The organism is Thermococcus profundus (assembly GCF_002214585.1).
Taxonomy (GTDB): domain Archaea; phylum Methanobacteriota_B; class Thermococci; order Thermococcales; family Thermococcaceae; genus Thermococcus; species Thermococcus profundus.
Genome location: NZ_CP014862.1, coordinates 224,081 through 279,542 on the forward strand (window position 1 = coordinate 224,081; position 55,462 = coordinate 279,542).

General features: G+C 54.0%; 58 protein-coding genes and 1 tRNA gene (2 of these 59 cut by a window edge). 20 read left to right on the forward strand and 39 right to left on the reverse strand.

The window, feature by feature from the left end; genetic code table 11:
- The 3 genes from A3L09_RS01195 to A3L09_RS01205 all read right to left on the reverse strand — a co-directional run.
- Nucleotides 1–304, reverse strand: partial view of a CGP-CTERM sorting domain-containing protein gene (locus A3L09_RS01195; RefSeq protein WP_088857243.1) — the 5' portion only. Its footprint begins 1,373 nt before the window's first position; the window shows 304 of its 1,677 coding nt (coding positions 1–304); it begins with the start codon at nt 302–304; its stop codon lies beyond the left edge, outside the window.
- A 228-nt stretch (nt 305–532) separates the two neighbouring features.
- Nucleotides 533–1,807, reverse strand: a complete 1,275-nt coding sequence (locus tag A3L09_RS01200) for a CGP-CTERM-anchored Cys-rich protein (RefSeq protein ID WP_088857244.1) — start codon at nt 1,805–1,807, stop codon at nt 533–535.
- A 41-nt stretch (nt 1,808–1,848) separates the two neighbouring features.
- A complete protein-coding gene (locus tag A3L09_RS01205; RefSeq protein WP_335755339.1) occupies nt 1,849–2,175 on the reverse strand; it encodes a hypothetical protein in 327 nt (108 codons plus the stop codon).
- Between the two features lie 106 nt (nt 2,176–2,281).
- On the opposite strand from A3L09_RS01205, the gene eno reads away from it, so the two are divergent.
- Nucleotides 2,282–3,574 carry a phosphopyruvate hydratase gene (gene eno, locus A3L09_RS01210; RefSeq protein WP_088857245.1) on the forward strand — a complete coding sequence of 431 codons (1,293 nt, stop codon included), beginning with the start codon at nt 2,282–2,284 and terminating at the stop codon, nt 3,572–3,574.
- Here eno and A3L09_RS01215 read toward each other — a convergent pair.
- Entirely contained in the window at nt 3,555–4,073 is a 519-nt protein-coding gene (locus A3L09_RS01215; protein WP_088857246.1) for a PadR family transcriptional regulator, read from the reverse strand. The genes eno and A3L09_RS01215 overlap by 20 nt on opposite strands.
- A 112-nt stretch (nt 4,074–4,185) precedes the next feature.
- Between A3L09_RS01215 and A3L09_RS01220 the strand changes: the two genes are divergently transcribed.
- Entirely contained in the window at nt 4,186–8,310 is a 4,125-nt protein-coding gene (locus tag A3L09_RS01220) for an MMPL family transporter (protein ID WP_088857247.1), read from the forward strand.
- 288 nt (nt 8,311–8,598) lie between these two features.
- On the forward strand, nt 8,599–9,438 hold the full coding sequence (locus tag A3L09_RS01225) for a radical SAM protein (protein WP_088857248.1): 840 nt from the start codon (nt 8,599–8,601) through the stop codon (nt 9,436–9,438).
- Here A3L09_RS01225 and A3L09_RS01230 read toward each other — a convergent pair.
- From A3L09_RS01230 to A3L09_RS01240, 3 genes are all read right to left on the reverse strand, one after another.
- Nucleotides 9,431–10,558 (reverse strand): M20 family metallopeptidase, encoded by a 1,128-nt coding sequence (locus A3L09_RS01230; RefSeq protein WP_088857249.1) that lies wholly within the window; start codon nt 10,556–10,558, stop codon nt 9,431–9,433. The genes A3L09_RS01225 and A3L09_RS01230 overlap by 8 nt on opposite strands.
- A gap of 194 nt (nt 10,559–10,752) precedes the next feature.
- Complete coding sequence (locus tag A3L09_RS01235; protein WP_088857250.1) at nt 10,753–11,826, reverse strand: transglutaminase-like domain-containing protein; 1,074 nt, start codon at nt 11,824–11,826, stop codon at nt 10,753–10,755.
- A 24-nt stretch (nt 11,827–11,850) separates the two neighbouring features.
- Nucleotides 11,851–11,928: transfer RNA gene (locus A3L09_RS01240), tRNA-Tyr, on the reverse strand.
- Nucleotides 11,929–11,998: 70 nt separating this feature from the next.
- Here A3L09_RS01240 and A3L09_RS01245 point away from each other — a divergent pair.
- Nucleotides 11,999–12,592 carry a hypothetical protein gene (locus tag A3L09_RS01245; protein WP_232473550.1) on the forward strand — a complete coding sequence of 198 codons (594 nt, stop codon included), beginning with the start codon at nt 11,999–12,001 and terminating at the stop codon, nt 12,590–12,592.
- Nucleotides 12,589–13,152 (forward strand): aldolase, encoded by a 564-nt coding sequence (locus tag A3L09_RS01250; RefSeq protein ID WP_088857251.1) that lies wholly within the window; start codon nt 12,589–12,591, stop codon nt 13,150–13,152. The genes A3L09_RS01245 and A3L09_RS01250 overlap by 4 nt, the downstream gene beginning before the upstream one ends.
- A 35-nt stretch (nt 13,153–13,187) precedes the next feature.
- Here A3L09_RS01250 and A3L09_RS01255 read toward each other — a convergent pair whose 3' ends face one another.
- Both A3L09_RS01255 and cobO read right to left on the reverse strand, forming a co-directional pair.
- Nucleotides 13,188–13,439: a UPF0147 family protein gene (locus A3L09_RS01255; RefSeq protein ID WP_088857252.1), complete on the reverse strand. Its 252-nt coding sequence runs from the start codon at nt 13,437–13,439 to the stop codon at nt 13,188–13,190.
- Nucleotides 13,440–13,550: 111 nt separating this feature from the next.
- On the reverse strand, nt 13,551–14,078 hold the full coding sequence (gene cobO, locus A3L09_RS01260; protein ID WP_088857253.1) for a cob(I)yrinic acid a,c-diamide adenosyltransferase: 528 nt from the start codon (nt 14,076–14,078) through the stop codon (nt 13,551–13,553).
- An 87-nt stretch (nt 14,079–14,165) separates the two neighbouring features.
- Between cobO and A3L09_RS01265 the strand changes: the two genes are divergently transcribed.
- Nucleotides 14,166–14,996, forward strand: coding sequence for a DUF835 domain-containing protein (locus A3L09_RS01265; protein ID WP_088857254.1), 831 nt, complete (start codon nt 14,166–14,168; stop codon nt 14,994–14,996).
- Nucleotides 14,997–15,036: 40 nt separating this feature from the next.
- Here A3L09_RS01265 and A3L09_RS01270 read toward each other — a convergent pair whose 3' ends face one another.
- On the reverse strand, nt 15,037–16,824 hold the full coding sequence (locus A3L09_RS01270) for a tRNA uridine(34) 5-carboxymethylaminomethyl modification radical SAM/GNAT enzyme Elp3 (protein ID WP_088857255.1): 1,788 nt from the start codon (nt 16,822–16,824) through the stop codon (nt 15,037–15,039).
- 101 nt (nt 16,825–16,925) lie between these two features.
- On the opposite strand from A3L09_RS01270, the gene A3L09_RS01275 reads away from it, so the two are divergent.
- Nucleotides 16,926–17,681, forward strand: a complete 756-nt coding sequence (locus A3L09_RS01275; protein ID WP_088857256.1) for a Nif3-like dinuclear metal center hexameric protein — start codon at nt 16,926–16,928, stop codon at nt 17,679–17,681.
- Here A3L09_RS01275 and coaD read toward each other — a convergent pair.
- The 4 genes from coaD to A3L09_RS01295 are packed head-to-tail and all read right to left on the reverse strand — an operon-like array spanning nt 17,676 to nt 20,925.
- Nucleotides 17,676–18,179 carry a phosphopantetheine adenylyltransferase gene (coaD, locus tag A3L09_RS01280; RefSeq protein WP_088857257.1) on the reverse strand — a complete coding sequence of 168 codons (504 nt, stop codon included), beginning with the start codon at nt 18,177–18,179 and terminating at the stop codon, nt 17,676–17,678. The two genes, A3L09_RS01275 and coaD, sit on opposite strands and share 6 nt — an antisense overlap.
- 9 nt (nt 18,180–18,188) lie before the next feature.
- On the reverse strand, nt 18,189–18,968 hold the full coding sequence (locus A3L09_RS01285) for a DUF835 domain-containing protein (protein WP_088857258.1): 780 nt from the start codon (nt 18,966–18,968) through the stop codon (nt 18,189–18,191).
- Nucleotides 18,959–19,936: a bifunctional N(6)-L-threonylcarbamoyladenine synthase/serine/threonine protein kinase gene (locus A3L09_RS01290; RefSeq protein WP_088857259.1), complete on the reverse strand. Its 978-nt coding sequence runs from the start codon at nt 19,934–19,936 to the stop codon at nt 18,959–18,961. Before A3L09_RS01290 ends, A3L09_RS01285 begins: the two co-directional genes overlap by 10 nt.
- A gap of 32 nt (nt 19,937–19,968) precedes the next feature.
- A complete protein-coding gene (locus A3L09_RS01295) occupies nt 19,969–20,925 on the reverse strand; it encodes a hypothetical protein (protein ID WP_157727173.1) in 957 nt (318 codons plus the stop codon).
- A gap of 107 nt (nt 20,926–21,032) precedes the next feature.
- Between A3L09_RS01295 and hflX the strand changes: the two genes are divergently transcribed.
- The gene (gene hflX, locus A3L09_RS01300) at nt 21,033–22,346 is read left to right on the forward strand and encodes a GTPase HflX (protein ID WP_088857261.1); all 1,314 of its coding nucleotides are present in this window, start codon (nt 21,033–21,035) and stop codon (nt 22,344–22,346) included.
- Here the strand turns inward: hflX and A3L09_RS01305 are convergent.
- Nucleotides 22,302–23,264: an inorganic phosphate transporter gene (locus A3L09_RS01305; protein WP_088857262.1), complete on the reverse strand. Its 963-nt coding sequence runs from the start codon at nt 23,262–23,264 to the stop codon at nt 22,302–22,304. The two genes, hflX and A3L09_RS01305, sit on opposite strands and share 45 nt — an antisense overlap.
- A gap of 219 nt (nt 23,265–23,483) precedes the next feature.
- On the opposite strand from A3L09_RS01305, the gene A3L09_RS01310 reads away from it, so the two are divergent.
- From A3L09_RS01310 to porB, 7 genes are all read left to right on the forward strand, one after another.
- Entirely contained in the window at nt 23,484–24,041 is a 558-nt protein-coding gene (locus A3L09_RS01310; RefSeq protein WP_088857263.1) for a pyruvate/ketoisovalerate ferredoxin oxidoreductase subunit gamma, read from the forward strand.
- A 47-nt stretch (nt 24,042–24,088) separates the two neighbouring features.
- Nucleotides 24,089–24,406: a 3-methyl-2-oxobutanoate dehydrogenase subunit delta gene (locus A3L09_RS01315; protein ID WP_088857264.1), complete on the forward strand. Its 318-nt coding sequence runs from the start codon at nt 24,089–24,091 to the stop codon at nt 24,404–24,406.
- Nucleotides 24,407–24,416: 10 nt separating this feature from the next.
- Complete coding sequence (gene porA, locus A3L09_RS01320) at nt 24,417–25,604, forward strand: pyruvate ferredoxin oxidoreductase (protein WP_088857265.1); 1,188 nt, start codon at nt 24,417–24,419, stop codon at nt 25,602–25,604.
- A 5-nt stretch (nt 25,605–25,609) separates the two neighbouring features.
- Nucleotides 25,610–26,545, forward strand: coding sequence for a 3-methyl-2-oxobutanoate dehydrogenase subunit beta (locus A3L09_RS01325; RefSeq protein WP_088857266.1), 936 nt, complete (start codon nt 25,610–25,612; stop codon nt 26,543–26,545).
- A 74-nt stretch (nt 26,546–26,619) separates the two neighbouring features.
- Nucleotides 26,620–26,937, forward strand: coding sequence for a pyruvate synthase subunit PorD (porD, locus tag A3L09_RS01330; RefSeq protein ID WP_088857267.1), 318 nt, complete (start codon nt 26,620–26,622; stop codon nt 26,935–26,937).
- Nucleotides 26,938–26,948: 11 nt separating this feature from the next.
- A complete protein-coding gene (gene porA / locus A3L09_RS01335; RefSeq protein ID WP_088857268.1) occupies nt 26,949–28,133 on the forward strand; it encodes a pyruvate synthase subunit PorA in 1,185 nt (394 codons plus the stop codon).
- 10 nt (nt 28,134–28,143) lie between these two features.
- Nucleotides 28,144–29,139 (forward strand): pyruvate synthase subunit PorB, encoded by a 996-nt coding sequence (porB, locus tag A3L09_RS01340; protein ID WP_088857269.1) that lies wholly within the window; start codon nt 28,144–28,146, stop codon nt 29,137–29,139.
- A gap of 31 nt (nt 29,140–29,170) precedes the next feature.
- On the opposite strand, the gene A3L09_RS01345 is transcribed toward porB, so the two are convergent.
- Genes A3L09_RS01345 through A3L09_RS01370 form a run of 6 tightly spaced genes read right to left on the reverse strand, consistent with a single transcriptional unit; the run spans nt 29,171 to nt 34,272 of the window.
- Nucleotides 29,171–29,632 carry a hydrogenase maturation protease gene (locus A3L09_RS01345; protein ID WP_088857270.1) on the reverse strand — a complete coding sequence of 154 codons (462 nt, stop codon included), beginning with the start codon at nt 29,630–29,632 and terminating at the stop codon, nt 29,171–29,173.
- Nucleotides 29,633–29,647: 15 nt separating this feature from the next.
- Nucleotides 29,648–30,172: a 4Fe-4S dicluster domain-containing protein gene (locus A3L09_RS01350; RefSeq protein ID WP_088857271.1), complete on the reverse strand. Its 525-nt coding sequence runs from the start codon at nt 30,170–30,172 to the stop codon at nt 29,648–29,650.
- Nucleotides 30,172–31,224 carry an FAD-dependent oxidoreductase gene (locus A3L09_RS01355; protein ID WP_088857272.1) on the reverse strand — a complete coding sequence of 351 codons (1,053 nt, stop codon included), beginning with the start codon at nt 31,222–31,224 and terminating at the stop codon, nt 30,172–30,174. The genes A3L09_RS01350 and A3L09_RS01355 overlap by 1 nt, the downstream gene beginning before the upstream one ends.
- Nucleotides 31,221–31,667 carry a 4Fe-4S dicluster domain-containing protein gene (locus A3L09_RS01360; protein ID WP_232473551.1) on the reverse strand — a complete coding sequence of 149 codons (447 nt, stop codon included), beginning with the start codon at nt 31,665–31,667 and terminating at the stop codon, nt 31,221–31,223. The genes A3L09_RS01355 and A3L09_RS01360 overlap by 4 nt, the downstream gene beginning before the upstream one ends.
- A gap of 29 nt (nt 31,668–31,696) precedes the next feature.
- Entirely contained in the window at nt 31,697–33,670 is a 1,974-nt protein-coding gene (cooS, locus tag A3L09_RS01365; protein WP_088857273.1) for an anaerobic carbon-monoxide dehydrogenase catalytic subunit, read from the reverse strand.
- Nucleotides 33,667–34,272: a 4Fe-4S dicluster domain-containing protein gene (locus A3L09_RS01370; RefSeq protein WP_088857274.1), complete on the reverse strand. Its 606-nt coding sequence runs from the start codon at nt 34,270–34,272 to the stop codon at nt 33,667–33,669. Before A3L09_RS01370 ends, cooS begins: the two co-directional genes overlap by 4 nt.
- Nucleotides 34,273–34,610: 338 nt before the next feature.
- On the opposite strand from A3L09_RS01370, the gene A3L09_RS01375 reads away from it, so the two are divergent.
- On the forward strand, nt 34,611–35,522 hold the full coding sequence (locus tag A3L09_RS01375; RefSeq protein ID WP_232473552.1) for an ATP-binding protein: 912 nt from the start codon (nt 34,611–34,613) through the stop codon (nt 35,520–35,522).
- Between the two features lie 112 nt (nt 35,523–35,634).
- On the opposite strand, the gene A3L09_RS01380 is transcribed toward A3L09_RS01375, so the two are convergent.
- From A3L09_RS01380 to A3L09_RS01390, 3 genes are all read right to left on the reverse strand, one after another.
- On the reverse strand, nt 35,635–36,864 hold the full coding sequence (locus A3L09_RS01380; protein ID WP_088857276.1) for an FprA family A-type flavoprotein: 1,230 nt from the start codon (nt 36,862–36,864) through the stop codon (nt 35,635–35,637).
- Nucleotides 36,865–36,942: 78 nt separating this feature from the next.
- Complete coding sequence (locus tag A3L09_RS01385) at nt 36,943–37,698, reverse strand: hypothetical protein (protein WP_088857277.1); 756 nt, start codon at nt 37,696–37,698, stop codon at nt 36,943–36,945.
- Between the two features lie 103 nt (nt 37,699–37,801).
- Complete coding sequence (locus A3L09_RS01390) at nt 37,802–38,419, reverse strand: hypothetical protein (RefSeq protein ID WP_232473553.1); 618 nt, start codon at nt 38,417–38,419, stop codon at nt 37,802–37,804.
- A gap of 295 nt (nt 38,420–38,714) precedes the next feature.
- Between A3L09_RS01390 and A3L09_RS01395 the strand changes: the two genes are divergently transcribed.
- Genes A3L09_RS01395 through A3L09_RS01405 form a run of 3 tightly spaced genes read left to right on the forward strand, consistent with a single transcriptional unit; the run spans nt 38,715 to nt 40,721 of the window.
- On the forward strand, nt 38,715–39,239 hold the full coding sequence (locus A3L09_RS01395; RefSeq protein WP_088857279.1) for a ferritin: 525 nt from the start codon (nt 38,715–38,717) through the stop codon (nt 39,237–39,239).
- Nucleotides 39,240–39,294: 55 nt separating this feature from the next.
- On the forward strand, nt 39,295–40,089 hold the full coding sequence (locus A3L09_RS01400; protein WP_088857280.1) for an NAD-dependent epimerase/dehydratase family protein: 795 nt from the start codon (nt 39,295–39,297) through the stop codon (nt 40,087–40,089).
- Nucleotides 40,086–40,721: a class I SAM-dependent methyltransferase gene (locus A3L09_RS01405; protein WP_157727174.1), complete on the forward strand. Its 636-nt coding sequence runs from the start codon at nt 40,086–40,088 to the stop codon at nt 40,719–40,721. Before A3L09_RS01400 ends, A3L09_RS01405 begins: the two co-directional genes overlap by 4 nt.
- Here the strand turns inward: A3L09_RS01405 and ubiE are convergent.
- From ubiE to A3L09_RS01480, 15 genes are all read right to left on the reverse strand, one after another.
- On the reverse strand, nt 40,653–41,342 hold the full coding sequence (gene ubiE / locus A3L09_RS01410) for a bifunctional demethylmenaquinone methyltransferase/2-methoxy-6-polyprenyl-1,4-benzoquinol methylase UbiE (RefSeq protein WP_088857282.1): 690 nt from the start codon (nt 41,340–41,342) through the stop codon (nt 40,653–40,655). The genes A3L09_RS01405 and ubiE overlap by 69 nt on opposite strands.
- The gene (locus A3L09_RS01415) at nt 41,323–41,961 is read right to left on the reverse strand and encodes an ATP-binding cassette domain-containing protein (protein ID WP_088857283.1); all 639 of its coding nucleotides are present in this window, start codon (nt 41,959–41,961) and stop codon (nt 41,323–41,325) included. Before A3L09_RS01415 ends, ubiE begins: the two co-directional genes overlap by 20 nt.
- Complete coding sequence (locus tag A3L09_RS01420; protein WP_088857284.1) at nt 41,937–42,668, reverse strand: ABC transporter permease; 732 nt, start codon at nt 42,666–42,668, stop codon at nt 41,937–41,939. Before A3L09_RS01420 ends, A3L09_RS01415 begins: the two co-directional genes overlap by 25 nt.
- A gap of 3 nt (nt 42,669–42,671) precedes the next feature.
- Nucleotides 42,672–43,637 (reverse strand): ABC transporter substrate-binding protein, encoded by a 966-nt coding sequence (locus A3L09_RS01425; RefSeq protein WP_088857285.1) that lies wholly within the window; start codon nt 43,635–43,637, stop codon nt 42,672–42,674.
- Nucleotides 43,638–44,546, reverse strand: a complete 909-nt coding sequence (locus A3L09_RS01430; RefSeq protein ID WP_088857286.1) for a 4-hydroxybenzoate octaprenyltransferase — start codon at nt 44,544–44,546, stop codon at nt 43,638–43,640.
- A 1-nt stretch (nt 44,547) separates the two neighbouring features.
- Nucleotides 44,548–45,993, reverse strand: coding sequence for a UbiD family decarboxylase (locus A3L09_RS01435; protein ID WP_088857287.1), 1,446 nt, complete (start codon nt 45,991–45,993; stop codon nt 44,548–44,550).
- A gap of 3 nt (nt 45,994–45,996) precedes the next feature.
- Entirely contained in the window at nt 45,997–46,761 is a 765-nt protein-coding gene (locus A3L09_RS01440) for an ABC transporter ATP-binding protein (protein ID WP_088857288.1), read from the reverse strand.
- Nucleotides 46,748–47,365, reverse strand: coding sequence for a flavodoxin domain-containing protein (locus A3L09_RS01445; RefSeq protein ID WP_157727175.1), 618 nt, complete (start codon nt 47,363–47,365; stop codon nt 46,748–46,750). The genes A3L09_RS01440 and A3L09_RS01445 overlap by 14 nt, the downstream gene beginning before the upstream one ends.
- The gene (locus A3L09_RS01450; protein WP_088857290.1) at nt 47,362–48,303 is read right to left on the reverse strand and encodes a FecCD family ABC transporter permease; all 942 of its coding nucleotides are present in this window, start codon (nt 48,301–48,303) and stop codon (nt 47,362–47,364) included. Before A3L09_RS01450 ends, A3L09_RS01445 begins: the two co-directional genes overlap by 4 nt.
- Entirely contained in the window at nt 48,300–49,175 is an 876-nt protein-coding gene (locus tag A3L09_RS01455; RefSeq protein ID WP_088857291.1) for an ABC transporter substrate-binding protein, read from the reverse strand. The genes A3L09_RS01450 and A3L09_RS01455 overlap by 4 nt, the downstream gene beginning before the upstream one ends.
- A gap of 25 nt (nt 49,176–49,200) precedes the next feature.
- Nucleotides 49,201–50,265 carry an ABC transporter substrate-binding protein gene (locus A3L09_RS01460; protein WP_088857292.1) on the reverse strand — a complete coding sequence of 355 codons (1,065 nt, stop codon included), beginning with the start codon at nt 50,263–50,265 and terminating at the stop codon, nt 49,201–49,203.
- Between the two features lie 10 nt (nt 50,266–50,275).
- Nucleotides 50,276–51,490, reverse strand: a complete 1,215-nt coding sequence (locus A3L09_RS01465) for a TIGR04053 family radical SAM/SPASM domain-containing protein (RefSeq protein WP_232473554.1) — start codon at nt 51,488–51,490, stop codon at nt 50,276–50,278.
- 90 nt (nt 51,491–51,580) lie between these two features.
- Nucleotides 51,581–52,576: a cytochrome d ubiquinol oxidase subunit II gene (cydB, locus tag A3L09_RS01470; RefSeq protein WP_088857294.1), complete on the reverse strand. Its 996-nt coding sequence runs from the start codon at nt 52,574–52,576 to the stop codon at nt 51,581–51,583.
- Nucleotides 52,576–54,099 (reverse strand): cytochrome ubiquinol oxidase subunit I, encoded by a 1,524-nt coding sequence (locus tag A3L09_RS01475; protein ID WP_088857295.1) that lies wholly within the window; start codon nt 54,097–54,099, stop codon nt 52,576–52,578. The genes cydB and A3L09_RS01475 overlap by 1 nt, the downstream gene beginning before the upstream one ends.
- Nucleotides 54,100–54,215: 116 nt before the next feature.
- The gene (locus tag A3L09_RS01480) at nt 54,216–54,419 is read right to left on the reverse strand and encodes a hypothetical protein (protein WP_088857296.1); all 204 of its coding nucleotides are present in this window, start codon (nt 54,417–54,419) and stop codon (nt 54,216–54,218) included.
- A 148-nt stretch (nt 54,420–54,567) separates the two neighbouring features.
- Between A3L09_RS01480 and A3L09_RS01485 the strand changes: the two genes are divergently transcribed.
- On the forward strand, nt 54,568–55,462 hold the 5' portion of the coding sequence (locus A3L09_RS01485) for an NAD(P)/FAD-dependent oxidoreductase (RefSeq protein WP_088857297.1). It continues 254 nt past the right edge of the window; 895 of the gene's 1,149 nt are visible here — the first part of the coding sequence; its start codon is at nt 54,568–54,570; its stop codon lies off the right edge, out of view.

Genomic DNA, 55,462 nt, shown 5'->3' on the forward strand with positions numbered 1-55,462 from the left:
CGTCGCTTTCGTTTTCTATCCCAGCGACTCTGACTTCGATTCCCGAGACGTTCCTGCACCCGGTGTAAAGGGGCCCCTTGAGCTCCCATAAAGTTCCGTTGATCACCGCGTACTCGACGAGATACCTATTGGGATACTGGAAGCAAGGTGGGGTAACGTACATCGAATATGTGAAGTTGCTCGTCAGCAGGTAGAGTGGCACCGGAGCGGTTATTTTCTCTCCGGCACTAACTTGTGGAACTACCATTCCAGAAATGAGGAAAAGGAACAGGAGGGACAAAGATGTCAGGGACTTGGGCTTCACGAGACCACCTCCAGGATTGATACTCACGAGGATAACAATCAATCTGCATTATTCTAGCATTAAGATTGTTTATATATTTTTCCATACTTTAAATAGTACATGATCTTAATCAACTCAGTGAAAATGTACGTTGGATTGCATTATCCGCCTAGTTTGGGTATAAATTTTTGATGAGAATGGAATTAACCCATCAAAACACGAATTGAAAATTATGAAAAACAAAATAACTTACTTTCTCTTCCTTATCAGCCTCACTAGGACAGCGAGTCCAATGATGGAAGACGGCCCGCAGATGGCGGAACCAGTCTCCGTCTTTGTGGTGGAGGTCATCTCGTTCTGAGGGGCATTAACGGCGGGGTTTGGTGCGGTATGGTTTCCGAAACCCCCCGTAACGTTCGGACCGCTTCCGGGGTTGAGGTGGCCCGTTCCAGGGGTGCCGTTCCCCTCTGTGGATGAGGCGTTGCCGTAAACCGGCGGACCCACCCAGCCGCACCTCACGAGGGTTGGGTTCTTGCTCTCGTCGTAGGGAATCCAGGCGTAAGTGCCGTTCTTGGTCTCATACCAGCCGATCTTTCCGTTGTAGCCGGCTTCTCCCCACTTGGCAATTCTGGTTATCTGGGCAACGTCCTCCTCAGTGAGACCGGTAATTATCCCCTTCTCAGTGAGGTACTCAAGGGCTTTCTCCAGGACTCTTTCAGCGTCGACTTTGCTAGGATCGTAGGCAGGCTTCTCCTCGGAGCCCGAGATTAAGTTGAACTTCGTGCAGTTTGCTCCAGTGGCTTTGAAGAACTCCTTCAGGGCATCGGAGAGCTCCTCTGGGTTTGGACCCGTTGCGGTGACCTCAGAAACGCCTGCCCTTATAACCTTTGATGGATCGACTCCATGCTCCCTCAGGCACTTTTTAAAGGCCTCGTTGGGCTTCCATGAGCAGGCCCCGTTCACGCATCCACAGCTCGTAAGCTTGAGGCAGTCGTACCACCTGGCGTAGAGGCAGGGACTCACTATTTTTCCTGCCTCATCCCTTGGAGCGCATATTTCCCCCGAACAGCCGCCCGTGGCGCAGTCGGAGTCGGAGGTGCACTCGCTTTTTGGGGTCTTTATCTTTACCGTAACGTTGCCCTTTTGAAGAACGTCGATACTCGACCCGTTTCGGATTATGGAGGTGGCGATCCACCCACGGCTGATGAGCTTCTGAATTGTCCCGTTTGTTATCACAACCGGGCCGGTGTAGCTCCAGTAGGCACCCATACGATGGATCAGCGGGATCTCAACCCTTACATGCGGGCCATCTTCACCGTTCCAAACCCTCACAACAAAAGTCTCGTTCTCTACTACCACGGTGGAAGGTACGCCGGCTGAGGGGTTGTACTCAACTCCCGGCTTGTTCATTACGATCTCAACTGCGTACTGGTCGTACGGGCTCATGCAGGCCTGAACTATGGGGAGGGCGAGCATGAGTATCACGATTGGAATGGTTAGATATGCCCTCATCCTCCTCACCATCCAAAAGTACGCGCTCGAAGTATATAACCCGTTCCACAGCTTCAAATGGAATTGAAGCGATCGCTCTCAAGGACTTTGATCGCTTTCTTGAACGCCATCTCAACTTCGGGATCGTCGAATCTGGGCTCTTCATCTCCGGCCACAATCTTCTCAAGAACCGCGATGGCATTGTCCCAGTTTTCCTCCAGGGTGCTTCCCCTGGGAATTGGGTTCCTGAGGACGTGCCAGTGATCGTCGCCTTCCCAGAAAACGGCTATCCTGGGTATGTAGTCGAGATCCATAAACGTGTTGTCGAGGGTGAGCTCTATTCTAAATCCTGGAATTTCTAGGTAGCCCTCTTCGCGGAGTTGCCTCTTCCAGTCCATCATTTTTATCCCATGGAAAGTTTGAACGGAGGTTTAAAAGTTAGCCCTTTTAGCTTTCGACCATTAGGATTATAAGAGGGAGCCGGAAATATCACCCGAGGTGATTGCTATGGAGAACCCGTTTGAGATAACTGGAGTGTACGCGAGAGAAATCCTCGACAGCAGGGGAAACCCAACGGTTGAGGTCGAGGTCTATACGCCGGTGAGCATGGGAAGGGCGGCAGTTCCGAGTGGAGCTTCCACCGGAACCCACGAGGCACTCGAACTCCGCGACGGCGGAAAGCGCTACCACGGAAAGGGCGTTAGAAGGGCTGTCGAGAACGTGAACAAGATAATAGCCCCCGAGATCATCGGAATGGACGTCACCTGGCAGAGGGACATTGATATGCTGATGCTCGAGCTAGACGGCACCGAGAACAAGAGCAACCTCGGGGCGAACGCCATCCTCGGCGTTTCTCTGGCAGTTGCCAAAGCCGCTGCCAACGCCCTCGGAATGCCGCTCTACCAGTACATAGGAGGAACCAACGCCTACGTCATGCCCGTCCCGATGAGCAACGTCATCAACGGCGGTGTTCACGCGGGCAACGAGCTCGACTTCCAGGAGTTCATGATAATGCCCGTTGGAGCTGACTCCTTCAGGGAAGGAATAAGGTGGGTTTCTGAAACTTATCACGTCCTCAAGGGCGTCATTGCCGAGAAGTACGGTAAGGATGCGGTCAACGTCGGTGACGAGGGCGGATTCGCTCCCCCGCTGAAGGAGCCGCACGAACCTCTCGAGCTCCTCATAAAGGCCATTGAAGAAGCCGGCTACAAGCCGGGCGACGAGATAGCCTTCGCGATGGACCCGGCCTCAAGCGAGTTCTTCCACCCGGACATAGGCAAGTACGTCGTCAACGGCAAGGAATACACCAGCGGCGAGCTCCTCGAGCTCTACAAGGAGCTCGTTAGCAGCTATCCGGTTGTCTCCATCGAGGATCCGTTCCACGAGGAGGACTGGGAAGGCTTCGTAATGATAACGAAGGAGCTCGGGAACAAGATACAGATCGTTGGAGACGATCTCTTCGTCACCAACCCGAAGAGGATAAGGAAGGGCATCGAGATGGGTGCCGCCAACGCTCTCCTCCTCAAGGTCAACCAGATAGGAACTCTGAGCGAGGCCATAGACGCAGCATACACCGCCTTCCGCGCTGGCTACGGCGTCGTCGTCTCCCACAGGAGCGGAGAGACGGAGGATGCAACCATTGCCGACCTCGCCGTTGCCCTCAATGCGGGCCAGATAAAGACCGGCGCCCCAGCCAGAAGCGACAGGAACGCCAAGTACAACCAGCTCATAAGGATAGAGGAGGAACTCGAGGGAATAGCCGTCTATCCTGGCAGGAAGTTCAGGAACCCGTTCCTTTGACGGGCTTTTTCCCTTCCTCCCCTTTTCTGGCTTTCTCCTTCAGCTCCAGCAGGCTCCTCTTCTTTTCCTCCAGTATCGAGATAATCCTGTCGAGGAGTTCGACGTAGCCGTCTATTGCTTCGACCGCTATCTCCTTTCTGTAGCCCATCTGCCTGAGCTTTTCCCTCAGCATCTCGTGGTACTGGACGGCCATATAGAGCGACTGAAGCGCGAGCTCGTTCGCTTCCCTCATGTAGTTCCAGCCCTTCTCCGTTAGGGAGTACTTCACGAGCTTTCTCCTGCCGTGGTACTCTTCCCTGGGCTCTATCAGCCCTTCCTCGACCATCTTGTTGAGCATCGTGTAGAGGTTGCCGTGGCTTGGCTTCCACATGCCCCTGCTGATCTTCTCTATCTCCTTCAGGATCTCGTAGCCGTGGGTCTCGCCTTTGAGGCCGATTATGAGGAGTATGAGGTTTCTCATGGGGACGGTGAACATAGTCCTCACGAGCGATTCCGACATAGTATCACCCCGAAAGGTTTATAAGATATGTCTGAACTAAACATATTTGATACACACATGTTTCATTTGGAGGTATTACGCTGACGTCTTTAAAAGGTTTGAGGTGGTCTAAATGGCCTGGAACGACTGGATAGCAAGGCACCCAAAGGTGGTGCTGGGGGTCTGGATGATTCTCATAGTCATCATGGCTCCCCTCGCCGGAAAGCTGAGCGAAGTTACCAACTACAGCGAGGAGCAGATGATCTCTCACAAAATAGAGTCCATCAGAGTGCAGGACATAATGACCGAGGAGTTTGCAGAGGCCCAGAACGAGAACATGACCTACCTTCTCCTCACCAACGTAAGTGTGAACGACGAGAACGCAAGGAAAGCTTATCTTGAGTTTAAAAAGCGCGTTGAGGGAAGGTACGCCGACAACGTCAGTTCTTATTATGACGCCATAGATCAGCTCTGGGACATGGACTACAACCTCACGCTGAACATAACCATAATGGCCGCCAACATAACCAGGATCCTCTATTCCACTGCAGTCCAGACGGAGGAGGGCTTCGGGCAGGTTCTTAATCTGACCTACTACCTGGCTAACACGACCGAGATGATCAAGAAGGGCCTCATCGGCGCTGCCCAGGGTTACCTCGCACTGGAGGATAACCTGACTTTTCTCTGGAACCAAACAGTTCTTCTCAGGGATGCCCTGAACCAGACGGATCGGGCCTACGTTGCCCTCCACAGGAACCTGAGCTCGACAAGCGAGACCCTTAAGGCCCTCAACTCAACGCTGGCTGAGATGAACGCTGGGCTATACGCCCTCAACTCAAGCTATGGGATGACCTACGTGGGGGTTATAGGTGTTCACAGGGCCCTCACCGCAATGGGGACGTACGATAGGGGCAATCTAACTCCGGCTGAAGCCCAGCTCATTGCCAACCAGACCAGGACGAGGCCTGAGTTCGTCTACGCGGTGTTTAACTCTCTCTACCCCGTATACGCGCAGGCCGGAAGTGCCGCAATAACCGACGCCCTCCTCGCCAACATCACGAAGGGGATAGTCCTCGCCGGAACCGCAGATGAGAGCCAGAAGCCCCTCATAGAAGCGTATGGGACGGCGTTCTACGCCGGAGTCGAGGCCTTCGACGCCAACGCTGGAAGCCCCTACGCCCTTCAGAGCATGAACACTGCTCAGCTCACTGGGACTGTTTCGAAGATAGCTTCCCAGGCCCTTCATGGCCTCCCCCAGGTCATAGCACAGGGCAACCAGGCGATAGAGGTTCCAGGACTCGGTGCTCTTGATTCAAATACCTTCTCCTCGATAGTTGAAGCGGCTGTTTCCCTCGGCCCGAACCCGGATCCTATGGCTGTTGAAAACGCCACCGTCCAGATCGGGCTTCAGCTAATGGCGAGCGTGCCCAACAATCCGCTGGCTGGTGTGCAGAACCCGGAGGATGTCCTTAGGCTCCTCCTCATAGCCGGCCCAACCAAGGAACTCGAAAAGAACCTCCTGCTTGCTGGGATGAGCGGGATGGCCAGCGGAACAGCGAGCCAGTTCGCCCCGGTTATCGCTGATGCGGTTCTCACCTACGACCCGAACGCGGAGGGGGTTCTCTCCACCAACGGGGCACTCCTCAAAAACGCCACGCTGTCCATCATCAAGGCCATGGCAGGTCAAATGGGCCCCCAGATGGATGAGAGTGTTTTTAGGGCGATCTACGAGAGCAACGGGGACGAGAGGGTTATCCAGGGGCTGGCAAAAGAGCTTCTGAAGGAAGGAATGATAGAGCAGCTCTCCTCCGGGGGTGTACCCAACACTGAGAAAACAGCGGAGGTAATCGTTGAGACGGTCTCAAAGGATCCGAGGGGTATAGTAAGCGGCGAGAGGCTTGAAGAGGCAACCGTTGAGGTAATGGCCGCGATTAGCGAGGGACAGGCGCAGGGGGGTGCGAACTTCAACGTCTCGGAAGTTGTGAAGGCCCTCTACGAGGGCGCCGACCCGAGGAATCTGGCTGAGAAACTCTTCCTCCAGGGCGCCAAAGAAAAGATGGGCCAGATGAACGACACGGCCGTTCCTGAGGAGTTCGAAGGCGTCTTCATGAACCTCACTGAGGTGATAGTAAGGAACTACCCGATGGGCGAGACGGAGCTTGAGGAGCTGGTGAAAGGCACCGTTCGCTCCATGATATCCAGCTACGCTAAGAGTAACCCCTACGGTATAGAGATAACCTTCAATGAATCGAAGCTCGTGGAGATAGCCTTCCGGTTCAAAGGGGATCCCGGTGCGATGACCAGGGATGACATCAAGCCCCTTGCCGAGGAGCTCTGGCCGGTTATCGAGGAGAAGGCTGGTACCTATCTGAGCATGCTCAAGAGCGAAGACAACACCACGATGCTGATAACCTTCGTTCCCTACGGAAGGCCCGGACCGAGCGACGATCTCTACAAGTACAGGGCGGAGAACGCCAGTAGGGTCAAGGAGGTAGCCCTGGAGGAGTTTGGTAAGTACTTCCCCAACGTTGTGGGCGCCCTCGGTGGAACCCCTGTCCAGATGCACGAGATGACAAAATATGGCCAGAGGGACAACCAGAATACAACGCGCGCGAGTGTGGTGATAGCGCTGATTGTGCTCTTCCTGCTCATGGGTATGGCGGTTCTGGCAACGTTCCTGCCGTTCACGGGCGTTGCAACCTCCGCCCTCACCGCGCTTGGAATAGCTTATCTCCTTGCCAAGGGTGGGATCATCGACGTGGGAAGCTGGGCTCAGATGCTGACGATAACCACCGCCCTCGGTCTCGGTATAGACTACTCGACCTACTACGTCCACCGCTTCAAGGAGTACCTGGCTGAAGGCTACGAGCATGAGAAGGCAGTTGCAGAAGCCCTCAAGAGGGCTAAGGACGCAGTCCTGGCGAGTGCCTTCACCGACATCATAGCCTTCGCCTCCTTCGTCCTCGCCTGGGAGTTCCCGATATTCCAGCAGATGGGCATAATAGCGCCGCTGGCAGTCATCTCGGTTCTGCTAGCAAGCCTTACCTTCATCCCAGCAATAACTGCCCTCATCGGCGACAAGAGCTGGTTCTGGTGGCCGAGACACCTAAAGCACATCAGAACAATGGACGTCCACGAGAGGAGCAGGATAGCCGAGTGGGTGATAAAGCACTCAAAGGTTGTTCTTCTGATAGCCCTCCTCGTAGCCGCACCGGCCACTTACACGTTCCTGACCTTCAAAGGAACTCACGACATGAGCCTCTTCCTCCCTGAGGGCAGCGACACCCTCACCTTTATGCAGCTGAGCGAAGAAAAGCTCGGGGCTTCCGTTATGTCCCCGAACTACATAATCCTCGAGTTCAACGGCAACGTTACTGGTGATGACCTTAAGCTGGTGGACGAGATAACGGCACACATCGCTTCAATGGATGGGGTAAAGGCTGTCTATTCACCCACGAGGCCCTACGGGGAACCGGTTAGCAACCTGACGCTTTCGGCGGTTAAAGCGCTCGGAGGGGGCAGGTTCATCTCAAGCAAGGGCGATAAGGTCATGATCCAGGTCGAGACGAAGTACAAGCCCACTGAGGAAGGAGCCAAAGAGCTCGTGAAGGAGTTCAGGGCCTACGTTAGGAAAGTTGCAAAGGAGAACCCAGAGGTTAAGGAAGGTCTCGTCGGAGGAGGAGCGGCGCTCTCGATGGATCTAGCGGACAGGATCAACGACATCTTCTGGCACAGGATAATCCCAGTGGCGTTGATCCTGATGTTCCTCTCGCTCATCCCCACACTCAAGGGTCTGCCTGCCGTAACGTCCACTATGATTACAATCTTTCTCGGCGTCATGACGAGCATCTGGGTCTCGACGTGGCTCTTCGGCAGGATATTCAACCAGGAGATCATGTGGTTCCTTCCGCTGATGGTCTTCGTCGTGCTGATGGGTGTCGGCATCGACTACAACAGCTTCTACCTCGTGAAGGCGAGGGACGAGTTCGAGCGCAGAAAGCCCGAGGAGGCTTTGATAGTCGCGGCCGGAACAATGGATACGCTAGTCATAGGACTGGCGCTTGTCCTTGCCAGCACCTACGGGGCGCTGATGCTCAGCTCAACTTGGGGAACGAGGGAAATAGGCTTTGCACTCTCCGCAGGAATCCTCCTGACGGCGACGATGGCGGTGTACTTCATAGGGCCGGCATTTATGAGCCTCTTCGGGGAGAAGGCCTGGTGGCCGCTGTTCAAGAACCAGAAGGAAGCCGAGAAGTGATCTCCTTCTTTTCCACATTTTTATCCCAAAAGGGTTATATTCCTGTGGTGCTGCTCTTCTCTAGAGGGTGAGAATGGAAAGGAAAAAGCTCAAGATTTACGTCCCCGGAATCAAATTCTCCTCGCAGGACCGGGGGGTTTCACCCCCCACGTCCTTGCCAACCCCCTCCCCCCGAACGTGGGGCTTTGCCCCACATAAACCGGGGAACTGCGTTTTCCAAGCCCTTCCTTCTCTTTTAAACACTGGAGGGGGCTACACCCCATACAACCCCCTTCTGAGGTGAGCTAAATGGTAAACGAAAAGAAGAAACTCAAAGTTTACGTCCCAGGAATCAAATTCCCCTCAATCTCGGTCACGGGGAACGCCTGTGCCCTGAACTGCGCCCATTGCGGGAGGCACTACCTAGAGGGAATGAGGAAGCCCGAGCGCGGGGAGATCTTGAACTACTGCCTTAAGCTCGCTGAGGAAGGCTACAACGGGTGTCTCCTGAGCGGCGGTATGGACGGACGGCTCAAAGTCCCCCTCGACTTCTACGCCGACGAGATAAGGGAAATTAAGAGGAGGACTAACCTCAAGCTCAACGCCCACGTGGGCTTCATCGACGAGAGCGACCTGGAGTGGGTTAAGTACGTCGATGCAGTTTCCCTCGACTTCGTGGGCGATGACGACGTGATAAAGCGCGTTTACAAGATAGACAAGACCGTCGATGATTATCTCAGGATTCTCGACCTTCTAACTGAGGCTGGCGTGAGAATTGCGCCCCACATAACCATCGGCCTCGATTTTGGAAAGATATGGTGGGAGTACCGGGCTATAGACCTCCTGGTTCAGTACCCGATAGACGTTCTCGTCCTCGATGTACTCATCCCAACGAAGGGAACTGAGATGGAGAACGTTCCAAAGCCGAGCGTTGAGGAAAGTCTCAAAGTCGTTAAGTACGCCCGTGAGGAGTTCGATGGTGAGCTGAGCATAGGTTGCATGCGGCCGCTCGGCAGGTGGAGGCTTGAGTTCGACAAGGGTGCGGTTGTGGCGGGGGTGGACAGGCTCACCAATCCTCCTAGGAAAGTAATCGAATGGGCAAAAACGGTGAGGGACGTGGAGATAATCTATGAGTGCTGCGTTATGTGATGGGTCTCCCCGAGTTCCCGAGGGCTTTGATGAACTCCACGTACGTCTGCTTTACCCTCCTGACCGATGAAACGCTCACCCACTCGTCGGCGGAGTGCCAGTTTGAGCCCTTCGGTCCAAAAACTATCGTGGGTGCCCCGAGGTATGTGCCGAAGTAGTTGAAGTCGCCCACGCTCCTTCCGTAGGTTTTTTCCGGGATTTCGCCCCACAGGGAGGAATAAACCTTCTCAAGAATAGAGACGAATCGATTGTTCTCTCTAACGGTGTAAGGGAGCATTTCGGGCGTTGGTCTTGGGAACCTCTCTATCTCTAGCTCCCCGCTTACCCCGACCCTTGTCGCGGCCTTTCTCAGCTCCCTGGTTACCCGCTCCCAGTCTTCCCCAACGACCACATGCCTGTCCACTATTGCTTCGGCCGATTCCGGGACGCTCAGGCCGTCCGCTTCCCCGTGGGCGTAGAGGGTGCAGTACGAGCCCGAACCCAGTCGTCTGTGTTTTTTAGTCTTTATCTTTGGAAGAAACGCCAGGAGCTTTGAGAGCTCTTCTATGGCGTTTATCCCGTTTTCGGGTCTTGCCGCGTGAGCTTTCTTCCCCCGGAGCTTCAGTTTTATCACGAACCTTCCCCTTGCCCCGAGCATCAGGCTCTCGTTCGTGGGTTCACCCACGAGGACTAAATCAGCGTCCCTGAGTTCTCCACTTTCTATGAGCCTCCAGGCTCCCCGGGAATATCCTTCCTCATCAACGACCGCCGTGAAGATTACTGTTGGCCGCTTCTTCTTTGGGATGTTTAGGATCTCCACAAAGGCCGTCATCATCGCGGCGAGGCCCCCTTTCATATCCGCACTCCCGAGACCGTAGAACTTATCCCCTTCCAGCTCGCCCCAGGGGTTCTTCCTCCATCCTCCCCCCAATCCAACGGTGTCCATGTGGCCGTTGAGGACGAGGGTTAGTTTCTTTCCTTTAACCTTGGAGATCACGTTGCTACCAAAACCCTCTATCTCCTGGTACTTTACGGGGAGTCCGTGTTCTTCGAGAAACGAGCCGATGAATTTTGAGATTTCCCCTTCACTACCAAAATGTGATGGAATTGAGACAAGTTTCTTCAATAACTCTATCTCCATGACACCCACCAATTGGAATTTTAGAACTTAAAGTTTAAATACTTTTCTAGACTTCTAAATGGTTTTTTTAAATAATTCTCAGTTAGTATCACTTAATCCCGGAAAATAGCCAATAGCAAAATGCACAGTTTGTAGTATTCCCAATGAACGATTGATATCTTTGGGTTAAACCCCGAAAATTGGAACCATCCTAATCAGGACCCTCTTCGTCCGGTGTAGACCGTTATTGAGAGGGATGGCTTTCTCAGGGTTCCGTTTACCCAGAACGAGTCTGAGGTTTCGAGGGCCCTTCCTAGCTCCTCGTTTTCTAGAAGCGTGTCAAGAATCAGCGACACGAACCCTTTGTGGGCTTCCGGTATGTAATAGTCCGCGTAAGCGGGAAATGTGGCCTGGAATATCGAAACAGAGCGATAACCCTCCGGTGGTGAATCCCTTTTCTCCGATCCCAGGAGTAGTGGATCCTGCTTTAGATTGGGGAATCTCCGCTGGATTTCGGAGGTTAAGTCCCCGACAAGCTTTCTTGCGTCGCCCTCCGTCATGTTGTAGTCTTCCCTCATGAACTCGCTTCTCCCCATGCTTCCTTCGCGTCTGACGTTTACCCTCCCATCCTTCCAGTAAACCGCATACACCTCAATTCGATCTATGTGAAGGGGTTTTGCCGATGAGTTCGCGGTGTAGACCGCCCAGTGGCGGTAGTAGGTTCCCAGATCCATCAGAGGAGGGTGCTGGTCTGCCACAAGGTACTTGCCCCCCACCCGTATCGCCGCCGTCAGGTGCCCGGTTTCGGAATCGTTGAAGCTTATCGCCAGGACGTAAACGGGGGAGTAGTTCATAGCTATGAGAAGGCCTGCTGTGAGAAGCGAGTAGTCGCCACATATGCCCTTTCCCTTGGACAGGAACTCTGAGGGAGGGATGAACTGGGGCTCGGCTCTTCCGTAGTCGTATGTTAGTCTTTTGTCCTCCCACTCAAGAATTTTCCATGCGGATTCGATCTGGTTTTTTCCTTTTAGGCTCCGGGATAGGTTCAGCAAAATTCCGCGCTCTTCTGGGTCGTTCAGGTACCTCTCAAAGTTCTTGGTCACTGGGTCGTTTATGCCGGTAAGAAACCGCGTCTCTTCTCTGAACTCGTAGAGCTTTTCAACAAACTCACCGGGGAGATACCTCCGCGAGAGCGCGCCGTCGTTGAAGGAAACGTCAAAAGTAACCCCGACGAGCAGCAGGATGATGATCCAAGTGAGAACTTCGAAGATCTTGAGGGCGCGCTTCATTTAAAAGCCTCAGAATTATTTTGGTGGTCCCGCGGCCCGGATTTGAACCGGGGACCTGCGGATCTACAGTCCGCCGCCACTCCCAGGCTAGGCTACCGCGGGACCCTACAGGCAACCCGTTCCATAGTCGCGAGGGCAGGTTTATAAATTTTTCCCCCAACGGGGTAGGGGGATGGGAATGGAGATAGTCATACACGAGCCCGTGAACCTGGCGATGCCCCTGGCGAAGGTGCTTGGTGAGACTATACGCAGAAACCGCCGCCTTCCCGACGGAAACGACCTCAGAGAGGTCTTAAAGGGGTTCGGCCTTGAAGAGATCTGCCTGGACCGCGGAATTGCAGTTTTTAGGGGCAGGACTGTGGTAGCTATGGCCTTCCCCCGGGATGAGCCCCTTGTTGTTGACGTTATCTCCTCCAGCGGTGAGCTGAGCGATGCCCTCGAGGTCGTGGCGTACCTCGACAGGAAGCTCAACGCCTTCATCGTCGAGATAGTTCCGGCGAACGACATCGAATACGAGGGCAACATAGGGTTGGAGCCCGTGATAATAGACGCCGAGAGCTTTGAGCTGAAGAGCAGTCCCGTTCTCGGGCACTTCGAGGAAGAAGAGGGCAGTCCTTTCCTCGTCATTGACCGTGAGACCTACGAGCACTGGAAGGAGAACGGAAACACCGATATCTGTCCGATCTGCGGCGGTGAGCTTGCTTGGAAGGGGGAGAGAGCTTACTGCCTGGATTGTGGGTACGGTGTCAAGGTGGTGAAAAAATGAGCTGCGTTATCAAATCCCAGCTTGTTAAGTACTCCAGAAAGGCCCACGAACGCGGGTTGACGGCCGCGTTTGGCGGAAACCTGAGCATCAGGAGGGGCAATCTGGTCTTCATAAAGGCCACCGGAGCGGTCATGGACGACATGGGCACAGGTCAGGTGGCGATCATCGATATGAATGGGAACCAGATCTCTGGGGTGAGGGCATCGAGCGAGTACAGGCTTCATCTCGCGGTCTACAGAAAGAGGCCTGATGTGAGGGCCATAGCCCATCTTCACCCGCCCTATTCGATAGTCGCTGCAACCGTCCTTCGGAGGGGAGATCTGCCGATAATAACCCCCGAGGCTGAGCTTTATTTGGGCAGGATTCCAGTAACGCCTTTCAGGCCAGCTGGGACCAGTGATCTTGCCGAAGTCGTTGCTGAAGCACTCAAGGACTCAGACGCGGTACTGATGGAAAAGCACGGCATAGTCACGGTGGGAAGAACCCTCAGGGAAGCGTTCTACAAGGCGGAGCTCGTTGAGGAGAGTGCAAAACTGTGGTATATGGAGCAGAAATGCTGAGACGAACGCAGGAAATGAGCGGGAAAAGAAAACGCTCACTTGACCTGCTCGAGGGCGCCGAGAACCTCCCAAATTATGGTTCTCGTGTGCATGGGCATGTTCGGATCCTCGCTTATCTCCTCAAGGATGGCTATGGCGTCGGCGGCCCTAACGGCCGGCTCCTTGCTCTCGTCGAGGAGGGTCTCGATGGCCTGTTCAGCGGCGCGCCTGATGTTCCTCGGAACAACGGTGTCCTGAACGACCTGCTCCTTGAGAACCTGCACAATTTGCTGGATTAGCTCGCTCATGTTCTCACCCCCTTTTCTTAAGAATCGTTACTAAAATCTCCCCGTGTATTTTAAACTTCCTTTCACTAAATAAGCTTTTCGGTCAATGTCGAAAAATGTCGGTTGGGACGGTCAGTACTCAACACCCCTCCTCGCGAGGATGCCCCTCTGGTAGGGGTGCTTCACCTCCCTCATCTCGGTCACGTAGTCGGCCAGCTCGAAGAGCTCCTCCGGGCAGTACCTTCCTGTCAGAACGAGCTCGGTGTTGGGGGCCTTGCTTTTGATGAGCTCTTTGACTTCATCAACCTCAAGCATCTTAAAGCCCAGGGCGACGCATACCTCGTCTAGTATTATGAGATCCCACTTTCCGCTCGAAGCCTCTTCCCTGGCCCTCTGCAGGGCCCTCTTTGCAGCCTCGATGTCATCTGGCTCCGGCTTTCCGTGGACAAACTTTGGGAGCCCTAGAGACTCTATCTCTGCTCCGCACTCTTCGATCTTTATCTGCTCTCCATAGACTTTTGGAGCCTTCATAAACTGTATTATCTTCACCGTTCCCCCAGATCCGAGCATTCTAACGGCTAGACCAAGTGCCGCGGTGGTCTTTCCCTTTCCGTCCCCGGTGTATATGTGGACCATGCCGAGCTTTTCTTTCCAGGACATTCATTTCACCTCTGGATAATGAATCCAGTGGCTTAAAAATCCTTCCTGCCGAATAGCTTAAATATCCAGAGGATCATACGTAATACCATGGTCGCGGTTATCTCGTGGGGTTACTTCATCAGAGATCTTATAGTGCTCCTCCTCTCCCTTGCGATAATAGTCGTTATGGCCTTAATAGGAAGAAATGCCAAGAATAACATGGGCTTCAAGTACTTCTCCAGGGTTTTTGATATGGTTATCCTAACTTTTGTTCTCGTTGCAATCGCCCAGACAATTGGGGTACTCCTCAGGACGACGATCCTTGGTTCGAATCAGACTTTCTATACAATCCGGTCGGTACTCCTTGTTATTGCTGCAATTTTCATTTTTCTCTCCTCCTTCCTGATTTATCTTCCCTTCGGCAGGGGCAGATACATGGTGGTCCCGCTCGCCACGGAGCCTGCTGAGAATCTGAAATACGGCGGCTACTGGGGCAGCCTGGACGAGGTCTACAAGGCTTTTGTCCTTCTCTCCAAGAGATACCGCCTCCCGGCCATGGCCGTCAGCCGCGAGCCCCCCGAAGTCTTTCGCGGAAAGCTCGGCCTCAAGCTGGTTCCTGTTCTCTGGATCTCAAAGGTGAATAAGGAAGGCTCCGTGAACCCCACTAGACTCCCATATCTCCTCAATTACCTCGAAGGCTTTCTTGAGGCGACCAACATGGACAAGGTCATCCTTATAGACTGCATCGAGTACCTGATACTTGAGAACGGCGAAGAGGCAATTCTGAAGTTCATAACATCCCTTAAGGATTTGACCTCAATCAACAGGGGAATCCTGCTGGTTGCCATTGACAAAAACGCCGTCGATAAGAGGGTGTTCAATTTCATAAAGTCGGAGTTCTCTGAAGTATCAGAGCTTATGAAGACACTGGCATCGTAGATGACGTTAAACGGGAAAATGGCAGAGCAAAGATGGGTGATCAAGTGTTCAAGTGTGCATCAAACTCCCTGCTCCCTCCGTAGTCGGCGTAGCTTCTATCGAGCCTCTTCGCCACGTAGGGCCCGTTCCTCCTGTAGCCGAACTTCCGGTAGTAGTTCCTAACCCCAACGCCGCTGATGACCAGCATCTTCTTGACGTCGAACTCCTCGCGAGCTATCCTCTCAGCTTCGGCCAGAAGCTCCCTCCCATATCCGCGGTGCTGCCACTCGTACTTCGGCTTTCCGCCTATCGGCACGAGTGGGCCGTAGACGTGAAGCTCCCGCACTATGGCAGAAGGACAGCAGTTTATCTCTCTCCGATGGGCCTTTTCGCTTGGAATCCTGAGACGGATGAAGCCAATCAGGATGTCGTTTTTAACGTCCTCAAAGCTGAGGAATATCTCCTTTCCTCCGGCTGCGTCGTAGTCCTCGCGGAGGAGCTTTATGTGATCCACTTCCGGCTGAATTCCAAACTTCTCCATCATGTGACCAACTTCCCTAAACCTAATCTCCCTCGGCCTTATCCCGCGCTTTATCAGTTCGTTGAAGACGAGCTGGCCGAGGTTTGAGTGCTTCACTCCGGCGACGATGAGCTTCGCAGGGATGTCGCGCTGTATCCTCATGACGCGGACCCACTTGGGGAAGAGCTTGTACGCCTCAACCAAAAGCTCAAGGGCCTCCTCCGTCGTGTAGGGCCGGTATTTGCCGGCCTTGTACCAGGCGTAGAGCGGGGCATCCGCCGTAACGAGGGTTGGGTAAATCTTCAGCATGTCCGGGCGGAAGCGGGAATCCTCGAAGATGGCCCTGAACGTGTAGAGGTCGCGCTCAAAGTTGCTTCCCGGCAGACCCGGCATTATGTGGTAGTTGATTTTCAAACCGGCGTCGCGCAGGAGCTGCGTTGTCTTGATTATCTCCTCGACGCCGTGACCCCTCTTCGTCCTCTCGTGGATGAAGTTAAATACAGTCTGAACGCCGAGCTCGACCCTCGTCGTCCCCAGTTTGAGCATCCTGTCTATCTGCCTCTCGAAGGCCCAGTCGGGTCTCGTCTCTATCGTGAGGCCGACCATCCTGACCTTCGCCCGTTCGTTCTTCCTCTGCTCATCTTCGAGGTAGTAGTACGGCTTCCTATGGGTCTTCTCCCACGCTTCCTTGAATGCCGGGTCTTCGTCGAAAACCGACTTATCTCCTTTCACTATGAGCCTCACGAGCTTGTCTTCGAGGTTTTCGATGTCTCTAAAGTGGGGAAAGTCGTTCATCGCCTTGAAGGCGCACTTAATATACCACTCCTGGTAATCGAGGTCAACGGCTGGAAAAGTTCCGCCCTGGATTATGACCTCGACCTTGTCTACATCGTGGCCGATATCGGTGAGCTGCTTTAGGCGACGCATCATGATTATATATGGATGGTAAGCGCTCTGCACTGCCCTCAGAGCGGAGGGCTCCTTTCCGGTGTAGCTCTGGGGAGAGCCGACGGAGGGACCACCGGGGCAGTAGATACATCTGCCGTGCGGACAGGGAAAGGGCTTCGTCATCATGGCAACAACTGCCACTCCGCTGATGGTTCGGGTTGGCTTCTTCTTAAGGAGCTCCCTGAAGCGATCGCGCTCTTCCTCAGGAATGGCCTTCAGGATGTCGGAATTGCCAGGAATCTTTGAAAGGTGATACTTGCGTGAGACGATGATTTTGTAACGGTTGAGCTCCTCCCTCTCCTTAATCTCGCCTGAGAGGACTGCTCCCGCTATCTCCTCGACGGCTTTCCTGAAGTTCTCACCGTTTTTCGTCTCGCCCATAACAACACCTCTTGAGCCTTGGTTATGGTGCGGTTTTAAAAGGGTTTGCTGGGCATATTCAGTTAGTGAATAATTCACCCAGTGAATAGGGCGGTGAAAAAATGGTCAGTCGTGACGAACTCGTATCATTCCTGGATGAATACCTCAACATCTCAGCCTATCCAGACAAGTCGAGCAACGGCCTCCAGGTGGAGGGGAAGGAAGAAGTTGAACGCGTCGCCTTCACGGTGGATACAACACTCAAAACAATAGAACGCGCAGCAAAGGCCAAAGCCGACATGATGATAGTCCACCACGGTATGATATGGGGCGGGATAAGCTACGTAACTGGGATACACTACAAGCGCCTGAAAGCGCTTCTCTCATCGGGCATTAACCTCTACGCGGCCCATCTTCCGCTCGATGCCCATCCTGAGGTGGGGAACAACGTAGAACTTCTGAGATTACTTGATCTCGAACCTAAGGGGCCTTTCGGCGAGTACCGGGGGCTTTCCATTGGCTTCTGGGGAGAGTTTGAAGAGCCGCAGCCGATAGAGAAAATTGCACAGATAATCGCGGAAAAGCTCGACACAACGGTTAAAACCTACGAGTTCGGGAAGCGCGAGATTAGAACCGTTGGAGCCATCAGCGGGGCAGGTGCCTTCGCCCTGGAGGAAGCTTGGAAGAAGGGGATCGACCTTCTCATAACCGGCGAGTTTGGCCATGCCGATTATTTAACCGCCCTTGACCTTCCGCAGAGCGTCCTCGTGGCTGGCCACTACAAGACGGAGACGCTCGGAGTTAAAGCACTGATGCCTCTCCTGGGAGAAAAGTTCGATCTGGAAGTGTTCTTCATCGACGAGCCGACTGGGCTATAACCTCTTTCCAGTTTCGTTTTTCTTGCGGGTTAGGGGATTCCCGAAGGGGTCTATGAGGCCGGCCCGGATGAGGGATGAGCTGATCTTCGGGCCCACCTTGCTTTTTATCACCTTTATCGTAACCACCTTGAGGGGGGGCAGTCCCTTCTCCTCCCTTGCCCTGTTGACGAGGACGGCGCCTTTATACGTTTCCTCACTGACGACGATGGCTTCAAGATCCTTCATGCTGTCTGCGAAGCCTATCGCGGTGTTTATCTTGATGACGCGGTAGTTTGAGTAGCCGTTGATCTCGATGAACTTTAGGAGGCACTCCAGCCGCCTCCAGTAGGGGAGGATCTTCTCGGCGTAGGGTTTGTCCTTTATCATCTCATCCGAGGTCAGGCCGATATACACGTACCTTCCAACATCAAAGGCTTTTCTGAGGAGGGCTTTGTGGCCGAGGTGGAGCCTGTCGAATGTACCTCCAACGACAACCTTTCTATACGGTTTTCTCCCCATATACAGCCCTCACAGAGGTTCAAACTCCCTGAGAAGGAGGGCTTTCTGTCTCTCGTCGAGCGCGTTCTCGTCCACGACGATTACCAGAGCCGCCCCAGTCGGCAGGATGTAGTCTTTGAGGTTAACTAGAAACTTGAAGATGGCTGGGAACTCGTTGTAGAGCATGAGGTATTCAAGGCAGTCTATAACCACGATCGACTCCGGGTTTTCTCGCACAAAGTTTATCGCCTGCTCCTGGATGACGTGGAGCTTGGTGGGGGGGACTCCACTGTCCGTGGCTTGGGTTATCCAGACCGTTGCCACAAAGTCCATCCCCTCGTAGAGGTGGGGGTTTCGGGTGAATGCGAGGGTGGGCATTTTGAGGGATCGAAGGAGCCCAAAAAGGTCTACCATCTTAGCCTTGGATCCAAAGACCAGGTAGGCCCCCTTGAATCTGCCGTCGGCTCCCTTTGGCGCTGATTCGTTACTCGGGATCTTTGGGGTTGGGATGTACCTCCTCTCCAGAACGATGACGTAGTGGACTATGGTGTATATAACCCCGAATATTGAAACCCCGTAAAGAATGGAGAGGATGGCCGAGTCGTAGGGAACCTCCGTGAAGTCGTCTATTATATCGATCGTCCTTCCGATGACTGCTATTGAGAGGAATATCGCCGCCTCCTGCACGAAGAATTTGAGCTCGGCGACGTACCTGTTCCACCGTTTGAGGAAAAATAGCCACACGTAGGCTATTACGGCGAACATTGAAATGTCGTATATGAGGCGTGAACTGGACACGATTAATCCCATACAACTTCGACCTCATCCGTTCTAAACTTCTGCTTCACTATGGTATCATGTATCTTAAACCTTACGCCACCACGGTACATCCTCAAACCCGTGTAGGCTATCATTGCGCCGTTATCGCGGCACAGATCGTATGGGGGGACGAAGAACCTTATCCCCCTGTCTTCGGTCATTATCCTGAGCATCTCGCGGAGGCGGTTGTTGGCCGCGACTCCACCTACGAGGACGACTTCAGTTTTTCCCGTGTGCGCCACGGCCCTCTCCGTGACCTCGACCAGGGCGGCGAAGGCCGTCTCCTGGAAGGAATAGGCCAGATCCTCAACGCGGTACTTGCCCGTGCGGTACTTCCTAACCGCTTCGGTGAGGACTCCCGAGAAGCTCAGGTCCATGCCCTTGACGGCATAGGGAAGCTCAATGTACCTCTCCCCCTTCAGCGCGAGCTTCTCTATCTTCGGCCCTCCCGGGAAGCCTATTCCGAGCTCCCTCGCGAAGGTGTCTATAGCGTTCCCAATGCCTATGTCAAGGGTCTCGCCGAAGACGCGGTAGCGGCCGCCTTCCAGGGCGAGAACCTGGGTGTTGCCGCCGCTAACGTACAGTCCTACTGGGTCTCTAACGCCGAACATCTTGGTTATCTCAACGTGAGCTATGCAGTGGTTAACACCGACTATCGGCTTGTTGTGCTTTATCGCGAGGGCCCTTGCGGCTGTTGCCACGACCCTCAGACACGGCCCTAAACCGGGCCCCTGGGAGAAGGCTATGACGTCAACATCATCGATGGTTATTCCAGCAGTTTCAAGGGCCTTTTTCAGGAGGAGCTTGAGAAGCCTCGCGTGGTGTTCGGCGGCTTCCTTTGGGTGAATACCGCCTTTTTCAGTCGTTAGGGTGTCGAATACGTTGGCGAGGACTTCTTTCTCAGTAACGATGCCGATGCCGAGAGTGTGGGCTGTTCCCTCAATGCCGAGCGCTATCATGTTGGAGGCCTTCTAAAAAGGTGTTAAAAAAGTTACTGGATGGAAACGTTGAAAGTGTAGTCAATCACCCAGCTGAGATAGATGTAGCCATCGTCCCCAACTTCCTGCCTATTATCACCGAGGACAAAAGAAAGCACTCTACCAACCTTTGTTTTCACAGCATCCGGATAGGGAAGGCCGTGCCAGCTCTTCCACTGGAACTTTTTCCCCTCGTAGTTGAAGACAACCACCGGCACAATTAAAACGCCTCCATTGCGCTCCTCCAGCCCTTCAGCGAGGGTTCCGTTGGAGGATAGGAGCACGAAGAGAGTCTGAGGAATCACATGATTCACGCTCTCAACGGTCACCGAGCCCATGTAGCGGAAGCTACCGGTTAAATTGTCGGGGAGATAATCGACGCTTCCATCACCATTTCCTTCAATTAATCTTCTTTGGAAGGAGTTTATGTCTGCAACACTCCAAAGGGAGCCGGAACCGTTCGTGGAAACTTCAATCATCCCCCCAGAAGGCTCTAGCACGTACTTAGCCCAACTCCCCCAGTTGTGTTCATCGGAATAGTTGTAGAAGATGGTAAACGTCCTGTTGTTTCCAAGGGCTCCATAAGGTACGGTGCCATTGAGTGAAAGAAGCCCCCTTGGAGGGGTCTGGTTGGAGACGTTGAAGAGGGAGTACCAGAGGTAAATCGTGATGTTCTTCAGGGCGAGGGACTCCTCATTAATAACGAACTCGAAATGGAGCAGATTTGGAACTCTTTTTCCAGGCTGATAGAAGATGCCGGGGAGATACTTCACATCCACGGAATCGCCGTTGGACTTTTTGTACTCCATTCCCATCGAAGACGCTTCAAGGAAGACATGAACTTCGTCAATAGAGGCAACAGTCGGCTGAACTAATTCTGCCCTTTTGTAAACGATGTACGAGTATCCCGCAAACCCGAGTACGATACCCACGACGATGACGAGGGCCAGCACCTTTTTCACAGTTCTCACCGCATACTTTTCGTTCTTGCATGACTTATAAACTTTCTGTAGTATTTATCACCTTCACTTTCAGAGAACTGCAGGTTTTTAAATCCTCTTTCCCAGGGGTTGAAGGTATGAAGGCCATCGGAGTTATCAGGACTTCAAGGCGAGAACGCCTCAGTAGAGATGAATTCGAGGAGCTCCTAAGGAGTGCGGGTTACGACGTTATTGAGATAGTTGAGCAGAACCGCGAGGAGCATCCGCGCTACAACATCGGGCCGGGAAAGCTGAAGGAGCTCAAGGCTCTAGTGGAGGAGCTGAAGCCTGATAAGGTTATCTTCGCAAACAGGCTGACCCCCAGCCAGGCCTACAACCTCTGGAAGGAGCTGAAGGTTGAGGTGATGGACCGCTGGCAGCTCGTTCTTGAGATATTCGAGAAGAGGGCCCACTCCAAGGAGGCCAAACTCCAGGTCGAGCTCGCCTCACTCCAGTACGAGGTTCCGCTCGTTAAGGAGGCGATAAGGAGAATAAAGCTCGGCGACAGGGCCGGTTTCAAGGGCATGGGCGAGTACCAGACCAGGCAGTACCTTAAGCACATTCGGTACAGGATGGGAAAGATAAGGAAGGAGCTGGAGAGGGTCAGGGCGGATCGAGAGGTTAAGAGGAAGCGCAGGGAGGAGCTGGGGTTCATTCTAATAGCCCTAGCCGGCTACACCAACGCTGGAAAGAGCACTCTTCTCAACGCCCTGGCGAGAGAGAACGTGGAGGCCAGGAATCAGATGTTCACAACCCTCGACACCACCACGAGGAGGTTTAAACTCGGGAGGAAAAGGGTCCTCGTCACAGATACCGTCGGCTTCATCGACAACCTTCCACCGTTCATTGTCGAGGCCTTCCACTCGACCCTTGAGGAGATAGTGAAGGCCGACGTCCTCCTTCTGGTTCTTGATTCAAGCGAACCCTGGGGGGAGATCAGGAGGAAGTTTCTGGCATCGCTGAGGGTTCTTAGGGAGCTCAAATCTCTGGATAAACCAATGGTGGTGGTTCTCAACAAGATTGACCTAACCAGTGAGGAGGACGTAAACGACAAAGCTGAGAGGATCCTTGAACTCTCGCGTGAGATGGCCCCCAACGTGAGGGCCGTTGTGAAGACCTCAGCTAAAATGGGCCTTCTGGACGACCTCTACTGTGCTCTGGAGGGGATAATCCCAGGCCTGCCTAAGTACCGGAGGTTCAGAATAACCATCCCGCCCGGCTCCGACGCTGGGAAGGTGCTCGGCCTGCTTGAGTCAATAGGTGAGGTTCTCAACGTTTCCTACGGGGAGGAAACGGTGGTCGATGCCCTCGTTCAGGTGGGAATGATAAAGGAGCTGACGAAGCTCGGCGTGGTGATAGAGCACCCCTTAGACGAGGCCGGCGAGGCTGAAGAGCCTGAAAACGATGAGTGAGATTATGACCGCCACAGTTGGAGTGGCCACCCAGCCGAAGAGTATGTCCTTTACGACGCTCCTATCCACGCCCTCTCCCGTTATGATGCCGACGCCGACGACTCCGCCGACTATGGCCTGGCTTGAGCTCACGGGGAGGCCCAAAACGTTGGCCAGACTCACGGAGATGGCGGAGCCGAACTGAGCTGAGAAAGCCGAAACCGGACCGAGGGATGTTATCTTCTTTCCGACGGTGTGCATAACTGCGTAGCTGAAGGTGAGAGCCCCCATGGCCAGGCTCAACGCCACGAGGATTCCAGCCGTTCTCGGCTCCAGGAAGCCCGCCCCGACTATTGGGCCTGAGGCGTTCGCTACCTCGTTGGTCCCGAAGTTGAAGGCCATGTAAGAGCCCCCCAGGATTGCGAGGGCCTTGTACAGCTTTTCGATCGTGGCTATGGTTTTGATCCTGGATATTACCCATCCGTAGAACTTGTATAGGATTATCGCAAAGATACCGGATAATACTGGGGAGAAGACCCACGCACCGGCTATCTTCGCCATCGTTTCCCAGTTCACCGGCGCGCCTATGCTGAGGCCCACTCCCAGAACGCCCCCTACTATGGCCTGGGTGGTGGAAACGGGGAGGCCTTTGACCGTGGCTATGGTGACCCACACGCCGGCGGAGAGGAGGGCTATAACGGCTAACTCAACCGTCAGGTATCCGGGGGGGACTATTCCCTTTCCCACGGTCTTCATGACCTTGTACCCCTTTAAATACGCCCCGAGGAGGGTGAATATTGCTATTGTGAGGGTTGCCTGGCGGAAGCTCAGTATCCCCGCTCCCACGGCAGTACCCATTGCATTTGCCGAGTCGTTGGAGCCTATGTTCCATGCGATATAGAATGCCACCGCAATCATTGCCAGTCCCAGCGCTTCCATTCCCCTCCCTCCGGCTATATAGTCTATATGGAGGTGGGTAGTCTATTTAAATTTTTTCGAAACTTCTTCGGGAAATCTTGATTTTGATTAACCATTGGCGCCCTCTTATGTTCACGATTACCCAAAGACACTTGCCGAGGGAAGCTTAAGCCAATACCGAAAGGCAAATAAATGTAACGGTTGAAGCAACATTGAAAAAACCTCAAGGAGGCAGGAAGTATGATCGAGATACGTTTTCACGGTAGAGGTGGACAGGGTGCTGTTACCGCTGCAAACATTCTAGCTTCAGCAGCCTTCAAGGAGGGCAAATACGTCCAGGCGTTCCCGTTCTTCGGTGTTGAGAGGCGTGGAGCGCCGGTTACTGCCTTCACCAGGATAGATGAGAAGCCCATCAGGATAAAGACCCAGATCTACGAGCCGGACGTTGTCGTCGTCCTCGACCCGAGCCTTCTCGACACCGTTGATGTCACGGCCGGTCTCAAGGACGGAGGAATCGTCATAATCAACACCGAGAAGAGCAAGGAAGAGGTACTTGAGAAGCTCAAGAAGAAGCCGGGCAAGCTGGCTATCGTTGACGCTACCGGCATAGCCCTCGACGTTCTTGGACTCCCGATCACCAACACGGCCATCCTCGGTGCGGTTGCAAAGGCCACCGGACTAGTCAAGCTTGAGAAAGTCCAGGAAGCCATTAAGGAGACCTTCTCGGGAGCCCTCGGGGAGAAGAACGCCAAGGCCGCCGAGGAGTCCTTCAACAAGACCGTTGTCTACGAGCTCTGATTTTGCTCTGATTCCTTGTTTCATCTTACCTTAAGGAGGGGAGGAGATTGAACACGCTGTTTGGTGAAAAGAAGGAAGGGGCCACCAAAATCGTCTTCACCAAGGTGGACGAGTACCCGGAGGCCCCAATAAGTCTGGGGACGACCCTCAGCAACTTCACCGGCGACTGGAGGACTTTCATTCCGATCATAAACGAGGACAAGTGCGTCAAGTGCTATATCTGCTGGAAGTTCTGCCCTGAGCCGGCCATCTACATCAAGGACGACGGCTACGTCGCGGTTGACTACGACTACTGTAAGGGTTGCGGTATCTGCGCCAACGAGTGCCCGACCAACGCCATAACGATGGAGAAGGAGGAGAAGTGAGGTGGTGAAGATGGAGTACAAGCCGATCAGAAAGGTCGTGAGCGGAAACTATGCGGCAGCCTACGCAGTGAAAGACGCCAGGGTTCAGGTGGTTGCCGCTTACCCGATCACCCCCCAGACCAGCATCATCGAAAAGATAGCCGAGTTCCTTGCCAACGGAGAGGTCGAGAACCTCCAGTACGTTCCGGTCGAGAGCGAGCACTCCGCAATGGCCGCCACCATCGGTGCATCTGCGACAGGCGCTAGGGCCTTCACGGCAACCTCTGCCCAGGGTCTAGCTTTGATGCACGAGATGCTCCACTGGGCGGCCGGTGCGAGGCTTCCCATAGTTATGGTCGACGTTAACAGGGCAATGGCTCCCCCGTGGAGCGTGTGGGACGATCAGACCGATTCACTCGCCCAGAGGGATACGGGCTGGATGCAGTTCTACGCCGAGAACAACCAGGAGGTTTACGACGGAGTTCTGATGGCATTCAAGATAGCGGAGACCGTCAACGTCCCGGCCATGGTCGTTGAGAGCGCCTTCATCCTGAGCCACACATACGACGTCGTCGAGATGATCCCGCAGGAGCTCGTCGACGAGTTCCTCCCGCCACGGAAGCCGCTCTACACCCTGACCAACTTCGACAACCCGATTTCGGTCGGCGCCCTCGCAACTCCCGCCGACTACTACGAGTTCCGCTACAAGCTCGCCAAGGCCCATGAGAAGGCCAAGAAGGTCATCAAGGAAGTCGGCAAAGAGTTTGGGGAGATGTTCGGAAGGGACTACAGCCAGATGATAGAGCTCTACAGAACCGACGATGCCGACTTCGTCTTCATGGGCATGGGTTCGCTCATGGGAACCGTCAAGCAGGCCGTTGACATTCTCAGGGAAGAGGGCTACAAGGTCGGAGCGGCGAAGGTCCGCTGGTTCAGGCCGTTCCCGAAGGAGGAGCTCTACGAGCTCGCCAAGAACGTCCAGGGCATAGCGGTCCTCGACAGGAACTTCTCCTTCGGCCAGGAGGGCATACTCTTCACAGAGGCCAAGGGGGCGCTCTACAACACCGGTGCCAAGCCGCTCATGAAGAACTACATAGTCGGACTCGGAGGCAGGGACTTCACGGTCAACGACGTCAGGAAGATCGCCGATAACATGAAGGCCGTTATCGAGAAGGGAGAGATCGATGTAGAGGTGGACTGGTACCACCTTAAGAGGTGAGAAAGATGGAGATTCCCGAGACCATTAAGAAGAAACTGACCCTTCCCGCGGACGAGCACTTTTACGCAGGACACACCGCTTGCCAAGGTTGCGGTGCTTCACTCGGACTCAGATACGTCCTCAAGGCCTACGGCAGGAAAACGATAGTAACCATTCCTGCCTGCTGTTCGACCATCATAGCCGGTGCCTGGCCCTACTCAACCCTCGACGCCAACCTCTTCCACACGGCCTTTGAGACCACAGGTGCCGTCATGGGCGGCATTGAGGCGGCCTTAAAGGCCATGGGGTACAAGGTCAAGGGCGAAGACGGTATCATGGTCGTCGGCTGGGCCGGCGACGGTGGTACAGCTGATATCGGTCTTCAGGCCCTTTCAGGGTTCCTTGAGAGGGGCCACGACGCGGTCTACATCATGTACGACAACGAGGCCTACATGAACACCGGAATCCAGAGGTCAGGTTCAACACCCTACGGAGCCTGGACAACAAACACCCCCGGTGGAAAGAGGCACTTTCTAGAAAAGCGGCACAAGAAGAAGGTCATAGACATCGTCATAGCCCACGAGATACCCTACGCGGCAACCGCCAGCGTCGCCTATCCGGAGGACTTCATAAGGAAGCTCAAGACGGCTCAGAAGACTCCGGGACCAAGCTTTATCCAGCTCTTCAGCCCGTGCCCGACCGGATGGAGGAGCCCGACCGACAAGAGCATCGAGATAGCCCGCCTAGCAGTCCAGACCGCCTACTTCCCGCTCTTCGAGTACAAGGACGGCAAGTACAAGATCAACATGCCCAACCCGAAGAAGGAGCCAAAGCCGATAGAGGAGTTCCTCAAGTACCAGGGCAGGTTCAAGTACATGACCAAGGAGGACATCGAGATCCTCCAGGCGTGGGTGAACCACGAGTGGGAGAAGCTTAAGAAGCTCGCCGAGGTCTTCGGCTGAGCCTTTCATTGTTACACTTTCGTGTCCACGCAAAGTTTAAGTTCGCGTTCCATAACTCACTAGAGGTGATACATATGGCTGAGAGCCCGTTTAAGGAGAACATTGAGAGGGTTGCTAAGGAATACAGCGAAAAGATGACCCCCGGTGCGATAGCGACCATTCCGGGGAGCAGCGTAATCAACAAGACCGGCTCCTGGAGAGTTTTCGTGCCGGAGTTCAACAGGGACAAGTGCACTAGGTGCTTCCTCTGCTACATATACTGCCCGGAGCCGGCCATCTACCTGGATGAGGAGAACTATCCGGTATTCGACTACGACTACTGTAAGGGCTGTGGCATCTGCGCCAATGAGTGCCCGGTTGATGCCATAGTTATGGTTAGGGAGACCAAGTGAGGTGGTGAAAGATGCCGATAAGAACCGTTATGAAGGCAAACGAGGCTGCCGCCTGGGCGGCCAAGCTGGCCAAGCCCAAGGTCATAGCGGCTTTCCCGATTACGCCGTCGACCCTCGTTCCCGAGAAGATAAGTGAGTTCGTGGCCAACGGAGAGCTCGACGCCGAGTTCATCAAGGTCGAGAGCGAGCACTCCGCTATCTCCGCCTGCGTTGGTGCTTCAGCCGCTGGAGTTAGGACCTTCACCGCAACAGCTTCACAGGGTCTCGCTTTGATGCACGAGGTTCTGTTCATAGCCGCTGGAATGCGCCTTCCGATAGTGGTTGCAGTCGGAAACCGCTCACTCAGTGCTCCGATCAACATCTGGAACGACTGGCAGGACAGCATAAGCGAGCGCGATACCGGCTGGCTCCAGTTCTACGCCGAGAACAACCAGGAGGCACTCGATCTCATCCTCATAGCCTTCAAGGTCGCCGAGAACGAGAAGGTTCTCCTCCCTGCAATGGTCGGCTTCGATGCCTTCATCCTGACCCACACTGTCGAGCCGGTTGAGATTCCAGATCAGGAGGTCGTTGACGAGTTCCTCGGCGAGTACGAGCCTAAGCATGCTTACCTCGACCCGGAGAGGCCGATAACGCAGGGCACCCTCGCCTTCCCGGCCCACTACATGGAGGCAAGGTACACGGTTTGGGAGGCCAATGAGAACGCCAAGAAGGTCATCGACGAGGTCTTTGAGGAGTTCGAGAAGAAGTTCGGAAGGAAGTACCGGAAGGTTGAGGAGTACCGCACCGAGGACGCCGAGATAGTCTTCGTCACCATGGGTTCCCTCGCCGGAACCGTAAAGGAGTACGTCGACCACCTCCGCGAGCAGGGAATCAAGGCCGGTGCAGCTAAGCTCACCGTTTACAGGCCCTTCCCGATTGAGGAGGTCAGGGAGCTCGCGAAGAAGGCGAAGGTCATAGCCCTCCTCGAGAAGAACGTTACCTTCAGCGTCGGCGGAGCCCTCTTCCAGGACTTCAGCAGGGCCCTCATAAACGAGAAGGAGAAGCCGATAATCCTTGACTTCATCCTCGGACTCGGCGGCAGGGACGTTACCTTCCAGAACCTCGACGAAGTCCTTGAGATAAGCAGGAAGGCCCTCAACGGCGAAAAGGTTGATGAGGTCAACTGGATAGGCCTCAGGAAGGAGATACTGTGAGGTGAGGAAGATGGCCGTTAGGAAACCCCCGATTACCACTCGCGAGTACTGGGCACCGGGCCACGCCGCCTGTGCCGGCTGTGGCTGTGCCACCGCTCTCAAGCTCGCCACCAAGGCCTTCAGCGAGGCCATGGAGGAGAAGTTCGGCGATCCCAATGCTTTCGCCATAGCCCAGGCCACAGGTTGTATGGAGGTCGTCAGCGCGGTCTTCCCGTACACTGCTTGGAGGGCTCCATGGGTTCACGTTGCCTTTGAGAACGCTGCGGCCGCGGCAAGCGGTGTTGAAGCGGCCTGGAAGAAGCTCGGCAGGAAGGGCAAGATACTGGCAATAGGTGGAGACGGTGGTACCGCCGACATAGGCCTCCAGGCCCTCTCAGGTATGCTCGAGAGGAGGCACAACGTCGTTTACCTCATGTACGACAACGAGGCCTACATGAACACCGGAATCCAGAGGAGTTCCTCGACACCCTACGGTGCTTGGACAACAACGAGCCCGCCCGGAAAGTACTCCATCGGTGAGGACAAGCCCAAGAAGTGGGTGGCTTTGATAGCGGCCGCCCACCAGATACCGTACGTTGCCACCGCGAGCATCGGCAACCCCTTCGACTTCGTCAAGAAGATGAAGAAGGCCGCCAAGGTCGACGGCCCGGCCTTCGTCCAGGTTCACTGCACCTGCCCGACCGGCTGGAAGAGCCCGCTCGAGAAGGGCGTCGAGATAGCTAGACTTGCCATTGAAACGGGTGTCTGGCCGCTCTTTGAGATAGAGAACGGCGACTTCTTCAACATCAAGATCCAGCCGCCCGGAGGAGGCGCTAAAGTAAAGCGCGAGGGCGGAAAGATAGTCGCCATCGAGTTCAAGAAGCCCATAGAGGAGTACCTCAAACTGCAGGGCAGGTTCAAGCACCTCTTCAAGAGACCGGAGGCAATAGACGAGATGCGCGAGCAGATCAAGGCCATGTGGAAGGTCCTCGGCGTCGAAGTCACCCTCCCGAAGCCGGAGGAGTGATTTCTCTCTTTTGCCTTTATCTTTAGCCTGCCTAATCAACGGCATCTTTAAACGCTATCGCAAGGCCCCTTACGCAGTTCTTTACCTCCTCGGTTACCTCCTTTTTGCTTCCGGGCTGGCATCCCAGGAGGACGAAGCGCGTCCATGGGAGCAACTCCTTGAGATGGCCGAGGGTGACCTTCAGCTGAAACCTGAACTCCTCGGGAACGTCTTCAAGCGCTTCCCAGGGGTCGGCGACAACAACCTTCCCAGGCTCACCACCGAACTCCAGAGGAGTCGCCACTATCACGAGCTCCGGCCGAAACCTCACGACTACACCGGCCTGGCTTTCTGGGACGCTGTGGCAGTTGAGGGGGAAAAAGTTGGGGTTCTCAACTGCCCTCAAAAGGGCCTCAGCTAGATACGCCCCGAAGCCGTAGTCGCCCATCTTCTCGTTGCCTATCCCCATCAGGACTACCCTGTGCAGGTTTCCGAGTATCTCCTTGACTTCCATTCCCCGCCCTCCAGCTTAGAAGACCTTATACCCTGAGCTTATGCTCTTCCTGAGCTCCTCCTCTGTAAGCTCGCGCTGGTGCTCCGGGATGTTCTTGGCGCGCCTCTCGTTCACAAGCTCGAGAACCATCTCGAGCGGGCCGTATTGGATTGCCTCGGCGGGACACATCTCGGCGCAGGCAGGCTCAAGCCCTTCCTCACGCCTCTCGGCACACATGTCGCACTTGGTTATCGCCTTCACCTTGAGGCTGTAGAACGGAACACCGTAAGGACAGACCTGCAGGCAGGCGAGGCAGCCTATGCACTTGTTCTCAGCTATCCTGACCGCTCCATCCTCGTCGCGGTAGATGGCGTGGGTGGGGCAGACCTTGATACAGGGAGCATCGTCGCAGTGCTTGCAGTTTATCGGGACGTACTGCTTGTTCTCTGTGACGTATATCCTGATGTACGGATTTCCGTTGTGTATGAAGTCGCAGACGGTCTGGCAGGTCTCGCACCCGATACAGGTGAGGTAGTCAACGTAGAGGTACTTCCTCTCCATCAGAGCTCACCCCTGAGCCACTTGTCGATGGAAACGGCAGTGTAAAGGCCATCCTTTATCGCCCTGCCGACTTTTGTGGGGCCGTTGGCAACATCTCCAGCGGCGAAGATGCCTTCAACGCTCGTCATGTGCCTCTCGTCCACAACGAGCCTGCCCCTCCTGTCCGTGGCGAGATAAGTTCCGTTGACGGGTGGAGTGGATACCATTCCTATGGCGAAGACGAGATAATCTACTGGAACCTGGAACTCCGAGCCGGGAATTGGAATTGGCCGCCTCCTTCCGGTTGCATCCGGTTCTCCGAGACGCGTCCTGAGGAGTTCGATGGCCTTTACCCGGCCGTTCTCACCGATGACGCTCTTCGGTGTCACAAGTTCGAACCACTTGACTCCCCTGTTGCGGAGTATGTTTATCTCGTAGGCACCTGCTGGAGCCTCTCTTATCGTCCTGCGGTAGAATATCTCGACATCGGCACCCAAGCGGTTGCATTCAAAGGCTACATCAACGGCCGTCAGTCCGGCCCCTATTATACCGACCTTCTTTCCGGCCAAATCGGGAACCTTCTCCTCTGGAACGTAGCCGAGCTTGTGACCCTTTATCCAGAAGAGCAGTTCAAGGGGTGAGAGTATACCCTCGAGATCATCACCGGGGATTCCTATCTTCCTGACGTTCCATATGCCGGTGGCTATTAAAACCGCATCGTACTTCTCCTTCAGCTCGCTCAGCCTGATCTTTCTCTCGTAGAACTCATCGCCCTCGTCTTCTCTTTCTCCTTCCATGACCTTGGTCCGGGGGTAGTACGTTACCTCGAACTCCTCCTCAAGCTCCTTAGCTCCAAAGCGAATCCTCTCGACCGGAATTCTAAACTCCGGAATGACGAAGAGCATCAATCCCCCGGGTTCCGGCATTTTATCGTAGATATCCACATCGTGCCCCTTACATACGAGATAGCCTGCGGCGGTGAGGCCAGCTGGTCCGGCCCCAACTATTGCTATCCTCTTTCCGGTCGGCTGTGGCTTCTTCTTGCAGAGAAAGGAGAATTTCATGCCCTTCATCTGGACCCCCCTCCGAAGAACTTGAGGTATTCTGTCGGGAACTCCTTCACGCGGTCGTGCTTGCATTTGTCGCACATAAAAACGACCTCTGGGTGGTCATAGAACTTTTCGAGCTTGTGGTACAGAAACTCCGCGGTTTTAACGGTGTAGTCAAGCTTCTTCCCGCAGACCTGACAGTGGGCGTACTCGAATTCGAGGTCTACCCTCATTGGGCGGCCCTCAATGGCGTTGGTCGGGCATATCTCATTGCACTCGAAGTTGCAATCCTTGCAGAGTTCGGGATGGAAAGATATAACCTTTTTATCGTCGTCCATTACGAATATTGCGTTATGGGGACAAACCTGGGCGCAGAGACCGCAGCCTATGCACTCCTTGGTTTTCAAGACGCCCTCTTCCACCTTGGGCTGTCCTTTCATACCCAGTAACCCCTTGATGCGTTCCATGATACCACCTCAAAAAAGGGAAGGGAGGGTCAGATACCGAGCTCCTTCCTCTTCTTCATGATGTGGTCGTACATCTTCTTCGCTGCCTTGTACGGGTCTGGCTCCACTATGAAAGCCGCCCCGACGATGTCGTAGAGGTCGTGGGTGAGTATCTTGACCACCTTCGGTCCGCCGAGAACCGGTGGAACAACGCCGAGGTGGGTCGTTATGCCGCTGGCGACGAAGTAGGTTCCTATTGAGACCGCCTTCTCGGTCATAGCTTCGGGGGCGGAGCCGACAACCGGGAGGGCATGAATAGGAACGTTCAGATCTCTGGCAACCATGTCAGCGAGCACGAGAATCCTGGTGCAGTCAACGCACGAACCCATGTTGAGTGCCGGCGGGATTCCCCACTCCTTGGCGAACTCCCTCAGGCCAGGACCGACGTTCTCCGTGTCAGCGTATTCGGGCAGGAATATTCCGTACTTCATTGCGGCAGTGGCCCAACAGCCTGTTCCCACGAGGAGGACATCCCTCTTCATGAGCTCATTCGCTATCTTTATGTGGTTGTGGTCCTGCTTTACCTTCGGGTTGTTGCATCCGACCAGTCCTGCGACGCCCTTTATCTTGCCCTCGATGATAGCGTCCTCGATCGGCTTGAGGGTTCCTCCGAAGTGCTTGAGTATTGCCTCGACACTGAAGCCGACGTAGCCTTCCATCTTCTCCTTCGGTATCTCAACCCTCTGCTTCGACCTGTTCGGGAAGTTCTCCACCGCGGTCTTCACTATCTCCTTTGCTATCTCGTCAGCTCTGCGCTCGTCGAACTTGATGTGTATAGCCCCTGGGAAGGTCGCTATCGGGCTCGTATCGATTATCTTGGTATGGAAGCACCTGGCAACGTCAACAGTTGCGGGCATTATACACTGGACGTCAACGACCATAGCCTCAACTGCACCGGTAACTATCGCCATCTCCTGCTGGAGGAAGTTGCCCGCTATGGGAATGCCGTGCCTCATGAGGACCTCGAGACCGGTACAGCACATTCCAACGACGTTTATTCCCTTGGCACCGTACTTCTGGGCCAGCTCTATGAGCTCTGGATCCTGGGCCGCTTCAACTATCTTCTCCGACAGAACGGGCTCATGGCCGTGGACGACTATGTTGACGTAGTCCTCCTTCAGAACCCCGAGGTTGGCCTCGGCCTTTATGACCTGGGGCGTTCCGAAGAGTATGTCCTGGAGTTCAGTGGCTATGAGGGAGCCGCCCCAGGCATCGCCGAGCGAGGTCTTAAGGCCATGGAGGAGTATGCTAACTGGGTCGTGGTCGGTGCCTATGTGGGTCCTGTGGAGGCTCTCGACTATTTCCCTGTCTATGCTCCTCGGGAGGATTCCGTTCTCAAACCAGGGCATTCCGGCCTTCTCTCCAGCCTTCTCAAACACCTCGTAGGTCTTGGGGTTGAGGTAGGCCTTCAGGAAGGCTATAGCTTCCTCGTCCTGCTTTCCAAAGTCGTTTAGGGCTACTTCAGCGACCTCCTTTGCTATCTCCCTTATCGTCCTGCCCTCAGTCTCTATTCCCAGCCTCTTTGCAACCGCCTTCAGCTTCTCAACGTCCCTCACCTGGTATGGGAGGGTGTTTGAAGCCATGTTGTCGAGCTCAAGGACGGGCTTTCCTTCCTTCTTGAACTTCTCGGCCATCTCGGCGGCTATGAGAAGGGTTAAAGCCACGTGCCTTCCGTGGTCGCTGTGTGCAGCCGCTCCGGCCGCTATCATCCTGAGGAGGTTCCTGGCAACGATGGTGTCTGCATCGGCACCGCAGACTCCCCTCTTTGGCTCACCGCCGAAGGGGTTTATCCTGCACGGGCCCATCATACAGTTCCTACAGCAGATTCCAAGGAGGCCGTAGCCACACTGGGGCTGCTGCTTTTCGAGCCTCTCCCAAACAGTCTCAATGCCCATTTCCTGGGCCCGTTCATACATCTGCTGTGTGGTCGGGTCTATGGAGACCTCCTTATAATTCTTCTTCATTTTGAATCACCTTCGTTTATGCGAATAACAACGGTCTGCATAGACCTGTAAAGGTCCCAACCGTTGTATTCCTCCTCAACCTCACCTTCCTTCAGCTTGACTATCTGCTCGGCCTTCTCCTTCCTGACCTTCGATACTATCTCGTCTATCGTTCCAAACTGGAGTGCTCCGGTCTTGCAGGCCTCAACACAGGCCGGCTCCCTCCCCTCGGCCCTTCTGTCCGGGCACATATCGCACTTGAACATCACACCGTTGAGGGCGTCGAACTCGGGAATACCAAAGGGACAGACGATGGCACACATCTTGCAGCCTATACACTTGTCCTCTGCCAGCATAACCGCGCCCTGCTCGTCGTGGTAGAGTGCCCCCGTCGGGCAGACCTCTACACAGGGCGCCCCGTCGCAGTGACGGCAGTTCATAGGGACGTTGTAGGCACCCATCGGGAGAATGTGTATTCTGGGCAGGGGGAGGGGATCCTCGAAGATGGCGGAGAAGAGGTCCTTGCTCTGTGAGTGCTCCACTGCACACGCTATTTCACAGTGTCGACAGCCAATGCACTTCGCTGGGTTGATGAAGATGGTAGGCTTTGAATCGGTGGACATGGGAAATCACCGTCTTCTTCTTGGAACATTGTTTTATAAATTCCTTTCTGTTTTAACATAAAACTTTGATATTTTACAAAGATATGGTTGGTGATTTTGGGAATTTATTACGATATACTCCATCTAAAATTCCAAAAAAGGACCGATATAGTCGATTACCCAAAAGTGTGAAACCAATGGTTATACATTCATGTACGTTAAATTTCATTAGTACATTTATCAACATCGTATCCAATATCTGCCCAAGTATGTTCCTACAAGACCAATACTGGAGTTCGAAGTTAAAACCTAAAAGCATTTATACGTCCGAATTCCAGTCAATAGAAGGTGTATCAGATATGTCAAAGCCGGTGAATCCCGAGAATGAGGAGAGGAGGAAAAAGCTGTTCAAAGTAGCGGAGGAGCTTCAGAAGAGGGCAAAAAAACAGGCCCCTGAGGAAGGTTTCAGGGTGGTCATAACCGGAAAAGGCGGCGTTGGAAAAACCACCACAACGGCCCTTCTGGCGAGGCTCCTCGCAAGGGACGGCTACAGAGTGCTGGCGGTCGACGAGGATCCCCAGATGAACCTTGCCCACGCCCTTGGGGTTCCCAAGGAGGTCAGGGATAAAATCGTTCCGCTGAACAGAAACCTCGACTACATAGAGGAGAAAACTGGAGCCAGGCCTGGAACGAACTGGGGTCTGTACTTCTCGTTAACCCCCGATGTGAGGGACGTGGTTGAGAGGTTCGGTGTCATCGGTCCCGACGGTGTGATGCTCCTCGTGATGGGCAGCGTCGTCCAAGCAGCGGCCGGATGCCTCTGTCCGGAGAACGCTCTTCTAGACGCTGTCGTCAAGTACATCAACCTCAGGAAGGGCGAGATAATCCTGATGGACACTCAGGCCGGACTGGAGCACTTTGGAAGGGCGCTTGCGAGGGGCTTCAAGCAGGCGGTCGTTCTTACCGAGCCGACGTACAACTCCGTTCAGGTGGCGGTTGATGCGGCGAAACTTGCCCGGCAGCTTGGAATCCCCTACGTGCACTTGGTAATAAACAAAGTCAAGAAGGAGAAACATGTGGAAAAGGTGGAGAGGATCTTGGATGAGCTAGGATTCAACGATTTCACGACAAAAACCATAATCCCCTACGATGAACTTGTGGAGGAGTACGACCCCGAGGTGGAGGCGATCCTCAAAAACCCCGAGTCCCCGACATACAAGAAGGCCCTTGAGCTGAAAGACATCCTGATCAAGTACTCCGGCTTTCTCTGATGTTGCCATCGTTCACACCGGCTTTTAATGTTTCTCCTTTTCTGAACTGGAGTTGGGACAATTCGAACCCATAGAACGGGTTGAGAAGCTTTAAAATTTAAAAATTGGGAGCTCAGCTCGCCCAAGCTACGAGCTTTCTAACCGCTTCCCTGAGCCTCCTCTCGTCCTCTTCCGTTGGGCGGCCCCTGCTCTCCACGGTGTCGACGAGGTCGAACTTGCTCCTGCTGATCAGTGTCTCGATCTTCTTTCCAGCGACACCGCCCCAGCCGAAGGCACCGACGATGAGAACGGGCTTTTCGTAGTTGGCCTTGTCTAGTATCTCGTAGAGGGTGTATCTCACCCTGGGATGTATCTCAGCCTCGTAGGTCGAGGCGCCGATTACCAAAGCCTCGGCACTCGGAACCTCTCCGAGGATGTCGCTTACAGCCGGGGCCTCCTTGTCAGTGAAGCGATACACAACCGGCTTCTTGCCGAGCTTCTTGAGCTCGTCAAGGACGATCTCCATCCTCTTCTCTACGAAGCCGTACATTGAGTCGTAGATGACGAGGACTTTGTCCTTCTCTGGAACACCAGCGCCCACAGCTTCGTAGAACTCGAATATCCTCTTTGGGTTCTTGCACCAGGCCAGGCCGTGTCCGGGGAGTATCATCTTGGCTTCCTCAACTATGCCGAGGCCTTTCAGTTTCTTGATGTTCTGGACGATGTACTTGTGGTAGTGGCCGATAACGGTGACGATGTACTTCGTTACATGGGGAAGGTACTCCTCTACGACCTTCTCATCGCTGTCGTCTATCGCCTCAGGGATTCCATAGCCGCCGCCGGCGTCGCAGGAGAATATCAGCCTGTCCTCCACAACGTAGGTTATCATTGTGTCCGGCCAGTGGAGCCACGGAACGGTTATGAAGCGGAAGGTCTTGCCCCCTATACTGAGCTCTTCGCCGTCCTTGACGACCTTGAAGTTCTTCACGACTTCGTCGCCGTAGAAACCCTGGAGCAGATTCCTGGCGAACTGGGTTCCTATTATCTGGGCCCTGTGGCCGTTCTCCTCAAGGAGCTTCGGAAGGGCACCGCTGTGGTCCGGCTCGGTGTGGTGCACGATTATGTGGGTTATCTCCTTCGGATCAACGATCTTCCTCAGGGCATCGAGAAATATGTCCGTGTATTCACCTTTGCTTGCATCGAAGAGAACCACTGCACCGTCCAGCTTCATCAGGTAGGAGTTATAGGTTATCCCCTCGGGTATCTCCCAGGTGGCCTCGAAGTACTTGATCCTGTCATCGTCGACCCTGATGATATACAGCTCTGGGTCAGTGCACAGCTGTTCAACCCTAACGGCGACCATTGACATCACCAATAGCGGTTCGAAAAGGATGGATAAAAAGGTTTTCATCAGAAGAGGAAGTTCTAAAATGAAACGACATCAAGTCAGATAGAGAACGGCCAGCGTTAGGACGTAGAGCAGCATGACGCTCCTGAAGACGCTCCATCCAAGGGCCTTGATGTCTTCGATTTTTGCGACGTAGTTCTCTTCTCTGAGGTTCTTCACCAGCCTCACCGTGGGCTCGATGAGGGCTATGATCAGATAAGGATTGTATGCCAGAACTCCAAATATTGGAAGCCATGCCATTAAAGGATATTTCTTGGGAAACTTCCTAAAGGCCAGTCTAGTCTCGACGTAGGCCGCTCCAATCGCCTCGTAGTAAGCCAGAAGGAGCCAGAAAGCGAAGACGTCATCGTTGAAAGGCCTTCCTGAAACTGCTGGGGCAAAGAGGGCTGGGACGGCCGGGAGAAGGTTTCCTAAGGCGTAGGTAACAGGATGCTTCCAGCCCTTGGCTCTGGAGAAAGCGAAGTGAAGGGCGAAGAGAATACCAACCACAGTCAGCGGGACGAAGGGGGGGTTATCTGTTGACGGTTCAAAAATCCGGCTCCCAAACCAGTAGAATGCGGGAAGGATGTACGCCAGGCCGTTTATTCCCAGGGCCGCTATCATGCCCTTCAAATTCCAGGCGCGGTAAGAGTCAAAGGCAAAATCGAAGGTGAAGAACGTTACCATGGCGACGATAAGACCAATAAGCCAACCCCGCCAGTCGGCGTGGGCAAGGATTAGGCCACCTACCATCGATAGGATTATCGTTCCTCCCGCTCCAGGCTCCCTCGGCACCTTGAAGATTCTCATCGCAACGCCTCCTTTTATGTTTTAACCACAGAAGTTAGAGAAGCGAACCTAAAAACCTTTACTGGACAGAGATGGGAACGAGGGAAAAAGAAAAGCCTGGAATTCAAGCGAAGGTAACGCTCCTGTCCTTGAGGGAGCGGTTGAGCAGGTCGGCGTGTTCCAGCGTAACCTGATACTCCGCGATCTTCTCGAGCTTGACCTCCTCGCCGTCAAGGATTATCTTGTTGACGTATACCTTGCCCTCGTCGAAGCCGACTGTGTAGACGAAGAGGTCCTTCTTGTCAAGGTATTCGCGGATCTTCTCGTCCTTGAGAGCCTCGCTGAGTCCTCCTGCCGCGAATATCCTGACGTGGACTACAAAGGCCCCAGGAACGTCCTGCTCGGCAAACTGCCTGAGGGTCTCGACGAACACCTTCTTGGTCTCCTCTATTGGGGTCTCACCGCCGAACTGGAGAACGGTAACCTGCGGGGCGAACTCCTTGACGCGCTTGGCTACATCTGCCTCCTTACCCTCCTCCGCCAAGAAGTGGTAGGTCACACCTCCGCTTAGGGTTATGAAAGTGGCTTCGGTCGCGGTGGCTATGCTGGAGCAGATTACGTTCCTGCTTGCAACTACTGCCACCTTATTGAGCCCAAGGTCCGCGAGGGCCTTTCCGACCAGCCTTCCTGTGAGTGTCCTAAGATAGATCTCCTCCTCAAAGGTCGTCTTCGCCATCGGCATCACCTCCGCTACCCACTCTTGTGTGTTTGTTCTCGTTATTGTCCAACATCGTTGGTAAATATAACTTTTTTGGTTTCCCTAATGAACTTTTGTTGGCCGAACTGTGTCTTTGCTGAACAACTGACAAAAATGGCCTGGAAATCGGCCTGGGAATTGACGAAAATACACCTCAAAAATGGGAAGTTAACATAACGTCAATCACTGGAGGTGATATTGGTTTTTCTTCAATACATCACCATGGTTCGATGGATAAACTTATAACGTTCGAAAACAATATACCAATGAGGTGATTGTAATGCTGAGCGAGAGAATGCTCAAAGCTTTGAACGAGCAACTCAACAAGGAGCTGTTTTCTGCATACTTCTACATTGGTATAGCGGCCTACTTTAAGGATATGGGCTTCGACGGCTTCGCCACTTGGATGGAGGCCCAGGCAGAGGAGGAGCTTGGTCATGCGATGAGGTTCTACGACTACATCTTTGACCGGGGTGGGAAGGTCGAGCTCGAGAGAATTGAGAAGCCCAAACAGACCTTTGAGAGCCCGCTTAAGGCCTTTGAAGCGGTCTATCTCCACGAGGTTGGAGTTACACAGTCGATCTTCAAGCTCGTCGAGCTGGCGCAGGAAGAGAAGGACCACGCGACCAACCAGTTCCTCCAGTGGTTCGTTGAGGAGCAGGTTGAGGAGGAGGCCAGCACGAAGGCGATTGTTGACAAACTCAAAATCATCGGCGACAATCCTCAGGGCCTCTTCATGCTCGACAGGGAGCTCGGAGCCAGGGCACCAAAGCTGAGGGCATTGCTTACCCAGAGCGGAGAGTGATCCCTTTTCTTTTGATTTCAGTTCTTTGGCTGTATTGAAGTTCACGGTGTATCTCATGGAGGTAATCCTGACCGGCGGAACCGGCTTCATAGGCGGATTTCTGAGGGTCGAGCTCATCCAAATGGGACATGAGGTAGTGATCCCGACGAGGAGAGACATAGCCATCCCCGGTGTAAAAACTATCAGAGTTAATGGAGAGCCTGAAGAATACGGGAGGCTCGTTGAAGAGCTGAATCCAGATGCGGTAATAAACCTCCTCGGCGTTCTCAGAGGTGATTACCATAAAACCCATGTGGCCATCCCTAGGGAGATAGCCAGGGCTTGCAACTCATGCAGGTTAATCCATATGAGCGCCCTCGGTGCCGACGAGGACTCGGAAATCCCCTACTTCCGAACCAAAGCCCTCGGAGAGGAGGAAGTGAGAAAGGTTAAGAGCTACGCGATAGCTAGACCTTCCCTCGTCCTCGGGCCGGGTCAGAGGCTCTTCCACGATGCCCTTAAGTGGAGGGTCTTTCCAAATCTAAAAACCCCAGTCCAGCCAATAGACGTGAGGGATTTAGTGAAGATCATCGGGGAAATCCTCGAGAGGAATGAGAACCTTGAGGTGAACCTCTGCGGCGAAAAGGTGATAGCGCTGGGTGAACTCGTCAGCGAGGTCTTCTCGTCAGCTGGAAGGAGAGTGCTCATCCTTCCAGTTCCAGAGGGCCTTCTCCACCTCGCTGGGAAGTTCAGTCCAAGCGTTAAGATGGCCCTTAAGCCGAACACCTGCAAGCGAAACGATGCGCCTTCCTTTCTCAAACCTATCCCGCTCGAGGAGTCAATACGCTGGACGGCGGAGGGGTTGCGGTGAGGTACGACATAGCCAGCTACATCTACGAGCCGATAAACACGCTCCTCGAAGTCCCTACGGGGATACGGAAGGCGAGAAGGGAACTCATCAGGAGGGCCAGGGGTAAGGTTATTGAGCTGGGTGTTGGAACGGGCCTGAACCTTCCGTTCTATCCAGAAGGCGTTGAAGTCGTCGGGATAGATATCAGCGAGAAGATGCTCGAGAAGGCCAGGAAAAAGCGTTCGAAGGCGAAGGTTTCGCTTATGAAGGCCGATGCACGAAAGTTGCCCTTTCCGGATAACTCCTTTGACACTGCCGTTTCGACTTTCTTTCTCTGTGTTATCCCCGAGAAGGAGGTAGTTGTTAGGGAAATCCGGAGGGTTCTCAAGTCCGGCGGAGTTCTCCTTGCAATGGAGTGTTCTCCACCTGATAACCTCCTCTTCAGGGCGTTCCTAAATGGTCTCAGTGCGATAACGAGCAGAATAACTGGGACCAATTTCAGAACCGATATCGGGAAGCTCTTGGTGGAGAACGGGTTTTCAATAGCTAGGGAGAGAAAGCTCGCCAACGGGGCTGTAAGGGTTTTAACGGCCCTTTCTCAGAAGGAGGAGGAAGGCTATCCTGGGGAAGAACCAGCGGAGCTTCAACGTTGAGAACCCAGCGCTTTCAAATTCTCTCGCCAGCTCCTCCGGATGAGGAAACTTCCCTATGGACTCGACGAGATAGGTGTAGGCCTTTTTATTGCCCGTTATCAGCCCACCAACGAGAGGAACTACCCTCTCCGTGTAGAACCACGCGAGCTTTCCGAGAACAGAGGGATTCCGCGAAAATTCCAGAACAGCCAAGACTCCGCCTGGCTTTAAAACCCTGTAAAGCTCTTTAATGGCTCTTTTCCTGTCGGAAAAGTTCCTGACGCCGAAGGCAACTGTTATGAGATCAAAGCTCCCGTCGTCGAAGGGTATTTTCTCTGCGAATCCAGGAACGAGTTTCGCGAAGGGAACCTTCTTTTTGGCGACTTCAAGCATGTTCTCACTGCAGTCGAGGCCGTAGAAATCCCCACTGATGCCTTTCTCTCCGAGCTTCTTCCTGAGACAGCGGAGCATGTCCCCTGTTCCGCAGGCGACGTCAAGAACTTTGATTTTACCAGCCGGCGGGAGGGCCTTTAACGCCTCTTCGCAGGTTTTCCTCCTCCAGCAGCAGTCGAGGTCGAGGCTTATCAGCCTGTTGGCCAGGTCGTAACGACTGGCTATGCTGTTAAACAGCTCCCTTACCAAGCTCCTCCCTCCCGAGAACTTTCTTAACAAGAGCCGGCCTTCCCGAGAGGACGTAAACCCTGTCGGCAACCCTGAACAGTTCGTCCAGCTGGTGAGATACTATCAGGAAGGCATTTCCTCTTCCCTTCAGCTCCGAGATGAGAGCTAACAAAGCCTCGATCGAAGCCGTGTCGAGTCCCGTAAAGGGTTCATCGAGAACCGTAACGTCAGCGTCCATCAGGATGGCCCTTAAGATCGCCGCCTTCCTCCTGTTGCCGCCGCTCACTTCTTTTGGATAGAGGTCGAGATACCCTTTGAGACCGAGCCTCTCCGCCAGCTCCTCGGGCGAGCAGTCTCTCCCCCTAAACTTCAGCGGGAGGCAGACGTTCTCCCTTATCCTCTTCCAGGGGAGGAGGTAGTCCTCCTGGTAGGCGACGGCGAGGGTTCCCCTCAAGATCACCTCGCCGGAATCAGGTTTTTCCACACCGGCGATTATCTTCACGAGGGTGCTTTTTCCCGTCCCGTTCGGCCCGACTATTCCAACTACCTCCCCCCTTTTAACCTCGAGGCTAATCCCGCTGAGTATTAGTTCACCAAAGGACTTCCTGAGGTTCTTCACCAGTACCAGCGCCTCACCCACAGCTCAAGCCTCCTGAGGATCAACTGGTCGAGGGTTATCATGAGTACTATCAGCAGGAGCGCCCACGCGAAGACGCCATCCTTGAGCCCCAGATCGTAGGAGTAAACCAGCTGGTAGCCTATTCCCCCAGCGGAGCCAAAGGCCTCAGCAACGACGCTTATTCTTAAGGCAATTCCCAGCGCCACCCTGCTGGCTGATACCATCTCAGGAAGCGTTCCTGGGACTATGAAGTGCCAGTAGAGCTGGAGCTTTGAGGGCCTCGCCAGAACAACCAGCGGGCGGTATTTAGCCAGAAGGTTCTCGCTAGAGCTTATTCCGGCAGAGAGGAGCGCCGGAAAGGCCGCCATCGCCGTGACGAGGATTGGAGCTATCGGACTCGTAACACCGAATATCATGATGAAGATTATCGTCCAGACAAGGACCGAAACGCTCTGGAGGAAGACGTTTAAAGCCGAGAAGAAGGCCTTAAGCTCTCCCGAGTAAAGCGACAGGAGTATGGAAAGTCCGACGAGGGCAAAAGCGATGAGAAAGCCAGTAAAGCTGTGATAAAAGGTTAAAACTGTGGCGTTCAGGACTTCATTAACTCCAACGCGGGAGTAAAAGCTCAGCGTCTCACCTATGCTAGGTATTAAGGCCGGGTAGAGCTTTCCCAGCAGAACCCAGGAAGCCACTGCAAAAATGAAAAGGTAGAGCCAGCCACGTTTCATCTTTCAGCCCCTGTAGAAGATGTCCAGTTTCGATGGGTCTTTTTCGAGGTAGCCTCCGAGGTAGGCCAGCCTCCACTCGGACTTTATGCCCTCTATAAGGTCGTCGTCAAGCTCGTCGTCGTTGACCTCGACTCTGTCGTAGAGGATATCGAGGGTCTTGGCATCGAGGTGGTAGAGCTTTCCGAGTATCTCCTTGGTCTCGTCCTCGTTCTCCTCCCAGAACTTGGCACTCTTCTTTTGAGCTTTTACGAAGGCCTTAACGAGGTCTGGATGCTCATCGGCGAAGTCCTTCCTCACGACCCAGACGAGCATTACAGGCTCTCCTTCAACGATGTCCCTATCCTCCGCCTCATTCCAGAGGTCTTCGAAGGTCGCTATGACGCTTACATTGCTGGCTATAAGCTCGCTCACTATCGGCTCCCAGATGACGACGGCATCCACATCGTTGAGCGAGTCCTTTATCGAGCCGGGCGGGACGTTAACAACTGTATAGTCATCGGGCGTTAAGTTGTAGAGGACTTTCATGTAGGCCTGGAAGAGCTTGAAGGTTCCCGATGCCACAACCGCCCCGATCTTCTTCCCTCTGAGGTCTTCGGGCTTCATCTTCTTTCCGAGTATCGCCTGGTTCTGCATCATGTCAACTGCAACTATCTCTATCTCAGTCCCCCTCTGAGCAAGCTTTGCCGCCATCTCGGCAGGGATGACAGCAAAGTCCGTCTCGCCCTTCGCGAGGGCCGCTATTATGTCCGGCGTCTTCCCGAGGCGGAGAACCTGGACTCTAAAGCCGTTCTCCCTGTCGAAGCCCTTAGCCTCCATGATGTCGAGGGTGCTTATTCCTCCCATGAGCGTCGCGGCCCTAACTGTTGGGAGCTCAGTTGTCGTGCCTGTTGAGGCCTTTTCATTCGAGCCAACACATCCAGCGGTTAGGACGACCATTCCAACGAGTAGAAGGGCGAGCCATTTCCTCATTCAACCACCTCCGTAGAGCTTTACCAGGACGTCGGCTATGGCGGCAAGCGTTAGTATCAGCCCGATTGGGATGTTGAGGTTGAACGCCTTTGGCACGTTCTCAAGGTCCCTCCAGACGATGACGTTCTCGTAGATGATGAGCGCGCTCCCTATAAGCCAGCCAAGGGCGTAGATCCACCCAAGATTATAGAGCGGAATCGCCAGACCGAAGAAGGCTATTGCTATGAGATGGAAGATAAAAGCTATCTTGAGTGCTTTCTCAATGCCAAACCTTGCTGGTATACTTCCGACGCCGTGCTTTACGTCGAACTCGTAGTCCATTATCGCGTAGATCGTGTCAAATCCAGCCACCCAGAAGAGAACTCCAAAGAAGAACGCCCAGGGAACCCTTTCGAGGAGGACCAGCAGGTTGGCCTCGTCTCCGCCAGCCGCTATCGTCCCAGCGGTGACAGCTAAAGCGAGGGTAAGGCCTAGATGTAGGTGCGGAAAGCTGTGCTTCCTCTTCGCTCCTGAATAGCTCATGGCTATTATCCATGGAATCGGGCTTAAGACAGCGGTCCAGAAGTTGAGGAGGACGGCTGAAACGAAGTAGAGGCTCGAGCCGACAACGACAAGCCACCAGGCGTCGCTTATCCTAACGGCTCCCTTAATCAGCGGTCTGTTCCACGTCCTCGGGTTCTGGCTGTCTATGTCGAGGTCGGCAATGTTGTTGTAGGCCATCGTTGCCGTTCTGAGGCCGAGAAGGGCTAGACTCATCCAGATGATCTCCCAGAGGGTAACCTTAAAGCCGCTCAAAAATGCTCCGACGTAGGCATACGGTAAGCTGAAAAGGGTATGCTCTATCCTGACTAGCCTCATCAATGCATGGAACCTACTGGCTTTGCCCACCTCTCCGGGATCGAAGGCCATTTCACTCACCGAGGTACTTTTTGAAGAGTCCTTCAAGCCTTTTGAGCACTTGGGGGTCTTCCTCCACTTCCTCAACGACCCTCCCGTTCATTTCCTCCGGGAGTTTTCTGGTGGCATCTATACCGAGCTTGCTTCCGAGCGGCGGGTTTGGAACGGCCGGATCGAGGGCATCGGTGTGGGCGTTCGGGATAACTAAAACGTCCCTCTGCGGGTCAACGAAGGAAGCTATCGCCCAGATAACTTGGTTGATGTCGTGTGGGTTGATGTCCTCGCTGACGACCACTATAACCTTAGTAAGTGCGGCCTGTCCGGTTCCCCAGAGGGCATTGAGGACTTTCTTCCCATGCCCAGGGTAGCGCTTCTTTATAGAGACTATTGCGATACCTTGAAAGACGCCGTACTCCGGGAAGTTTACATCCACGACCTCCGGGAGGATCATTTTCATCATGGGAAGGAAGATCCTCTCGATAGCCTTTCCAATGACTGCATCCTCCAGTGGGGGCTTTCCGACGACTGAACCATAGTATATCGGGTCGTCGCGGTAGTAAACCCTCTCGGCGTGGAAAACAGGGTAAAGCTCGTTCCTCTCTGCTGGCTTGTCGTAGAAGCCGAAGTGGTCCCCGAAGGGACCCTCCTCGTGGAGCTCTTTAACATCAACGTAGCCCTCTATCACCGCTTCCGCGTTGGCCGGAACTAAAACTCCGTTGGGCAGGCGGTAGAGTTCGAGGCCCTTCCCGCGGACGAATCCAGCAAAGAGGAGCTTGTCGAGCGGGTAAGGAACCGGTGAGACCGCCGTTAATAGAGTCCCTATGTCCGAGCCGATGGCTATCGCCACGGGCATCTTTCCGCCGTTCTTCTCTATATAATCCCGCCATGCCTGACTTCCGCGCTTGTGTATCTGCCAGTGGAGAACAGCTCTCTCGCCGTCGAGGAGCATCACCCTGTAAACGCTTATCGAGTTCACTTCCTTTGGATCGGAGAAGCAGACGAGGGGATAGGTGAGATACCTTCCAGCGTCCCTAGGCCAGGTTTTAAAAGCGGGAATAAAGTCGAGCGGGTTGTCTTCAATAACGTTCTTCGTGAATTCAGCCTTCCTCACGACCTTTGGGAGATAAGCGCTCATCTCCTTCAGTCTTCCCAGGGAGGAGAGCTTATCGGAGAAGCCGAGCGGGAGGCCCTCGAAGAGCTTAAGCGGTCTCTCCCCTATCTCCTCAAGCCTCTCAACGCCGAGAGCATCTTTGAGCGTCTCAACGCCCGTGAAGAGGTTTCCAGCTATTCTCCACTCGGGATAGCCCTTAACCCTCTCGAAGAGAACGGCACCAGCCTTCGAGTACATAACCCTCCTCAGAAAGGCCGGTATCTCAAGCTCAGGTGATAGCTCTTCCTCTACTCTAATCAGCTCCCCCCGTTTCTCGAGCCAGCTTAAATATTCACGCATGTCCTTCATCGCTCAGACCTCCACCCTCGGCCTTAAAACCCTTTCACCGGCGCATTCTATAAGCTTCAGCTCCACCCCGTAGGCCTCGCTGAGGAGTCTCTCATCTATAACCTCCTCTGGCTTCCCATTGGCGATTATTCTACCACCTTTCATCAGCAGGACCCTGTCCGCGAAAAGCCCGGCTAGATTGGGATCGTGGAGAACCACGAGTGAGCCAACCCCTTCTTTTGTGAGCCTCTTCACCGTTTGAAGAACCAGAAGGGAATTTTTAAGGTCGAGGTTGCTCGTAGGTTCATCCAAAAGGAGGTATCTTGGCGAGGTCATTAAGGCCCTCGCAATGAGGAGTAACCTTATCTGTCCGCCGCTCAGCGAAGTGTAGGGCTTTTCAGCGTACTTTTCAAGGCCGAAGAGCCTCAAAAGTTCCATCGCCTTTTCCCTGTGCTTCTTACTCGGAGCGCCAAAGGGTCCGAGTTCCGGAGTGGCTCCGAGAAGAACAAAGTCAAGGGCCTTGAACGGGAACGTTGGAACGTGGTTCTGTGGCACAAAGCCGATGAGCTTAGCCTTTTCAGATGGAGAAAGCTCGGCAATGTTCTTCCCATCAACCTCAACCTTCCCCCTCTCCGACTTGAGAAGGCCAAAAAGGAGCTTGAGGAGGGTGCTCTTTCCTGCCCCGTTCGGGCCTATTATCGCAACTAACTCTCCCTTATCTAGTGTGAGGCTGACGTTTTCAACCGTGAAATCCCCGTAGGAGAAGTAGAGGCCTTCAGCCCTCAGCATTCCTCTCCAGCTCCCTCATCTTCTCCATGAAATCGAAGTTTCTTACTTTCTCCAGCTCGCCCCTCCTGAAGTGCTTTCCAAACCAGTCGTAGTAGAGGAGCGTCCTCCTCACGAAGGCCCTGACGTCCTCCTCCCGGTAAAGGCTCTTCCTCTCGAGCTTCTCACCCAAAGCAAGGTAAAACCTCTCCATCTTTCTTCTGTCCTCCTCGCTCAGCTTCTCCGGCTCTACTTCTCCCCCTATCAGCGTCCCGTAGAAGGGCGGAACCTCGAAGGCCTCTATCAAGGGCTGTGAATAGGCTATCCCGCCGTGCAGTCTGCCCATGAAGACAGAACCAGCGAGGTGCATCGCAACGAGGAAGAAGGCCTTGGGAACTTCTTCAAGCTTTTCCTTGTGCCTCTCAACCCACTCCATAAGGTCCCAGTGCGGGCCGTCTCGGTAAACCGGGGCGGCCATTATCACGAGGTCGTAGCCTTCTGGGGCAGGGTTATTTTCAACCCTCTTCACGTCAACCTCGTGTCCTTTTTCCCTTAGCAATGAAGCGGTGAGCTTCACAGCCTTCTCAGTTGAGCCGTATCTCGTTGTATAAACTATCAAAACCCTCACTCCCAGGCACCCCCGGTCTTTCTGAGGAGGTAAGCGAAGAACGGAACGCCAACGACGGTAGTTATTATTCCCACGGGTATGTCCCCGGGAAGAAGTCTGACTATGACATCCGCCAGAACCATGACCGTTATCCCCATCGAGATGGTAGCAAGAATAAGCTTTGAATGCTCCGGGCCGACGAGCATTCTGGCGGTGTGGGGGACGATTAAGCCCACCCATCCGATTATACCCGTGGAGGATATAACCAGAACCGTCAGCAGGGCGGAAAGGAAAACGAAGGTTCCTCTCCACAGCGGGACGTTCACTCCAAGGAGTTCCGCCTCATCACCCAGGCTCATGACGTTGAGCCTGAAGCGGAGGAAATAAAGGAGTATCGCGAGAACAACAACTCCAGGAAGAGAATAGTCAACGGTTCTCCAAGAGACGTTTGATAAACTGCCCATGAGCCAGACTACCAGACCTGAAAGGCTCTCGCTCGAGAGGAGAAGCTCTAGGAGAGCCAGAAGGGCGGAGAAAAGCGAGGTGACTATTATGCCAGCGAGAACCAGCGAGACCGTTGAGACCCTACCGTTGACCCTCGCGAGGGAATAAGCGATGAAAACCGCCAGAAGGCCGAAGACCAGTGCAACTGGAGCGATCCCAGCCATCGGGAGGAAGGAAACTGCTAGAGCGGCCCCGAGGGCAACCCCCGAGGAGACGCCGAGGATGTAGGTGTCCACCAGCGGGTTCCTGAAAACGGCCTGGAGAATCATCCCGCCCAGACCGAGGGCCATTCCGGCCGAGATTCCCATCAAAGTCCTCGGAAGCCTGATGTTCCAGATAATCCTTTTTCCAAGCTGGTCAAGGTGGAGAGGATTAGTCGGATAACTCCCCACGAAGATTCCGAGGAAAACTGCAACCACTGGAAAGATAAGCAGGAGGATAAGGCCCTTCCTCATCGCTCTACCCCGCAGAGCCTGTAGAGTTCCCTAGCTACCGGTTCCCAGTCAGGGTAAAGGTCCGGATAGATTACCTTTCCGAGCTGGTATATTCCGGGTATTATCCTTGGACTCCAGCGCATAAAACTGTTCCTGTCTATCGCCGAGCCGAGGATGTGGACTTCCCCACTATCTACGGCCTTTACCTTCCTCCACTCGCTTGAGTCAAGCATCTCGTCCCTGATTCTTTTCAGCTTTTCCTCGCTCGTGAGGACGCTGGTGAGCAGGATGAGAACGTCGGCCTCACTAAAGCGCTTTAGGAACTCTTCGAATGGTACAGGAATTACCTTTCTGTGTGTCGGGAGCTTCCCCATATACTCCGCCCCGGTCTTTTCTACTGCATCACTTAGAACGTTTGTCTGGGTAACGACGTTTATCCCGCGGTAGAGCATCACAACCTTTCTCCGCTCTTCCACGCCGCTGGAGATTTCTTTAATCCCCTCAAGGTGTCTCCTGTAGAATTCAAGGAGCGTTGAAGGGTCTCCATCGAGCAGGTCGGCGATTTTTTGAGTTATCGGGAAAAGGTCTTCCACCTTAACGATGTCGAAGAGGGCTAACTTTGCGTTGTGCCTCTCGGCGAAGGCCCTAAGCTCGTCTATGCTGTAGAGCGTGTCTATCTCGAAGTCCATTATGACCTCTGGTCTCAACTCTTCGAGAATGTCCCAGTATGTCAACTTCTCCCTCTGAAGGTATTTTCCCACTACCGGCCTGTCCCTGAAGTCTGGCAGGCAGTAGTCGAGCTTTATCTCCTCGTTGACTCCGGCTATTTTATCGCCTGCACCGACAAGCTTTGCTATCTCCACGAGCGATGCCGGGAAGATTACCGCCCTCAAGCTCTCACCCCGAAAAGAAAAATGGTCAGGAGAGGCTGTAGAACCTCTTGAGGAAGTCGTTGGCTTTGTCCTTCCAGTCCGGATAGTAGTCAGGGTAGATGGCCTTTCCTACCACCCAGATCCCGACGGCCATGCGCGGGCTCCAGCGGAGGAAGCTGTCCTTATCGAGTTCAGCTTTAAGGACGTAGACGTTGCCCTCGTTAACTGCCTTTATGCCCTTCCACGCCTCATCGTTCAGCATCTCGTTCTTAATTGCCTCAACTTTGTCGTAGGGAGTTACCGCACTCGTGAGCAGAATAAGGACATCTGCATCTTTGAACTGGGCTATGATCTTCTCCTTGTCGAGCGGGACTCTAACCGGGCTGTAGCCTTTGAAGGTGAAGTTGGCCATGTATTCTGCCCCAACCAGCCTAACCGCCTGGGCAAGAACGTCGTTGCCGTTGACGACGAAGTACTTGCCCATTATCGGCTGTATCATGACGACTTTCTTCCTCTTCTCAGTGGGTATCTTCTCGGCGATCTTCTTAACTTCGCTGACCTGCTCGTTGAAATAGCTGGTGAACTCTCTCGCCTTATCTTCTCTCCCAAAGACCTTTCCAAGGAGTTCTACTGCCCTTGGAATGTCCTCCAGTTTGTCCTCGCGGAGCATTATAACTGGGATTCCGTAGCTGGTCGACCTGCTCAGGAATTCGTCAACGTCGTAAAACTTCTTGAGGTAGAGGTTCACCATGAGGTCCGGCTTTAAAGCTAAAACCTTCTCCCAGTCGTCTATCTTGAGCCTCTTTCCTACTATTGTCTTGTTCTTGAGCTTGTCGGAGAGGAATGTATCGGCTTTAGCTTCAGCTGGTATTCCGACGACCTGGTTTTCTGCACCCAACAGCTGGACTATCTCAAGGGCAGAAGTGGACAGTATAGCAGCCCTCTGCACCGGGACCTTAAGGGTAACGCTCCGCCCTGCGAGGTCATTAACTGTTATCTCTTTGGGTGTCGCGGATGTTGTTTTCTCACTGCTTCCAGAGTTGCTCACACATCCGGCTGAGAGGACTGAGAGGAGTAAAACTGCTATGAGGATTATCCCGGCCTTCCTCATCTCCACCACCTCAAACCGGCTTTTCTTCACCAAAGGTTCCGATCGGGAGTTTTATTCCGAGTTGGGAGGCGAGCTTGAGGTAGGTTCCGGGCTGGTAGGGACAGGCGGGATCTTCAGCGAGTGGATCAACATGGTAGGCATAAGCCCTTGCCCTGCTCCCGCCGCAGACCTCTTTGAACTCGCAGGCTCCGCATCTTCCTTTGAACTCGGCCGACCGGAGCTTTCTCATAAGCTCTGAGTTCTGGTAGATATCCACGAGGCTCTTCTCCCCCACGTTTCCAGCCGGATAAGGTAGGAAGCCGCTTGGATACACATCGCCGCGGTAGGAGATGAAGACTATGCCCTTGCCGTCCCTCGTTCCCATAGTTTGAGCTTTTGCTTCTCCTCCCTCTCCGAGAAGCTCTACCAACCTCTTCTTGAGCCTGAAGTAGAGTTCTCCAGGCTTAAGAACCTCGTCCGGGTTTATCCCCTTCTCCTCGAGGGCCTTCCTCATTATGGCAACTCTCCTGAACATCGGCCCTTCGGTGGTTCTCACGAGAAGGTGTTTTGACGCCTCGTAGAGGAAGTGGGTAACGTCCTCCCACTCCTCTGGCCTCAGATCGCTCTCGAAGCTCCCCCTGCCAGTGGGAACTAGGTAGAAGACCTCCCAGATGTTCACGCCGAGGTCTTTGAGGAGCTTGACCATATCTGGGAGGCCATCAACGGTCTCGCGCATAACCACAGTGTTTACCTGAACGCTCACTTCTCTCTTCAGGAACTCCTTTATAGCCCAGACTGTCCTCTCCCACGTCCCTTCTATGCCCCTTATCGAATCGTGAACCTCCGGGAAGGGGCTGTCGAGGCTTATACTTACCGCTTTAACGCCGTGCCTGACTATCTCGTTTATCGTCTCCTCCGTGAGGAGTGGAGTAACCGCTGGAGCGAGACCGACGCGAATGCCTTTCTCCACGGCGTAATCGATAAGCTCGAAGATGTCCTTCCTCATTAGCGGGTCTCCACCGGTGAGGATGAGTATCGGGTAGGGCCTTCCAAAATCTGTGAGCGAGTCTATCAGCTTCTTTCCCTCTTCGGTTGTCAACTCTCCTGGAAGGGCCTGGAGGATGGCCTCAGCGCGGCAGTGCTTGCACTTGAGCTGGCATGCCTTTGTAGTCTCCCAGAATACGAGGATGGGCTTTCTGTCGTAGGGCCATTGGTTAGATTTCCCTCGGTGCATTTCGACCACCATCTTTTAGGTTACCAAAATAAACTTAGCACTGCCGAAATATAAACCTTTCCCTTGGAAGTTCGAAATTCAAAGGTAAAGAAAAAGAAGGGCTTAGTAGTAGCCTTTCGCTTCCTCGACCTTTCCGCCGAACATCCTGTAGACGTAGAGGGTGTAGGCCATGATGATCACTGCAAGTATTACTGAGACTCCCAGCACTGCCTGGAGTGTCAGCGGTGATGCGGCTAAATCATTGATGCTGAGCTTGAAGTTCGGGTCGGTCGTTGAGATGACCCAGTAGGGATACATGCTGTAGTAGACGAGATAAACAACCAGCGGGAAGGCCAGCCAGCTGATGTAGAAGCTGAGCTTCTCGTCCCCCTTCTTGATGAGGTAGCCGTCGAGCAGTCCTGCTATAAGGATTATCAGCGTCAGCGTCAGGCCGAGCGGCGTCAGTGCCCTTTCGAAGCGAAGAGGTGCCCAGATCTTCATGCCGACCACGACGAGCAGCAGGAAGACCACCGTGAGGATCCAGAAGTTGAATGCCTGCTTTCTCATCTGCTCCTGGAGCTTTCCGGTCGTCTTGTAGACCGCCCAGTTGGCCCCGTGCCACATCACCGCGAAGAGGACGAAGAGGCCGACTATCAGCGGGAACGGCCTAAAGAGCGTCAGGAGCGAGCCGTGGAAGCCGCTGGCATCTATCGGAATTCCCTCTATGAGATTGCCGACGATGACGCCGATGACGAGCGGTATGAGTGCACTGACGAGAGCGAAGAGCTTGTCCCAGAGGGCCTTGTTTCTGTTCCTGAACTCAAAGCCAACGGCCCTGAATATGAACAGGAACGCCAGCAACCAGACTGCGAGGTAGAACGTGCTGAAGAGCGTCGCGTAGAGGGCCGGCCACATTGCAAAGATTCCTGCACCCCAGGTGATGAACCAGACCTCGTTGCCGTCCCACACCGGGGCTATCGTGTTGATTAGTACGTCCCTGTCCTTCTGGTCCTTGACGAAAGCTAAAAGGCTTCCCAGTCCGAGGTCGAAGCCGTCGAATGCCAGGTACATTCCAAGGAGGAAAGCCGAGAAGTAATACCAGGCAGTCGCGTAGTCCATCACTGACCACCTCCCGCGGCGCTAACGGCTGGGGCGGGCTTGGCGGTTGGGTCGCCCTCAACGGGCTCGGGCCCCTCCCTGACGAGCTTCTTGACGAAGTGGAGCCAGATGTAGAACAGTATCGTGTAGACCACGACGAAGCCTATTAGGGTTATGAGAACGCTGGTTGCCGAGACGTTGGATGAGACGCCGGTGTTTACCGTAACCATTCCCCAGACCATCCAGGGCATCCTGCCGACTTCGTGGGTGAACCAGCCGGCTTCACCTGCGAACCACGGGAGCGGGAGGGTGTAAACGAGCACCTTGAGGAACCATCTAGAGTCGTAGAGCTTGCCGAGGAGCAGGAGGAGCACTCCAAGGCCGCCTATCAGGATGAAGAGCGTTCCAAGGCCGACCATGACGCGGTAGGCGTAGAACATGAATGCAACCGGAATGCTCTCCTCGAGAACCTCGACCATCTTCTCGTTTGCCTTCGGGTCGTTCGGATTAATTCCGTGGGCCCTCATAATCTGCTCGACGACCTCCTTCTTCACCTTCTCGTCTGCGTAGTTCGGGTTGTTGAGCACCTGCTGGTACCAGACGTACTCGGCCGCGTCGTGTAATCCGAGGACCTTAGCGTTCCAGTCTCCGAAGGCCAGCCAGCTCAACAGCTTAGGAATTCCTATGGCCGCTTTGACCTCCCGGTTCTTCTCGTCAACTATTCCGAAGACCAGCATAGGTGCGCCTTCCTCTGTCTTGTAGAGACCTTCGTCGGCCGCCAGCTTGGTTGGCTGGTACTTGGCTATGACGGCACCCTCCTCATGGCCGGTTGGGTAGAGCTGGATTATCGAGCTTATAGCGAGAACGACTATTCCTATAGCTACCGCGCTCCTTGCCACCTGAACGTGCCTCTTCTTGAGGAGGTAGTAGGCACCGACCGCGGCAACTATGTAAGCACCTGTGATTATGGCCGAGTTGATGGTGTGGGTGTACTGGCTAACCATCAGCGGGTTGAACACAGCTTTCATGAAGTCGGTCAGCTCGGCCCTCGGTCCAAGCGGAGTGTCCTTGATTATGTACGCGGATGGAACCTGCTGCCAGCTGTTTGCTATGAGAATCCAGAGGCCGGAGAGGCTTGAACCGATGAAGACGAAGAACGAGGCGAACCAGCTTATGACCCTCGGGAGCCTGTCCATGCCGAAGAGCAGAACGCCGATGAAGGTCGACTCCAGCGCGAAGGCGAAGAGACCCTCGAGCATCAGCGGCGGACCGAAGATTGAGCCAACGAACGTTGAGTAGTTTGCCCAGTTGGCACCGAACTCGAACTCCATGACTATTCCCGTTGGAACGCCGAGAACGAAGAACACTCCGAGCCACTTGCTGAAGAACTTCGCTGCCTTGTGCCACTGCTCCTCGTTGGTTATCGCCGCCATTGTCCAGAGGAGGAATACCATGAAGCCCATTCCTATGCTTGCCGGCACGAAGATCCAGTGGTAGCCTGCGGTTAAGGCGAACTGAATTCTAGACAGCAACACCGGATCCATTCCACGTCACCTCCAAGTTTGTCCCTCAAACTCAGGATACCGACTCCCAAACTTATAATGTTTTCGGGAAGTCGAATATTCTTCTGGTTAAAAAAATGAAAATTTTGATGGCGGAACTAACTTCCCGCCTTTGGCTTGCTGAAAAAACCGATTCCATGGGCCTCGGCTGCGTAGAGAGCGAAGCCGACAGTGAAGAGCATTCCTACCACAATCCATACAACGTTGTGCAGCAGGAATGCAAACAATACGAACAGCAGTGTCAAGAGTATGGCGACCAGTCCTATCGTTACCTCCTTCCCGGTTTCAGCTTTCACGGCCATGGTGCATCACCAGAAGTTGACTTGACCTTCGCTTCTTATATCGTTTTCGGCAGATAGCTATTCCAAACTGAAAGGGTACGATAATCAAAAGGGTTAAATACCCAAGTTTCCCAATTTTTTTAGACATGCCTAACGAGGAGGTGCAGTTATGGCGAAGGTTTTGATACTCGGCGGAGGAACCGCCGGACTGGTCGCTGGGAGGTATCTGACTGCTGAGGCAAAGAGACTTGGGATTGACGTTGACGTAACGATGGTCACCGCGAGCGAGAGGCACTACATGCCGCCGCTGTTCATGGAAGTGGCCTTGGGTTCAGCCGCTCCACATGAAACGTGGGCACCGATAAAGAACGCGGAAAAGGTCTATGGCTTCAAGGTCGACATCGATAAAGTTACGGACATAGACTTAGCTAACAGGCATGTAAAGACCGAGAGCGGAAAGGTCTACGACTACGACTACCTCTTCCTCGGCCTCGGTGTCAAGTACGTCTGGGACAAGTACAAGGGCATGAACGAGTACGGCTACCACAACTTCACGCTTGATGGGGCGGTTGAGCTCCACGAGAAGCTCTTCCAGTTCAAGGGAGGTAAGGTAGTCATCTACACTCCAGAGGGGCCACACCGCTGTGGAATCTACCCCTACGAGATGAGCCTCAACCTCAGGATGTACTTCGAGCACCGCGGAATAGAGGACGTCGAAATAACCGTCGTCCACCCTGATAAGGAGCCTGCCATCGGACTCGGACCCGACTTGATCCGGTTCTTCAGCAGGGAGATGGAGAAGGCTAGGGTTAAGTTCATACCAAACGAGGGTCACGTCGAGATAACGCCCAACAAAGTCGTCACCAAGAACGCAGAAGTCGAGTACGACCTCCTCATAAAGGTGCCGCCGATAGCGATACCGGATGTTATGGCCTTCATGGCCGACGATAAAGATCCAAGGTGGGCGAAGGTTAAGGGACCGGACTTCAGGTATCCTGACTACGATGAAGTTTACATCGTCAGCGAAGCTTCAATGCCACCACTTGGACTCCTTACCGCTGGCG

Coding starts and splice junctions, on each gene's coding strand:
- A3L09_RS01245 (WP_232473550.1), top strand. CDS start 11,999: ATGGGAATGGAGATAGTCATACACGAGCCCGTGAACCTGGCGATGCCC.
- A3L09_RS01440 (WP_088857288.1), bottom strand. CDS start 46,761: ATGCTGAGGGCTGAAGGCCTCTACTTCTCCTACGGGGATTTCACGGTT.
- A3L09_RS01385 (WP_088857277.1), bottom strand. CDS start 37,698: ATGAGAATCTTCAAGGTGCCGAGGGAGCCTGGAGCGGGAGGAACGATA.
- A3L09_RS01325 (WP_088857266.1), top strand. CDS start 25,610: ATGGAGATTCCCGAGACCATTAAGAAGAAACTGACCCTTCCCGCGGAC.
- A3L09_RS01220 (WP_088857247.1), top strand. CDS start 4,186: ATGGCCTGGAACGACTGGATAGCAAGGCACCCAAAGGTGGTGCTGGGG.
- coaD (WP_088857257.1), bottom strand. CDS start 18,179: ATGGGGAGAAAACCGTATAGAAAGGTTGTCGTTGGAGGTACATTCGAC.
- A3L09_RS01450 (WP_088857290.1), bottom strand. CDS start 48,303: ATGAGGAAGGGCCTTATCCTCCTGCTTATCTTTCCAGTGGTTGCAGTT.
- A3L09_RS01250 (WP_088857251.1), top strand. CDS start 12,589: ATGAGCTGCGTTATCAAATCCCAGCTTGTTAAGTACTCCAGAAAGGCC.
- A3L09_RS01350 (WP_088857271.1), bottom strand. CDS start 30,172: ATGGAGAGGAAGTACCTCTACGTTGACTACCTCACCTGTATCGGGTGC.
- porA (WP_088857268.1), top strand. CDS start 26,949: ATGCCGATAAGAACCGTTATGAAGGCAAACGAGGCTGCCGCCTGGGCG.
- porD (WP_088857267.1), top strand. CDS start 26,620: ATGGCTGAGAGCCCGTTTAAGGAGAACATTGAGAGGGTTGCTAAGGAA.
- A3L09_RS01430 (WP_088857286.1), bottom strand. CDS start 44,546: ATGGCCTTCGATCCCGGAGAGGTGGGCAAAGCCAGTAGGTTCCATGCA.
- A3L09_RS01435 (WP_088857287.1), bottom strand. CDS start 45,993: ATGAAGGACATGCGTGAATATTTAAGCTGGCTCGAGAAACGGGGGGAG.
- A3L09_RS01310 (WP_088857263.1), top strand. CDS start 23,484: ATGATCGAGATACGTTTTCACGGTAGAGGTGGACAGGGTGCTGTTACC.
- A3L09_RS01355 (WP_088857272.1), bottom strand. CDS start 31,224: ATGAAGGGCATGAAATTCTCCTTTCTCTGCAAGAAGAAGCCACAGCCG.
- A3L09_RS01255 (WP_088857252.1), bottom strand. CDS start 13,439: ATGAGCGAGCTAATCCAGCAAATTGTGCAGGTTCTCAAGGAGCAGGTC.
- cobO (WP_088857253.1), bottom strand. CDS start 14,078: ATGTCCTGGAAAGAAAAGCTCGGCATGGTCCACATATACACCGGGGAC.
- A3L09_RS01395 (WP_088857279.1), top strand. CDS start 38,715: ATGCTGAGCGAGAGAATGCTCAAAGCTTTGAACGAGCAACTCAACAAG.
- A3L09_RS01460 (WP_088857292.1), bottom strand. CDS start 50,265: ATGAGGAAGGCCGGGATAATCCTCATAGCAGTTTTACTCCTCTCAGTC.
- A3L09_RS01285 (WP_088857258.1), bottom strand. CDS start 18,968: ATGGGATTAATCGTGTCCAGTTCACGCCTCATATACGACATTTCAATG.
- A3L09_RS01390 (WP_232473553.1), bottom strand. CDS start 38,419: ATGCCGATGGCGAAGACGACCTTTGAGGAGGAGATCTATCTTAGGACA.
- cooS (WP_088857273.1), bottom strand. CDS start 33,670: ATGAAGAAGAATTATAAGGAGGTCTCCATAGACCCGACCACACAGCAG.
- A3L09_RS01235 (WP_088857250.1), bottom strand. CDS start 11,826: ATGAAGCGCGCCCTCAAGATCTTCGAAGTTCTCACTTGGATCATCATC.
- A3L09_RS01205 (WP_335755339.1), bottom strand. CDS start 2,175: ATGATGGACTGGAAGAGGCAACTCCGCGAAGAGGGCTACCTAGAAATT.
- porB (WP_088857269.1), top strand. CDS start 28,144: ATGGCCGTTAGGAAACCCCCGATTACCACTCGCGAGTACTGGGCACCG.
- A3L09_RS01380 (WP_088857276.1), bottom strand. CDS start 36,864: ATGGTCGCCGTTAGGGTTGAACAGCTGTGCACTGACCCAGAGCTGTAT.
- A3L09_RS01215 (WP_088857246.1), bottom strand. CDS start 4,073: ATGTCGGAATCGCTCGTGAGGACTATGTTCACCGTCCCCATGAGAAAC.
- A3L09_RS01375 (WP_232473552.1), top strand. CDS start 34,611: ATGTCAAAGCCGGTGAATCCCGAGAATGAGGAGAGGAGGAAAAAGCTG.
- A3L09_RS01360 (WP_232473551.1), bottom strand. CDS start 31,667: ATGGAACGCATCAAGGGGTTACTGGGTATGAAAGGACAGCCCAAGGTG.
- A3L09_RS01230 (WP_088857249.1), bottom strand. CDS start 10,558: ATGGAGATAGAGTTATTGAAGAAACTTGTCTCAATTCCATCACATTTT.
- A3L09_RS01275 (WP_088857256.1), top strand. CDS start 16,926: ATGGTCAGTCGTGACGAACTCGTATCATTCCTGGATGAATACCTCAAC.
- A3L09_RS01345 (WP_088857270.1), bottom strand. CDS start 29,632: ATGGAAGTCAAGGAGATACTCGGAAACCTGCACAGGGTAGTCCTGATG.
- A3L09_RS01480 (WP_088857296.1), bottom strand. CDS start 54,419: ATGGCCGTGAAAGCTGAAACCGGGAAGGAGGTAACGATAGGACTGGTC.
- A3L09_RS01270 (WP_088857255.1), bottom strand. CDS start 16,824: ATGGGCGAGACGAAAAACGGTGAGAACTTCAGGAAAGCCGTCGAGGAG.
- hflX (WP_088857261.1), top strand. CDS start 21,033: ATGAAGGCCATCGGAGTTATCAGGACTTCAAGGCGAGAACGCCTCAGT.
- A3L09_RS01200 (WP_088857244.1), bottom strand. CDS start 1,807: ATGGTGAGGAGGATGAGGGCATATCTAACCATTCCAATCGTGATACTC.
- porA (WP_088857265.1), top strand. CDS start 24,417: ATGGAGTACAAGCCGATCAGAAAGGTCGTGAGCGGAAACTATGCGGCA.
- eno (WP_088857245.1), top strand. CDS start 2,282: ATGGAGAACCCGTTTGAGATAACTGGAGTGTACGCGAGAGAAATCCTC.
- cydB (WP_088857294.1), bottom strand. CDS start 52,576: ATGGACTACGCGACTGCCTGGTATTACTTCTCGGCTTTCCTCCTTGGA.
- A3L09_RS01290 (WP_088857259.1), bottom strand. CDS start 19,936: ATGATAGCGCTCGGCATTGAGGGAACAGCCCACACTCTCGGCATCGGC.
- A3L09_RS01370 (WP_088857274.1), bottom strand. CDS start 34,272: ATGTCCACCGATTCAAAGCCTACCATCTTCATCAACCCAGCGAAGTGC.
- A3L09_RS01265 (WP_088857254.1), top strand. CDS start 14,166: ATGGTCGCGGTTATCTCGTGGGGTTACTTCATCAGAGATCTTATAGTG.
- A3L09_RS01400 (WP_088857280.1), top strand. CDS start 39,295: ATGGAGGTAATCCTGACCGGCGGAACCGGCTTCATAGGCGGATTTCTG.
- A3L09_RS01305 (WP_088857262.1), bottom strand. CDS start 23,264: ATGGAAGCGCTGGGACTGGCAATGATTGCGGTGGCATTCTATATCGCA.
- A3L09_RS01225 (WP_088857248.1), top strand. CDS start 8,599: ATGGTAAACGAAAAGAAGAAACTCAAAGTTTACGTCCCAGGAATCAAA.
- A3L09_RS01475 (WP_088857295.1), bottom strand. CDS start 54,099: ATGGATCCGGTGTTGCTGTCTAGAATTCAGTTCGCCTTAACCGCAGGC.
- A3L09_RS01425 (WP_088857285.1), bottom strand. CDS start 43,637: ATGAGGAAATGGCTCGCCCTTCTACTCGTTGGAATGGTCGTCCTAACC.
- A3L09_RS01465 (WP_232473554.1), bottom strand. CDS start 51,490: ATGGTGGTCGAAATGCACCGAGGGAAATCTAACCAATGGCCCTACGAC.
- A3L09_RS01420 (WP_088857284.1), bottom strand. CDS start 42,668: ATGAAACGTGGCTGGCTCTACCTTTTCATTTTTGCAGTGGCTTCCTGG.